Annotated in this window: 53 protein-coding genes and 2 rRNA genes (2 of these 55 running past the window's edge); 35 read left to right on the plus strand and 20 right to left on the minus strand. The window is 72.3% G+C overall.

Features of this window, described 5'->3' with window-relative positions:
- The 10 genes from OG550_RS20730 to pstB all read left to right on the plus strand — a co-directional run.
- Positions 1-2234 (plus strand): 23S ribosomal RNA (locus tag OG550_RS20730) (it extends 887 nt beyond the left edge of the window).
- An 85-nt stretch (positions 2235-2319) separates the two neighbouring features.
- Positions 2320-2436 (plus strand): 5S ribosomal RNA (gene rrf, locus OG550_RS20735).
- A gap of 85 nt (positions 2437-2521) precedes the next feature.
- A complete protein-coding gene (mshD, locus tag OG550_RS20740; protein WP_327679692.1) occupies positions 2522-3562 on the plus strand; it encodes a mycothiol synthase in 1041 nt (346 codons plus the stop codon).
- Positions 3563-4058: 496 nt separating this feature from the next.
- Complete coding sequence (locus tag OG550_RS20745; protein WP_327684007.1) at positions 4059-6236, plus strand: RNA degradosome polyphosphate kinase; 2178 nt, start codon at positions 4059-4061, stop codon at positions 6234-6236.
- Between the two features lie 151 nt (positions 6237-6387).
- Entirely contained in the window at positions 6388-7509 is a 1122-nt protein-coding gene (locus OG550_RS20750) for a CHAD domain-containing protein (protein WP_327679694.1), read from the plus strand.
- 1 nt (position 7510) lies between these two features.
- Positions 7511-7990: an NUDIX hydrolase gene (locus tag OG550_RS20755; protein ID WP_442906039.1), complete on the plus strand. Its 480-nt coding sequence runs from the start codon at positions 7511-7513 to the stop codon at positions 7988-7990.
- Positions 7991-8234: 244 nt separating this feature from the next.
- Positions 8235-9374: a phosphate ABC transporter substrate-binding protein PstS gene (gene pstS / locus OG550_RS20760; protein WP_327679696.1), complete on the plus strand. Its 1140-nt coding sequence runs from the start codon at positions 8235-8237 to the stop codon at positions 9372-9374.
- 146 nt (positions 9375-9520) lie between these two features.
- Positions 9521-10501, plus strand: a complete 981-nt coding sequence (gene pstC, locus OG550_RS20765; RefSeq protein WP_327679698.1) for a phosphate ABC transporter permease subunit PstC — start codon at positions 9521-9523, stop codon at positions 10499-10501.
- Positions 10498-11574 carry a phosphate ABC transporter permease PstA gene (gene pstA / locus OG550_RS20770; protein ID WP_327679700.1) on the plus strand — a complete coding sequence of 359 codons (1077 nt, stop codon included), beginning with the start codon at positions 10498-10500 and terminating at the stop codon, positions 11572-11574. Before pstC ends, pstA begins: the two co-directional genes overlap by 4 nt.
- Positions 11575-11640: 66 nt before the next feature.
- Positions 11641-12417, plus strand: a complete 777-nt coding sequence (gene pstB / locus OG550_RS20775) for a phosphate ABC transporter ATP-binding protein PstB (RefSeq protein ID WP_327679701.1) — start codon at positions 11641-11643, stop codon at positions 12415-12417.
- Between the two features lie 337 nt (positions 12418-12754).
- Here pstB and OG550_RS20780 read toward each other — a convergent pair whose 3' ends face one another.
- Entirely contained in the window at positions 12755-13753 is a 999-nt protein-coding gene (locus OG550_RS20780) for an inorganic phosphate transporter (protein WP_327679703.1), read from the minus strand.
- Between the two features lie 5 nt (positions 13754-13758).
- Positions 13759-14379, minus strand: a complete 621-nt coding sequence (locus tag OG550_RS20785) for a DUF47 domain-containing protein (protein WP_327679705.1) — start codon at positions 14377-14379, stop codon at positions 13759-13761.
- 360 nt (positions 14380-14739) lie between these two features.
- Here OG550_RS20785 and OG550_RS20790 point away from each other — a divergent pair, with 360 nt between their 5' ends.
- A complete protein-coding gene (locus OG550_RS20790) occupies positions 14740-15201 on the plus strand; it encodes a metal-sensitive transcriptional regulator (protein ID WP_327679707.1) in 462 nt (153 codons plus the stop codon).
- Positions 15202-15501: 300 nt separating this feature from the next.
- On the opposite strand, the gene OG550_RS20795 is transcribed toward OG550_RS20790, so the two are convergent.
- Together OG550_RS20795 and OG550_RS20800 are read right to left on the minus strand one after the other, a co-directional pair.
- The gene (locus tag OG550_RS20795) at positions 15502-15708 is read right to left on the minus strand and encodes a hypothetical protein (RefSeq protein ID WP_442906040.1); all 207 of its coding nucleotides are present in this window, start codon (positions 15706-15708) and stop codon (positions 15502-15504) included.
- Positions 15709-15926: 218 nt separating this feature from the next.
- The gene (locus OG550_RS20800) at positions 15927-16826 is read right to left on the minus strand and encodes a hypothetical protein (RefSeq protein WP_327679709.1); all 900 of its coding nucleotides are present in this window, start codon (positions 16824-16826) and stop codon (positions 15927-15929) included.
- A 196-nt stretch (positions 16827-17022) separates the two neighbouring features.
- Here OG550_RS20800 and OG550_RS20805 point away from each other — a divergent pair, with 196 nt between their 5' ends.
- Positions 17023-17214: a hypothetical protein gene (locus OG550_RS20805; RefSeq protein WP_327679711.1), complete on the plus strand. Its 192-nt coding sequence runs from the start codon at positions 17023-17025 to the stop codon at positions 17212-17214.
- Between the two features lie 130 nt (positions 17215-17344).
- On the opposite strand, the gene OG550_RS20810 is transcribed toward OG550_RS20805, so the two are convergent.
- Both OG550_RS20810 and OG550_RS20815 read right to left on the minus strand, forming a co-directional pair.
- Entirely contained in the window at positions 17345-18076 is a 732-nt protein-coding gene (locus tag OG550_RS20810) for a phosphatase PAP2 family protein (protein ID WP_327679713.1), read from the minus strand.
- Positions 18077-18270: 194 nt separating this feature from the next.
- Entirely contained in the window at positions 18271-19539 is a 1269-nt protein-coding gene (locus OG550_RS20815; RefSeq protein ID WP_442906041.1) for a C40 family peptidase, read from the minus strand.
- A 239-nt stretch (positions 19540-19778) separates the two neighbouring features.
- Here OG550_RS20815 and OG550_RS20820 point away from each other — a divergent pair, with 239 nt between their 5' ends.
- On the plus strand, positions 19779-20129 hold the full coding sequence (locus OG550_RS20820; protein WP_327679716.1) for a hypothetical protein: 351 nt from the start codon (positions 19779-19781) through the stop codon (positions 20127-20129).
- A 203-nt stretch (positions 20130-20332) separates the two neighbouring features.
- Positions 20333-21160, plus strand: a complete 828-nt coding sequence (locus tag OG550_RS20825; RefSeq protein WP_327679718.1) for a hypothetical protein — start codon at positions 20333-20335, stop codon at positions 21158-21160.
- Positions 21161-21214: 54 nt separating this feature from the next.
- Here OG550_RS20825 and OG550_RS20830 read toward each other — a convergent pair whose 3' ends face one another.
- The gene (locus tag OG550_RS20830) at positions 21215-21400 is read right to left on the minus strand and encodes a hypothetical protein (protein WP_327679720.1); all 186 of its coding nucleotides are present in this window, start codon (positions 21398-21400) and stop codon (positions 21215-21217) included.
- A 61-nt stretch (positions 21401-21461) separates the two neighbouring features.
- On the opposite strand from OG550_RS20830, the gene OG550_RS20835 reads away from it, so the two are divergent.
- The 4 genes from OG550_RS20835 (at position 21462) to OG550_RS20850 (ending at position 27504) form a co-directional block, all read left to right on the plus strand.
- Entirely contained in the window at positions 21462-22505 is a 1044-nt protein-coding gene (locus OG550_RS20835; protein ID WP_327679722.1) for a hypothetical protein, read from the plus strand.
- Positions 22506-22512: 7 nt separating this feature from the next.
- Positions 22513-24087, plus strand: a complete 1575-nt coding sequence (locus OG550_RS20840) for an SCO6880 family protein (RefSeq protein WP_327679724.1) — start codon at positions 22513-22515, stop codon at positions 24085-24087.
- An 18-nt stretch (positions 24088-24105) separates the two neighbouring features.
- Positions 24106-25455: an ATP-binding protein gene (locus tag OG550_RS20845; protein ID WP_327679726.1), complete on the plus strand. Its 1350-nt coding sequence runs from the start codon at positions 24106-24108 to the stop codon at positions 25453-25455.
- A gap of 255 nt (positions 25456-25710) precedes the next feature.
- The gene (locus OG550_RS20850) at positions 25711-27504 is read left to right on the plus strand and encodes a bifunctional metallophosphatase/5'-nucleotidase (protein WP_327679728.1); all 1794 of its coding nucleotides are present in this window, start codon (positions 25711-25713) and stop codon (positions 27502-27504) included.
- 85 nt (positions 27505-27589) lie between these two features.
- Here the strand turns inward: OG550_RS20850 and OG550_RS20855 are convergent, their stop codons facing one another.
- From OG550_RS20855 to OG550_RS20875, 5 genes are all read right to left on the minus strand, one after another.
- A complete protein-coding gene (locus tag OG550_RS20855) occupies positions 27590-29095 on the minus strand; it encodes a sensor histidine kinase (RefSeq protein ID WP_327679730.1) in 1506 nt (501 codons plus the stop codon).
- Positions 29092-29868, minus strand: a complete 777-nt coding sequence (locus OG550_RS20860; RefSeq protein ID WP_327679732.1) for a response regulator transcription factor — start codon at positions 29866-29868, stop codon at positions 29092-29094. Before OG550_RS20860 ends, OG550_RS20855 begins: the two co-directional genes overlap by 4 nt.
- Positions 29869-29940: 72 nt before the next feature.
- Entirely contained in the window at positions 29941-31152 is a 1212-nt protein-coding gene (locus tag OG550_RS20865; RefSeq protein ID WP_327679734.1) for a S1C family serine protease, read from the minus strand.
- Between the two features lie 94 nt (positions 31153-31246).
- A complete protein-coding gene (locus tag OG550_RS20870) occupies positions 31247-32293 on the minus strand; it encodes a LacI family DNA-binding transcriptional regulator (RefSeq protein WP_327679736.1) in 1047 nt (348 codons plus the stop codon).
- A 124-nt stretch (positions 32294-32417) separates the two neighbouring features.
- Complete coding sequence (locus tag OG550_RS20875) at positions 32418-33152, minus strand: response regulator transcription factor (RefSeq protein ID WP_327679738.1); 735 nt, start codon at positions 33150-33152, stop codon at positions 32418-32420.
- Positions 33153-33833: 681 nt separating this feature from the next.
- Here OG550_RS20875 and OG550_RS20880 point away from each other — a divergent pair.
- The 7 genes from OG550_RS20880 (at position 33834) to OG550_RS20905 (ending at position 38797) form a co-directional block, all read left to right on the plus strand.
- Positions 33834-34133, plus strand: coding sequence for a MoaD/ThiS family protein (locus OG550_RS20880; protein WP_327679740.1), 300 nt, complete (start codon positions 33834-33836; stop codon positions 34131-34133).
- A 5-nt stretch (positions 34134-34138) separates the two neighbouring features.
- Positions 34139-35713, plus strand: coding sequence for a hypothetical protein (locus OG550_RS20885; RefSeq protein ID WP_327679742.1), 1575 nt, complete (start codon positions 34139-34141; stop codon positions 35711-35713).
- Positions 35714-35918: 205 nt separating this feature from the next.
- Entirely contained in the window at positions 35919-36635 is a 717-nt protein-coding gene (locus tag OG550_RS20890) for an LmeA family phospholipid-binding protein (RefSeq protein WP_327679744.1), read from the plus strand.
- 291 nt (positions 36636-36926) lie between these two features.
- Complete coding sequence (locus OG550_RS32800; RefSeq protein WP_350517234.1) at positions 36927-37007, plus strand: Ms5788A family Cys-rich leader peptide; 81 nt, start codon at positions 36927-36929, stop codon at positions 37005-37007.
- Positions 37008-37265: 258 nt separating this feature from the next.
- Positions 37266-38099, plus strand: a complete 834-nt coding sequence (locus OG550_RS20895; protein ID WP_327679746.1) for a sulfurtransferase — start codon at positions 37266-37268, stop codon at positions 38097-38099.
- 40 nt (positions 38100-38139) lie between these two features.
- Entirely contained in the window at positions 38140-38430 is a 291-nt protein-coding gene (locus OG550_RS20900; RefSeq protein WP_030397542.1) for a DUF1416 domain-containing protein, read from the plus strand.
- 73 nt (positions 38431-38503) lie between these two features.
- Positions 38504-38797, plus strand: a complete 294-nt coding sequence (locus tag OG550_RS20905; RefSeq protein WP_327679748.1) for a DUF3099 domain-containing protein — start codon at positions 38504-38506, stop codon at positions 38795-38797.
- Here the strand turns inward: OG550_RS20905 and OG550_RS20910 are convergent.
- Positions 38791-39159 carry a DsrE family protein gene (locus tag OG550_RS20910; protein WP_327679750.1) on the minus strand — a complete coding sequence of 123 codons (369 nt, stop codon included), beginning with the start codon at positions 39157-39159 and terminating at the stop codon, positions 38791-38793. The genes OG550_RS20905 and OG550_RS20910 overlap by 7 nt on opposite strands.
- Before the next feature lie 273 nt (positions 39160-39432).
- On the opposite strand from OG550_RS20910, the gene OG550_RS20915 reads away from it, so the two are divergent.
- From OG550_RS20915 to ygfZ, 3 genes are all read left to right on the plus strand, one after another.
- Positions 39433-40035: an FABP family protein gene (locus OG550_RS20915; protein WP_327679751.1), complete on the plus strand. Its 603-nt coding sequence runs from the start codon at positions 39433-39435 to the stop codon at positions 40033-40035.
- A 142-nt stretch (positions 40036-40177) separates the two neighbouring features.
- On the plus strand, positions 40178-40642 hold the full coding sequence (locus OG550_RS20920; protein WP_327679753.1) for a Fur family transcriptional regulator: 465 nt from the start codon (positions 40178-40180) through the stop codon (positions 40640-40642).
- Positions 40643-40652: 10 nt separating this feature from the next.
- The gene (gene ygfZ, locus OG550_RS20925; protein ID WP_327679755.1) at positions 40653-41615 is read left to right on the plus strand and encodes a CAF17-like 4Fe-4S cluster assembly/insertion protein YgfZ; all 963 of its coding nucleotides are present in this window, start codon (positions 40653-40655) and stop codon (positions 41613-41615) included.
- 83 nt (positions 41616-41698) lie between these two features.
- On the opposite strand, the gene dtd is transcribed toward ygfZ, so the two are convergent.
- Positions 41699-42139 (minus strand): D-aminoacyl-tRNA deacylase, encoded by a 441-nt coding sequence (gene dtd, locus OG550_RS20930; RefSeq protein WP_327679757.1) that lies wholly within the window; start codon positions 42137-42139, stop codon positions 41699-41701.
- A 470-nt stretch (positions 42140-42609) separates the two neighbouring features.
- Here dtd and OG550_RS20935 point away from each other — a divergent pair, with 470 nt between their 5' ends.
- The 3 genes from OG550_RS20935 (at position 42610) to OG550_RS20945 (ending at position 44650) form a co-directional block, all read left to right on the plus strand.
- Positions 42610-43197: an RsiG family protein gene (locus OG550_RS20935; RefSeq protein ID WP_327679759.1), complete on the plus strand. Its 588-nt coding sequence runs from the start codon at positions 42610-42612 to the stop codon at positions 43195-43197.
- 74 nt (positions 43198-43271) lie between these two features.
- Positions 43272-44231 carry an asparaginase gene (locus OG550_RS20940; RefSeq protein WP_327679761.1) on the plus strand — a complete coding sequence of 320 codons (960 nt, stop codon included), beginning with the start codon at positions 43272-43274 and terminating at the stop codon, positions 44229-44231.
- A gap of 203 nt (positions 44232-44434) precedes the next feature.
- Positions 44435-44650 (plus strand): dodecin, encoded by a 216-nt coding sequence (locus OG550_RS20945; protein ID WP_327679762.1) that lies wholly within the window; start codon positions 44435-44437, stop codon positions 44648-44650.
- A 66-nt stretch (positions 44651-44716) separates the two neighbouring features.
- Here the strand turns inward: OG550_RS20945 and OG550_RS20950 are convergent, their stop codons facing one another.
- Genes OG550_RS20950 through OG550_RS20960 form a run of 3 tightly spaced genes read right to left on the minus strand, consistent with a single transcriptional unit; the run spans position 44717 to position 47636 of the window.
- Positions 44717-45541, minus strand: coding sequence for a heme ABC transporter ATP-binding protein (locus OG550_RS20950; RefSeq protein WP_442906163.1), 825 nt, complete (start codon positions 45539-45541; stop codon positions 44717-44719).
- Positions 45532-46608 carry a FecCD family ABC transporter permease gene (locus OG550_RS20955; protein ID WP_442906042.1) on the minus strand — a complete coding sequence of 359 codons (1077 nt, stop codon included), beginning with the start codon at positions 46606-46608 and terminating at the stop codon, positions 45532-45534. The genes OG550_RS20950 and OG550_RS20955 overlap by 10 nt, the downstream gene beginning before the upstream one ends.
- Positions 46605-47636 carry a heme/hemin ABC transporter substrate-binding protein gene (locus OG550_RS20960; protein WP_327679764.1) on the minus strand — a complete coding sequence of 344 codons (1032 nt, stop codon included), beginning with the start codon at positions 47634-47636 and terminating at the stop codon, positions 46605-46607. The genes OG550_RS20955 and OG550_RS20960 overlap by 4 nt, the downstream gene beginning before the upstream one ends.
- Before the next feature lie 158 nt (positions 47637-47794).
- On the opposite strand from OG550_RS20960, the gene OG550_RS20965 reads away from it, so the two are divergent.
- From OG550_RS20965 to OG550_RS20975, 3 genes are all read left to right on the plus strand, one after another.
- Positions 47795-49375 carry an HtaA domain-containing protein gene (locus OG550_RS20965; RefSeq protein WP_327679765.1) on the plus strand — a complete coding sequence of 527 codons (1581 nt, stop codon included), beginning with the start codon at positions 47795-47797 and terminating at the stop codon, positions 49373-49375.
- Positions 49376-49418: 43 nt separating this feature from the next.
- Entirely contained in the window at positions 49419-51152 is a 1734-nt protein-coding gene (locus OG550_RS20970) for an HtaA domain-containing protein (RefSeq protein WP_327679767.1), read from the plus strand.
- A 522-nt stretch (positions 51153-51674) separates the two neighbouring features.
- Positions 51675-52613: a hypothetical protein gene (locus tag OG550_RS20975; protein ID WP_327679769.1), complete on the plus strand. Its 939-nt coding sequence runs from the start codon at positions 51675-51677 to the stop codon at positions 52611-52613.
- Positions 52614-52652: 39 nt separating this feature from the next.
- Here OG550_RS20975 and OG550_RS20980 read toward each other — a convergent pair whose 3' ends face one another.
- The 3 genes from OG550_RS20980 to OG550_RS20990 form a co-directional block, all read right to left on the minus strand.
- Entirely contained in the window at positions 52653-53240 is a 588-nt protein-coding gene (locus OG550_RS20980) for a hypothetical protein (RefSeq protein ID WP_327679771.1), read from the minus strand.
- Between the two features lie 136 nt (positions 53241-53376).
- Entirely contained in the window at positions 53377-54048 is a 672-nt protein-coding gene (locus tag OG550_RS20985; RefSeq protein WP_327679773.1) for a biliverdin-producing heme oxygenase, read from the minus strand.
- Between the two features lie 233 nt (positions 54049-54281).
- Positions 54282-54773 carry an inorganic diphosphatase gene (locus OG550_RS20990; RefSeq protein WP_148643392.1) on the minus strand — a complete coding sequence of 164 codons (492 nt, stop codon included), beginning with the start codon at positions 54771-54773 and terminating at the stop codon, positions 54282-54284.
- 76 nt (positions 54774-54849) lie between these two features.
- Between OG550_RS20990 and dacB the strand changes: the two genes are divergently transcribed.
- A protein-coding gene (gene dacB, locus OG550_RS20995; RefSeq protein ID WP_327679776.1) for a D-alanyl-D-alanine carboxypeptidase/D-alanyl-D-alanine endopeptidase crosses the window boundary here: on the plus strand, positions 54850-56313 show its 5' portion. Its footprint extends 72 nt past the window's final position; only the first 1464 of its 1536 coding nucleotides appear in the window; the start codon lies at positions 54850-54852; the stop codon falls past the right edge of the window.

Below are 56313 nucleotides of genomic sequence, written 5' to 3' on the forward strand. Positions count from 1 at the left end.
GCCAATCAAACTCCGTGATAGCTGGTTCTCCCCGAAATGCATTTAGGTGCAGCGTCACGTGTTTCTTGCCGGAGGTAGAGCACTGGATAGGCGATGGGCCTCACCGGGTTACTGACCTTAGCCAAACTCCGAATGCCGGTAAGTGAGAGCGTGGCAGTGAGACTGTGGGGGATAAGCTCCATGGTCGAGAGGGAAACAGCCCAGAACACCGACTAAGGTCCCTAAGCGTGTGCTAAGTGGGAAAGGATGTGGAGTCGCAGAGACAACCAGGAGGTTGGCTTAGAAGCAGCCACCCTTGAAAGAGTGCGTAATAGCTCACTGGTCAAGTGATTCCGCGCCGACAATGTAGCGGGGCTCAAGCACATCACCGAAGTCGTGTCATTGCAGCACATAGGGCCAACGCCTGCTGTGATGGGTAGGGGAGCGTCGTGTGCCGGGTGAAGCGGCGGTGGAAACCAGTCGTGGACGGTACACGAGTGAGAATGCAGGCATGAGTAGCGATACAAGAGTGAGAAACTCTTGCGCCGATTGACCAAGGGTTCCTGGGTCAAGCTGATCTGCCCAGGGTAAGTCGGGACCTAAGGCGAGGCCGACAGGCGTAGTCGATGGACAACGGGTTGATATTCCCGTACCCGCTTTGAAGCGCCAACGCTGAACCAGGTGATGCTAAAGCCGTGAAGCCGGCCCGGAGTCTTCGGACAAAGGGACGTGGTGGAGCCGCTGAACCAAGTCTGTATTAGGTGAGCGATGGGGTGACGCAGGAAGGTAGTCCAGCCCGGGCGGTGGTTGTCCCGGGGTAAGGGTGTAGGCCGAGTGATAGGCAAATCCGTCACTCATTGAGGCTGAGACCTGATGCCGAGCCGATTGTGGTGAAGTGGATGATCCTATGCTGTCGAGAAAAGCCTCTAGCGAGTTTCATGGCGGCCCGTACCCCAAACCGACTCAGGTGGTCAGGTAGAGAATACCGAGGCGTTCGGGTGAACTATGGTTAAGGAACTCGGCAAAATGCCCCCGTAACTTCGGGAGAAGGGGGGCCATTCCTGGTGACGGCACTTGCTGCCAGAGCTGGGGGTGGCCGCAGAGACCAGCGAGAAGCGACTGTTTACTAAAAACACAGGTCCGTGCGAAGCCGTAAGGCGATGTATACGGACTGACGCCTGCCCGGTGCTGGAACGTTAAGGGGACCGGTTAGCTCCACTTCGGTGGGGCGAAGCTGAGAACTTAAGCGCCAGTAAACGGCGGTGGTAACTATAACCATCCTAAGGTAGCGAAATTCCTTGTCGGGTAAGTTCCGACCTGCACGAATGGCGTAACGACTTCTCGACTGTCTCAACCATAGGCCCGGTGAAATTGCATTACGAGTAAAGATGCTCGTTTCGCGCAGCAGGACGGAAAGACCCCGGGACCTTTACTATAGCTTGATATTGGTGTTCGGTTCGGCTTGTGTAGGATAGGTGGGAGACTTTGAAGCAGCAACGCCAGTTGTTGTGGAGTCGTCGTTGAAATACCACTCTGGTCGTGCTGGATGTCTAACCTGGGTCCGTGATCCGGATCAGGGACAGTGTCTGGTGGGTAGTTTAACTGGGGCGGTTGCCTCCTAAAGAGTAACGGAGGCGCCCAAAGGTTCCCTCAGCCTGGTTGGCAATCAGGTGTTGAGTGTAAGTGCACAAGGGAGCTTGACTGTGAGACTGACGGGTCGAGCAGGGACGAAAGTCGGGACTAGTGATCCGGCGGTGGCTTGTGGAAGCGCCGTCGCTCAACGGATAAAAGGTACCCCGGGGATAACAGGCTGATCTTCCCCAAGAGTCCATATCGACGGGATGGTTTGGCACCTCGATGTCGGCTCGTCGCATCCTGGGGCTGGAGTAGGTCCCAAGGGTTGGGCTGTTCGCCCATTAAAGCGGTACGCGAGCTGGGTTTAGAACGTCGTGAGACAGTTCGGTCCCTATCCGCTGTGCGCGTAGGAGTGTTGAGAAGGGCTGTCCCTAGTACGAGAGGACCGGGACGGACGAACCTCTGGTGTGCCAGTTGTCCTGCCAAGGGCATGGCTGGTTGGCTACGTTCGGGAGGGATAACCGCTGAAAGCATCTAAGCGGGAAGCCTGCTTCGAGATGAGCACTCCCACCTCCTTGAGAGGGTAAGGCTCCCAGTAGACGACTGGGTTGATAGGCCGGATATGGAAGCCCTGTAAGGGGTGGAGTTGACCGGTACTAATAGGCCGAGGGCTTGTCCTCAGTTGCTCGCGTCCACTGTGTTGTTCTGAAACAACGACCCCCATGACATGGCCTGTCGTGGGTGCGGTTGACAGTTTCATAGTGTTTCGGTGGTCATAGCGTGAGGGAAACGCCCGGTTACATTCCGAACCCGGAAGCTAAGCCTCACAGCGCCGATGGTACTGCAGGGGGGACCCTGTGGGAGAGTAGGACGCCGCCGAACAATCATTCACAAAGAACCCCCGTCCGGGATACGGACGGGGGTTCTTTGCGTTTCCCTCCGATTCCCGTTGACGTATCGTCAGGGCATGGACGATGGAACGCCGACTACGGGCGACGCAACTGGCTCTGCGACCGGATCCGCCACCGGCTCCCCGACCGACGGCGCGGGGGTCGGCGCCGTCGTCGGAGCCGGCGTGCTGCGGCCCGAGCAACGTGACGGAGCCCTGGCCGTCCTGGAGGACGCCCGGGCGGTGGACGGTCGGGCGGCCGTCTCGGAGCAGGGGCGCCTGCGTCTGCGCTCCTCGGAGACGGCCCGGGCCGGAGTGACCCACTTCGTCGAGGCCGATGGCGAGGACGTCGTCGGCTACGGCCAGCTGGAGGTGCCGGAGGGGAGCGGTGCCAACCCGTCCGCCGAACTCGTCGTCGCGCCGGCCGTCCGCGGCCGGGGCTTCGGGCGTCCCCTGGTGGACGCCGTCCTCGTCGAGGCCGACCGGGCGGGTCGTGAGTACGTGGACTTCTGGGTGCACGGGGGCCATCCGGCGGCCCGGCACCTGGCCGACCGGTACGGGGCCGAGCTGGTCCGCGAGCTGCGGCAGATGCGTCGGACGGGACCGCAGACCGAGAGCGTGTCCCTTCCCGACGGGGTCGAGCTGCGGACCTTCCGTCCGGGCGAGGACGACGCGGAGTGGCTCCGCCTCAACGCCCTCGCCTTCGCCCACCACCCGGAGCAGGGTGCGTGGACCCAGCGGGACCTGGCCGACCGGCTGGCCGAGCCCTGGTTCGACCCGGCCGGCTTCTTCCTCGCCACCCGGGACGGCAAGGTGGTGGGCTTCCACTGGACCAAGGTGCACCCGGCGACCGCGACCGAGCCCGCGCTCGGCGAGGTGTACGTGGTCGGGGTCGATCCGGCTGAGCAGGGCAGCGGTCTCGGCCGGGCCCTCACGGCGGCAGGCCTGCGCCACCTGACGGGCACCGCAGAGGGCGAGCGCGGCCTGGAGACCGTATTGCTCTACGTCGACGCCGACAATCCGGCCGCCGTGCGGGTATATGAACGACTGGGATTCACGATCCACGAGATCGACCTGATGTACCGCACCCGGTACCGGGGTGACCGGAACGGCGACTGAGGCGCCGCGGCACCGATCGGCCCACCATCCGGACCACCGAACCACGAACCACCGACCACGAACCACAGACATCGACCGCAGCACCGATCGCACCACGGACGTCCGGCCGGCGCACCACCGGCGCCCGGCCGGTGCGGCGGCGGACGGCAGTCGGAGCAACGGGCCGCAGCCCGTCGCTCCGGCCGCGGCGGTGACCCGGAGGCGCGACACGGCCTAGCGGAGAAGGAGGCGCCGGGGCAACGGTCGTGCGCCCACGCCCCGGCTCCGACCGACTCAGCTTTCCTCCTGGCCATGCGGTGTTTACCGTGGATTCAATTAATGCCGCGAAGATCACAGGATGAAGTCCGTAGTGTCTCGCTCGTGCAGTATCGGCCGACACCCGCTGGCCGGTCCTGTGACGACTGCGCCGGGTGGGTGGGCGTTGGCGCTGGGCGAGGACGACGGCCCGCAGAGCAATTCGCGTCCGGACGCCGTCCTGCTGGAGGAGCTGGAGCCCATGAGCATCCCCCGCCCCGTCTCTGCCCCGCTGTCCCCGCCCGCCCGGTTGTCCAGTGCGCTCGGCATTCCGCCCGAGCTGCCGGCCACGGACGAGCAGGACTTCGAGGAGTTGCCGCAGGGCCGTTTCCTGGATCGTGAGCGCAGTTGGCTCGCGTTCAACGAACGTGTGCTGGAACTGGCCGAGGACCCCGGTATCCCCCTGCTCGAACGGGCCAAGTTCCTGGCGATCTTCGCCAGCAACCTGGACGAGTTCTTCATGGTCCGGGTGGCCGGCCTCAAGCGCCGGATCGCCACCGGGGTCGCCCAGCGCAGTGCGTCCGGGCTGCAGCCGCGCGAGGTGCTGGACCTGATCTGGACCCGCTCGCGCGAGCTCATGGCGCGGCACGCCGCCGCCTTCCAGCAGGAGGTGCTGCCTGACCTCGCGACCGAGGGGATCGAGCTGGTCCGCTGGTCCGAGCTGGCGGAGAAGGAGCAGGCGCGGCTGCACTCCCTGTTCCGGCAGAAGATCTTCCCGGTGCTCACCCCGCTGGCGGTGGACCCGGCGCACCCCTTCCCGTACATATCGGGGCTCTCCCTGAACCTGGCGGTCGTCGTGCGCAACCCGGTCTCCGGGCACAAGCACTTCGCCCGGGTGAAGGTGCCGCAGTCGCTGGCCCGCTTCCTGGAGGCCTCCCCGCAGCGGTACGTGCCGCTGGAGGACGTCATGGGGGCGCACCTGGAGGAGCTCTTCCCGGGGATGGAGGTGCTCGCGCACCACGCCTTCCGGGTGACCCGCAACGAGGACCTTGAGGTGGAGGAGGACGACACCGAGAACATCCTCAAGGCCCTGGAGAAGGAGCTGATGCGGCGGCGGTTCGGTCCGCCGGTGCGGCTGGAGGTCGAGGAGTCGATCGACCCGTACATCCTGGACCTGCTGGTGCGGGAGCTGAACATCACCGAGGCGGAGGTCTTCCCGCTGCCCGGTCCGCTCGACCTGACCGGTCTGTTCGGCATCGCCGAGCTGGACCGGCCGGAGCTGAAGTACCCGAAGTTCGTGGCGGGCACCGCGCGCGGGCTGACCGACGTGGAGTCGGCCTCCCAGCCGGACATCTTCGCCGCGATGCGCGAGCGGGACGTGCTGCTGCACCACCCGTACGACAGCTTCTCCACGTCGGTGCAGGCCTTCCTGGAGCAGGCCGCGGCCGACCCGGACGTGCTGGCGATCAAGCAGACGCTGTACCGGACCTCGGGCGACTCGCCGATCGTCGACGCGCTGATCGACGCGGCGGAGTCCGGCAAGCAGGTGCTGGTGCTGGTGGAGATCAAGGCGCGCTTCGACGAGCAGGCCAACATCAAGTGGGCCCGCAAGCTGGAGGAGTCCGGCTGCCACGTGGTCTACGGGCTGGTCGGGCTCAAGACGCACTGCAAGCTGTCGCTGGTGGTCCGGCAGGAGGGTGACACCCTGCGCCGCTACTCGCACGTCGGTACCGGCAACTACCACCCGAAGACGGCCCGGCTGTACGAGGACATCGGTCTGCTGACCTCGGACCCGCAGGTGGGCGCCGACCTCTCGGACCTGTTCAACCGGCTCTCCGGCTACTCGCGCCGAGAGTCGTACCGGCGGCTGCTGACCGCGCCGCGCGGGCTGCGGGACGGTCTGGTCTCGCGGATCCACAACGAGATCGCGAACCACCGGGCCGGCCGTCCGGCGTACGTGAAGCTCAAGGTCAACTCGATCGTCGACGAGGCCGTGATCGACGCGCTCTACCGGGCCTCGCAGGCCGGGGTGCCTGTGGACGTCTGGGTGCGCGGGATCAGCGCGATCCGGCCGGGTGTGCCGGGGCTGAGCGAGAACATCCGGGTGCGCAGCATCCTCGGGCGCTTCCTGGAGCACTCGCGGGTGTTCGTGTTCGGCAACAACGGCGATCCGGAGGTGTGGATCGGCAGCGCCGACATGATGCACCGCAACCTGGACCGCCGGATCGAGGCCCTGCTGCGGATCACCGATCCGGCGCACCGCGCGGAGCTGTCCGGGCTGATCGACCTCGGGGTGTCGGACGAGACGGAGTCCTGGCACCTCGGGCCGGACGGGTCCTGGACCCGGCACGCCCAGGACGCCGACGGCAAGCAGTTGCGGCACGTCCAGGACCTGCTCATCGACTCGCGTCAGCGCCGCCGGGCCGTCACCGCCCGGTGACGGCCGGTCGCCGCCACGACCCCGCTGACGCGAGACGCGACGACGCGACCGCGTGATCCACTGACGCGAGCCGCTGAGCGGTAGGGAGCCGCTGAGCGGTCGGCCACCAGCCCCGGGGACGGCCCCGGGGGAAACGGGGATCTACCTAGTCATGACCGATGCGCCGATGACGGCCCAGGCGGCCTCCACCGCGACCGCCGGGGACATCCTCTCCAGCCATCTCACCGCCCTGGCGAGTGCGTTCCTGCGCGCGCTGCCGCTGGCGGTGGGCGAGGTCGGCGCGAGACCGGGGGCGTCCGCCGTCCCGGCGGAGGGCGGCACCTCCGATCTGCTGCGGGCGGTGCGGCGGATCAACGGGCTGCTGCACACCTTCGGTGCGGCCTTCGAGCCGGGCTGGACGCGCGAGTCGCGGACGGAGCTGCGCTGGCTGCTCGACCTGCTGGCGCTGGAGCCGGGGTACGTGCGGCGGGCGGCCCGGCTGCTGGGCGCGCTGGACGGGCTGAACGGCAGCGAGGCGGACGGTCCGGGCATGCTGGCCGGGCACGTGGGGGCGCCGAAGGCCCGGGCGCTGCTGGACCGGCAGCTGACCCTGGCGCGGACCAGGGCGCACTCGACGGTGCTGCAGGAGCTGCGGTCGGCGCGGCTGCACGCGCTGGCGGACCGGATGACGCTGCTGGTGGCGGAGGCGCCGCTGGCGGAGTCGGCCGGCGGCCGGGCGGGCACGGTGCTGCTGCCGCAGGCGGGGGCGGCGTTCACCGCGCTGGTGCTGGGTGCCCAGCAGCTGCCCCTGCAGCGGGCGGCGACGCCGTACGGCGGGGACGGCCTGCGCCGGCTGGCCTCGGTGCCGCACCCCCTGCCGGCCCAGGGGCAGGAGGTGCCGAAGGCCCGGGGGGCGCTGGACGCGGACGCGGCGCTGGCGGCGGACGACGCGCCGTGGCACCGGGTGCGGGTGCTGGTGAAGCGGGCCCGGTACGCGCTGGAGGTGTGCGGGCGGCCGTCGGCGGTGCTGGACGAGCTGGACGGGGTGCTCGCGCGGCACCAGGAGGCCTCGGACGCGGCGGTGACGGCGGCGACGGCGGCGCGCACGCCGCGGATCACCCCGGCGACCGCGTACGTGCTGGGCGTGGTCCACGCCGACCAGCGGTTGGAGGTGGAGGCGGCGCGGTACGCCTTCGGGCGCTGCTGGCCGGAGCTGCCGCCCGGGCTGGAGGCCTGGCTGGAGCTTCCGCCGGCCGGGGGCTGGGGGGCGGCGGCGGAATCCCGGACGGCCTGAGGTGGGCGGTCGGTCGGCGGGTCCCGGCCGGGGGCCGGTGGTGCTGGCGGCGGGGGCGGTGCTCTGGCTTCCGGGCCGGGTGAAGAAGAGCGGCAGGCTGGGGCGGCCGCGGATCGCGGTGATCCACCGGCCCAAGTACGACGACTGGAGCCTGCCGAAGGGGAAGCTGGACCCGGGCGAGGGCGTGGTCGAGGCGGCGCTGCGCGAGGTGTGGGAGGAGACCGGGTTCACCTGTGTGCTGGGGCAGGAACTGCCGGCCCAGCACTACCTGGCGCAGGGCCGGCCCAAGGAGGTCCGGTACTGGGCGGCGGTGCCGGCGGCGGGGGAGTTCCGGCCGAACCGGGAGGTGGACCGGCTGGAGTGGCTGCCGGCCGGGAAGGCCAGGGCCCGGTTGACCCACGAGCGGGACCGGGGGCTGGTCGACGCGCTGCTGGAGCTGCTCGGGGCGCGGCCGGTGCGGGTGCCGCCCGCGGAGCGGTGAAGGAACGGTGGAAGTGATCTAGCCGCGCCCCTCCCGTGACGCAACCGTTACTACCTGACGTAGTTTCCTGCCATCCGTTCGAGGTTCACTCCCCGTTCACTTACGACCGGCTGACGCGTCACCTACCCGGCTTAACTTCGGTGTCACCGGAGGGCCGAACGGGCCCCGGACCACAGCAAAACCCGCGCTCCGCCGTGTCGTGCACGGCCCGCGCGCAGGGCAATGCCACAGAAAGGGACACCCTGTGAAGCTCCAGCGGAACGGCCGCTCCAAGGCCCTCGCGATCGGTGCCATGGCGCTCGTCAGCTCGCTGTCGCTCGCCGCCTGCGGTTCGGACGAGAACACCACCACCACCGGCACCGCCTCGGGCAGCGGCTCCGCCGCCCCGGCCGCCAAGATCGAGTGCGGCCCGAAGCCCGCCGCGCTGCTCGCCGCCGGCTCCACCGCCCAGGGCAACGCGATCGACGTCTGGAAGACGAACTTCGCCGCGGCGTGCAAGGAGTCCTCCGTCAACTACGGCGGCGGCGGTTCGGGCGCCGGTGTCCAGCAGTTCACCCAGGGCAAGGTCCAGTTCGCCGGTTCCGACTCGCCGCTGAAGCCGGCCGAGGTCGACGCGACCAAGGCGATCTGCACCGGTGGCCAGGGCATCAACCTGCCGCTCGTCGCCGGCCTGATCTCGATCGTCTACAACGTGGACGGCGTCGACAACCTGGTCCTCGACGGCCCGACCCTCGCCAAGATCTTCGACTCGCAGATCACCAAGTGGAACGACTCGGCGATCGCGGCGCTCAACCCGGGCGCCAAGCTGCCCGACGCCGACATCCAGGCCGTCCACCGCACGGACGACTCCGGCACCAACGAGAACCTGACCAAGTACTTCGCCAAGGTCTCCAACGGCGCCTGGTCCTACCCGGCCGCCAAGGCCTGGGCCGGCAAGGGCGGCCAGGGCGCGAACGGCTCCGCCGGTGTCGCCGCCCAGGTGAAGCAGGTCAAGAACTCGATCAGCTACGCCGAGCTGTCCTACGCCCAGACCAACAACCTGAAGAGCGCCGCCATCAACACCGGCGCCTCCAAGCCGGTCGAGGCCACCGCCGCCAACGCCGCCACCACCTTCGCCAAGGCGAAGATCGCGGGCACCGGCAGCGACCTGGCGCTGACCCTCGACTACGGGACGAAGGAAGAGGGCTCGTACCCGATCGTCCTGGTGACCTACGAGATCGTCTGCGACAAGGGCAACAAGGCCGAGAGCCTCGACGCCCTGAAGGCGTTCCTGACCTACGCGGCCAGCGAGGCCGGCCAGAAGGCCGTCGGCGAGGCGGGCTACGTCCCGCTCCCGAAGGAGCTGACGGACAAGGCCAACGCGATCATCCCGACGCTGGCCTGACCCCAGTAGCACCTCCGGTGGAGCGGCCCCGTGGACGAGGGGGGCCGGGGCCGCTCCACCGGATGCAGTGACCTAGCAACACGTCCGGGGCACCGCCGCCAGGGTGCCGCCCCCTCGGGGCAGCACCACCAGACCGGAGTAGACCAATGACTTCATCCACCCCTGCCGCCCCGCGAGGCAGGGAAAGCCGCAAGCGCGACAGCCGGGTCGGCGACAAGATCTTCATGAACCTGTCCCGCGGGTCGGGCATCCTGCTGCTGGTCATCATGGCCGCCATCGCAGGCTTCCTGACCTGGCGCGCGGGTATCGCCCTGACCAAGAACGAGGGCAACTTCCTCACCACCTTCGAGTGGACGCCGGACGCCCCGAAGCCGGTCTTCGGCATCGCCGTCCTCGCGTTCGGCACCATCGTCAGCGCGGCGATCGCGATGGCGATCGCCGTCCCGGTGGCCATCGGGATCGCGCTGTACATCTCGCACTACGCGCCGCGGCGGATCGCCCAGCCGTTCGCCTACCTGGTGGACCTGCTGGCGGCCGTGCCCAGCATCATCTACGGCCTCTGGGGCGCGCTCTTCCTGGTGCCGCACCTGTACGGGCTGACCAGCTGGTTGGACGAGTACCTCGGCTGGACGTACATCTTCGACCAGTCCAAGGTCGGCACCGCCCCGCGCACCCTGTTCACCGTCGGCATCCTGCTGGCCATCATGATCCTGCCGATCATCACCGCGGTCAGCCGCGAGGTCTTCCGGCAGGTGCCGCGGATGCACGAGGAGGCCGCGCTCGCGCTCGGCGCGACCCGCTGGGAGATGATCCGCACCGCGGTGCTGCCCTTCGGCCGCCCCGGCATCATCTCGGCCTCGATGCTCGGCCTCGGCCGCGCGCTCGGCGAGACCATCGCCGTCGCGGTCGTGCTCTCCGCCAACAACGTGCTCTCGCTGCACCTGCTCGACCCGGGCGGCGGCACCTTCGCGCAGAACATCGCGCTGAAGTTCAGCGAGGCCCAGCCCTTCGGCCGCGACGCGCTGATGGCCTCCGGTCTCGTCCTGTTCGTGATCACCCTGCTGGTGAACGGTGCCGCGCGGCTGATCGTCGCCCGCCGCAAGGAGTACTCGGGGGCCAACGCATGAGCGCCGCGACCACTTCCGCCCCGGCGGACGCCCGCCCGGTCGGCCGCCCGCTGACCGCCAACCGGCTCCCCAAGTGGGCCCCGGCCGCCATCGCCGTCGGCTCGATCGTCCTCGGCTGCGGCATCGGACTGATCGGCGGCCTGGAGAGCAAGCTCCAGTGGGGGCTGATCTCCGCGATCCTCTTCCTCGGCATCAGCTACGGGCTCGCGGCCCAGGTCGAGGGCCGCCGGCAGGCGAAGGACCGCTTCGCCACCTCGCTGGTCTGGGTGGCCTTCATCCTGGCCGTCATCCCGCTGCTCGCGCTCATCACCTACACCGTCCAGCAGGGCGCCGAGGTGGTGGACGGCTACTTCCTGACGCACTCCATGAAGGGCGTGCGGTACTCGGGCCCCGGCGGCGGCATCTACCACGCGCTGATCGGCACCATCCAGCAGGTGCTGCTGGCCACCCTGATGGCGGCGCCGATCGGTCTGCTGACCGCCGTCTACCTGGTCGAGTACGGCCGCGGCACGCTCGCCAAGGCGGTCACCTTCTTCGTCGACGTCATGACGGGTGTCCCGTCGATCGTCGCCGGTCTGTTCATCCTGTCCCTGTGGAACATCGCCCTCGGCTTCAGCTACTCGGGCTTCTCGGGCAGCCTCGCGCTGGCCATCCTGATGATGCCGGTGGTGGTCCGCTCCACGGAGGAGATGCTCAAGCTCGTCCCGAACGAGCTGCGCGAGGCGTCGTACGCCCTCGGTGTGCCGAAGTGGAAGACCATCCTGCGGATCGTCCTCCCCACCGCCATCGGCGGCATCACCACCGGTGTGATGCTCGCGGTCGCCCGCATCACGGGTGAGACCGCGCCGGTCATGATGCTGGTCTTCGGTGCGGACATCATCAACTCCAACCCGTTCGACGGACCGCAGCAGTCGCTGCCGATGTACATCTGGCAGCAGTACGCCATGGTGAACAACGACTTCGGCTACGCCCGTGCCTGGGGCGCCGCGCTCGTGCTGATCGCCTTCGTGATGGCGCTCAACCTCATCGCCCGGGGCATCGCACGCTGGCGCTCGCCCAAGGGCGGACACTGACCGACTGACGTACGACCGGCATCTACTAGCGGCCCCCGGCCGCGGGCTGAAAGAAGACGAAAGAACATGGCCAAGCGCATCGACGTCAGCGGACTGTCCGCCTTCTACGGCAGCACCAAGGCCATCGAGGACATCTCGATGAGCATCGAGCCCCGCTCGGTGACGGCCTTCATCGGCCCCTCGGGCTGCGGCAAGTCGACCTTCCTGCGGACCCTCAACCGGATGCACGAGGTGATCCCCAACGCCCGGGTCGAGGGCAAGGTCCTCCTGGACGACGAGAACCTGTACGGGACGAGCATCGACCCGGTCGCCGTCCGCCGCGCGGTCGGCATGGTCTTCCAGCGCCCGAACCCGTTCCCGACCATGTCGATCTACGACAACGTGGTCGCCGGGCTCAAGCTCGCGGGCGTCCGCAAGAAGTCCGTCCTCGACGGCGTGGTGGAGAAGTCCCTCCAGGGCGCCAACCTCTGGAACGAGGTCAAGGACCGCCTGAACAAGCCGGGCGCCGGCCTCTCCGGCGGCCAGCAGCAGCGCCTCTGCATCGCCCGCGCCATCGCGGTCGAGCCGCAGGTCCTGCTGATGGACGAGCCCTGCTCCGCGCTCGACCCGATCTCCACCCTCGCCATCGAGGACCTGATCGGCGAGCTGAAGTCGCAGTTCACCATCGTGATCGTGACGCACAACATGCAGCAGGCGGCCCGTGTCAGCGACCGCACCGCCTTCTTCAACCTGGCCGGCGTCGGCCAGCCGGGCAAGCTGATCGAGCTCGACGACACCCAGCGGATCTTCTCCAACCCGTCCGTCCAGGCGACCGAGGACTACATCTCGGGCCGCTTCGGCTAGACCGCCGCACCTCCGTCACGGGCCGGCCTCCGGCTCCCGCCCCCGGTCCCCGTTCTTCGGGCCGGGAGCGGGGCCGGGGGCCGGCCGACGGACCTCAGCTGCTCCGCGGTGCTGCATGGCGGTGCCGCCGCGGAGCATGGAAAAGGGCCCGCCCCCGAGATGTGGGGGCGGGCCCTGTCACGTCCGCGCGGTCCGGGCGCGGGTCCTGTGCCACGTCCGCGCGGTCCGGGTGCCGGCCGGTGGGTCCCGGAGCGGACGCGGGGCCGGTGGTCCCGGAGCGGGAGCGGGCCGGGAGCGGGCGCGGGCCCGGCGGCCGGGCCTCCCCGGCCGCCGGCCGTCAGCCCCAGAACAGGTGGACGAGCCAGTACATCAGCGCTGCGACGATGGCGGCCGCCGGCATCGTGATGAACCAGCCGAGCACGATGTTCTTCGCGACGCCCCAGCGCACCGCGCGGATCCGCTTGGTGGCCCCCGCACCCATGATCGCCGAGGTGATCACGTGGGTGGTGGAGATCGGCGCCTTGAACACGAACGACGTGATGTACATGACGGTCGAGGCGGTGGCCTCGGCCGCGAAGCCCTGCGGCGGGTCCAGCTCGATGATCTTCCGGCCGAGGGTCCGCATGATCCGCCAGCCACCCGCGTAGGTGCCCAGCGACAGCATGGTGGCGCAGGAGATCTTCACCCAGACCGGGATCGGGTCGCCCTCGCTCTCGTGGCCCGAGATGGTGAGGGCCATCACCACGATGCCCATGGTCTTCTGGGCGTCCTGCAGACCGTGCGCGAGGGCCATGGCGGCGGCCGACGCGGTCTGCGCGACCCGGAAGTTGCGCTTGGCCCGGTGCGGGTTGGCCCGCCGGAAGATCCAGAGGATCGCCAGCATCACCAGGAAGCCGCCGATCAGGCCGACCACCGGCGAGACGATCATCGGGATGACGATCTTGTCGAGGACCCCGCTCCAGATCACCTCGGTGCCGCCGGCCAGCGCCGCGCCCACCATGCCGCCGAACAGCGCGTGCGAGGAGGAGGACGGCAGGCCGAAGTACCAGGTGACGAGGTTCCAGGCGATCGCCCCGACCAGCGCGGCGAACAGGATCGCCATCCCCTGGTTGCCGGACGGGGTCTCGATGATCCCCTGGGAGACGGTGTGGGCGACCCCGCTGCCCAGGAAGGCTCCCGCGAGGTTCATCACCGCGGCCATCGCGAGCGCGGCCCGGGGGGTGAGCGCCCGGGTCGAGACCGAGGTGGCGATCGCGTTCGCCGAGTCGTGGAAGCCGTTGGTGTAGGTGAAGAAGAACGCAACGCCGATGACGGCGATGAGTGCAGCCGTGTCCACGAGGGTCAGGACTCCTTGACCGCGATGGTCTCCACCGTGTTGGCGACGTGCTCGAAGGCGTCCGCCGCCTGCTCAAGGACGTCCACGACCTGCTTGAGCTTGAGCACCTCGATGGCGTCGTACTGGCCGGAGAAGAGGTGGGCGAGCAGCTTGCGGTGGATCTGGTCCGCCTGGTTCTCCAGTCGGTTGACCTCGATCCAGTACTCGGTCAGGTTGGACATGCTGCGCAGGTTCGGCATCGCCTCGCAGGTGAGCTCGGCGGCCCGGGCCAGCACCTCGATCTGCTGCTCGATGCCCTTGGGGAGGGTCTGGATGTCATAGAGGACGACCAGGTCGACGGCCTCCTCCATGAAGTCCATGATGTCGTCCAGCGACGAGGCGAGGTTGTAGATGTCCTCGCGGTCGAAGGGCGTGATGAAGGACGAGTTCAGCTGGTGGAAGATCGCATGGGTGGTGTCGTCTCCGGCGTGCTCGGCGGCGCGCATGCGCTCGACGATCTCCGCGCGGGCCGACACGTCTGATCCCAGCAGTTCCAGCAGGAGCTTCGAACCGACGACCAGGTTCTCCGCGGCAGCGGTGAACATGTCGTAGAAGCTCGTCTCCTTCGGGGTCAGGCTAAAACGCACGGAAATCTCCGATGTGCGGGGTAGGGGACTGAACGATGCTAGGTGCAACCAAGCGCAATTGCGCAAACGGGGTGGCGAAGAGGAGGCGGAACTTCCCCTTCCGTTCGGCTGCCGCAGCAGTGGACCGACCTGCACCCCGGACGCGGGCGTGAGCCCCCAGTCTGACGGAACCTCGCCCGGATCGCCCCTGCCGTGCGCGGGAAGAGTCGGGTGTTCCCCGGACGGGGGAACCGCGCGCGGACGCCGGGCCCGCGGCCGTCCCGCGCCCGCCGGCCACGCCGCAGGAACACCACGACCGGTCCCGGTGTTGGACACTGGAAGCCGACGCAGCCAACCAGGCACTCAGACGAAGGCGGGCCGATGACCACCACGCAAGCGCGCACCGAGCCGGAGCCGGTGCCCGGGGCGGAACCGCACGGCGAGCGGACCGCGCCGGACGCGACCACGTCGGACGCCGTCACCGCCGGGCCGGCCGCCGCGGCCACGGCCGCCGCCGTGCCGTCGGCCGACGCGCACGCCGGCCACCACGGTGCGCCCGGGCCGCACGGGTACAGCGCGCAGAAGGACGCGCACCTCAAGCGGCTGCGCCGGATCGAGGGCCAGATCCGCGGTCTGCAGCGGATGGTCGACGAGGACGTCTACTGCATCGACGTGCTCACCCAGGTCTCGGCCGGCACCAAGGCCCTGCAGTCCTTCGCGCTCTCGCTGCTGGAGGAGCACCTGCGGCACTGCGTCGCCGCGGCCGCCGAGGAGGGCGGCACCGAGCTGGACGCCAAGGTCGCCGAGGCCACCGCGGCGATCGGCCGACTGCTGCGCAGCTGAGAACGCGCGTCCGGCCCGGTCCGTCCGCCCCGCCGGGCCCCCGGGCCGACCGCCCGGGTGGGCCGCACTCACCCGCCGTGGCCGCCGGAACGCCCTGCGGTCGAGGGCGCGCAGGGACAGCGACAAGAAATAGGGGGCGTGCGTCGAAGGGTGCGCGCCCCGGGCGCGCACCGTCCGTCCCGGCGCCGGGCGCGCATGGCCGACCTTCGCGTAGATGGTCCTCCCGGACACGGCCTTCCCGGACACGGTTCTCCCGTACACGGCCCTCGCGTACGGCCCTCCCGTGCCGACCGGACCGCTCTAGCCGTCCTGCTCCCCGTGGTCCCGTCCGGACCCGGCGGCCGGACCGCCGCCCGCCCGGTCGAGGAGCACCTCGTCGATCCGCTCGGTCGGCAACCGGTCCCCGCTGCTCGCCGTGGCCGCGATCATCAGCTCGCCGGCCAGCTCGATCTCGTCGAGGGCCGCGTCGTCGTGGCCGCCGCTGCGGCTGCCCGTGGACGACATCACCTGCACCACCCCTTCAGCGCCTCGCCAGCCCGGGCGGCAGCCACCCGGCGTCCAGCCTAGGCACTCCGGGGCCCGCCCACATGGCACGGACGGGCCATCTCGGCGCCGCCGAAACGGGTGGCCCGACAGGTGTCCCGGCCCCACCCGCTCCGGCGGCGCCCCCTCTGGCCCCGCTCCCGGCCCCGCGCCGACCGGTCACCGGGAGCGGCTCCCGGACGCTACTTCGGGCTCTCGGTGGGCTTCATCGCGTAGATGTCGGAGGCCGGCGGCTCGGCGGCCTCCACCGGCTTCCCGAACTCCGTCAGCGAGGTCGTCGAGACCACCTTCACCTGGTCCTTCGACTCCTTGGACCCGGCGACCCCGGCGAAGGTGAAGACCTCGACCACCTTGTGCAGCCGGCCCTGCTCGTCCAGCCAGACGTCGTACGGGACCTCCTTGACCGTGAAGGTCTGCGCCGCCATCCGCAGCCCGTCCCCGCCCCGGCCGCCGGTGGCGTCGGCCGCCTTGGCGAGGTCCAGGGTGCCGCGGAAGTGCTTCAGCGCCGCCCCGCCCACCGTCTCGGTGCCGACCAGCTCCGCCTTCTGCGCGCCGCGCAGCGCCCCCGCCGCGGAGGCCGGGTCGGTGGCGCCGCCGCTGACCAGGTTGCCGTCCGGCAGCTGGCGGACGTCCAGCTTGACCCATTTGCCCTCGGGCACCTTGGCGCCGCTGTTCTGCAGGTAGACGGTGCCCGGCAGCAACACCTCGACGATCTTGCCGGTGGTCGCCGCGCCCGGTGGCACCTGCACCTCCAGCCGGCCGATCCGCTTCACGTAGTCGTAGCCGCCGGTGCCGGTGAAGACGGCCTTCTTGTCGGCGGACTCGGTCACCAGCTCGGTGGCGGCGTGCGCGGAGCCGGTCCGGCCGGTGATGTCGGCGGCGTTGCGGACCGCCGTCAGCGGGTCGGCGGCGAGCTGGTCCGGGCCGCTGCTCGCCTGCTGGTCGGCCGAGGCGCCGCCGGCGCCGTCCGAGCAGCCGGTCAGTCCGGCCAGGACGGCCGCGAGCAGTGCGGCCCCCGCCGCCGGGCGCAGTCGCGGTCCGGTCCGGCCGGTCCGCCGACCGCTGCGCTGCTGGTCGGTCATCTTCATCCTCGCGACAACCCCCTCGGGCCCGACTGCCCCGCCGGCCACCGGTGGGTGGGCAGAGCTCTTTCCGGGCAAACGAGTTGACGCGGCAGGGGTTACGCGGGGCCCGGCGCGCGCCGGGTGTCGCGCGCCGGGTGCGGGAATCGGTCCGGGGCGTCGCGCCAGGGGGCCCGGGCACGTTACCGTGAAGCACGTGCACAGTGAGCTGCCGGCCGCGCCCGGCACCACCCGGATGCCCGAGCACCGTGTCGCGATCAGCGAGCGCGGTTCCTTCTGCTTCGCGACCTGCGTCTGCGGCTGGTTCTCCGCGGCCCGCCGTTCGCGCGACCTCACCCGTCGGGAGGCCGCTGACCACCTCGCCGCCAACGGCGGGGAGGGCGGGTAGCGCCGGGGCGCGGGTCCGTGCGAGCAGCCTGCGTCCGGACCAGGGCCCCGGGACCGGGCCTACTGGGACCGCGGGCCGGGCCCGACGTGGCCGACCGGCGCAGCCGAACGGGGCGGTCGGGGCCGGGCCGTCAGGCCGCCAGATCGGACTCGGGCGGCTGCTCGTCGGCCCGGACAGCGCCCCGGGAGCCACCGCCGCGTCGGCGCCCGCCCGTCCGTCGGCCGCCGCTGCCGCCGCTGCCGCCCTGAGGGGCGCGGATCAGCGGAGCGAGCGCCGTCCGGCCGATCGCGTGGCAGAGCGGGACGAGCACGGCCATCGCGATCGGCGCCAGCAGCAGCACCACCGCGGTGGCCAGTGCGAAGCCGCCGATCACGTCGGTGGGGTAGTGGACGCCCATGTACATCCGGCAGAAGCCCTGCAGCAGGGCCAGGACCCCGGCGATCCAGCCGAGCCGCCGGTTCACCAGGAAGAGCGCCACCGCGATGCCCATCGACATCGTGGAGTGGTCGCTGACGAAGGAGTACGTGCCCGCCTTGCCCTCGACCAGCACCTCCAGACCGGCGTGGTCGACGAAGGGGCGGGGGCGGTCCACGATGGCGGAGATCGGCAGGTTGGCCAGTTCGGCGACGGCGACCGCGATCGGGGCCCAGAGCAGCCCGGCGACGGCCACCGGGGCGTCCGGGCGGCGTCTGGCCTGGAGCCAGCCGATCAGGCCGAGCAGGGCCAGACCGAGCAGGATGCCGTACTCGCCGATCCAGGAGACCGTGTGGTCGAGCCAGGCCGGGGAACGCTCGGCCAGGCCGTTGACGGCGTAGAGGAGGTCGAGGTCGGGGTTGGTCGTGTCGGCAAGCGGCGTCGACACGCCGCACCTCCTTCTGGTCCGCAGCACCTGATCGTTCCGGCCGTGGTCCGCGCAGCGCCGCCCAGGCCAGGTGGGCTGACGCGGGACCATCGGACACAACGTCATAACCGGTGCACAGCGTTCCACGGAAACACGCGGTTATGGAAACTTGACTCAGCGTCCACACCGCACTCACACCCGGCGGGCGAGGGCGATCAGCTCTTTGCGGATTGTTGACCTGTACCTGCCGCGCCGGGGCCGGTGGCGACCGGGCCCCTGGCCGCCGCCGGCGCGGGGGTCCCGGCGGCGGGCCGACCGGCCGGCGCAGCGGGGGCCGGGGCGGCCGCCGCTGCGCCGGAGGCGTTCGAGGCGGTCGGGGTCGAGGCGGTCGGGGTCGAGGCGGTCGGGTTCGCGGCGGGGGTGGTCGGGGCCGCCGGGTCGCCCGGCCGGCTCGGGGCGATCACGGTGCCGTCCGCGTTGCGCACGGGCAGGGCCTCGGCGGCGTCCGAGGTGACCCGGGTGGCCCCGATGTACTCCTTCGTATCGATCTTGTCGTAGCGGATCACCGCGTTGGTGTGCGGAGCGTTGATCATGTACCCGCCGCCGACGTAGATGCCGACGTGGTGGATGCTGCGCGGGTCGCTCAGGTCGGTCGCCCAGAACACCAGGTCGCCCGGGCGCAGCTGGTCACGGGAGGGGTGCGGCCCGGCGTACCACTGGTCGTTGGCGACCCGGGGCAGCTTGATGCCCACGGACTCGAACGCGGCCCGGGACAGCCCCGAGCAGTCGAACCGCCCGTTCTGCGACTCCAGGCCGTCGCCGCCCCAGAGGTAGGGGGTGCCGAGCTTCGTCTGGGCGAAGTAGATCGCGCCCGCCGCCTGCGCGGAGACCTCCACCGGTGCGACCGGCGCGGCGAAGCTGCGGGCCGACGCGAGGATGTTCCGCACGTAGCCCTGGGTCTCCCGGTACGGCGGCACGCCCTGGTACTTCGTCACCGCGCCCGGGCCGGCGTTGTAGGCGGCCAGCATGTTCGACTGGCGGTCACCCGGGACCTTGGCGACGTAGGCGGCCAGTGCGCAGTCGAACGTGGCCGCGGAGGCGATCGCGTCCAGCGGGTCCCACGGGTCCTTCCGGCCGTCGTTGTTGCCGTCCGTGCCGTATGCCGTCCAGGTGTCGGGCATGAACTGCGCCAATCCCTGGGCGCCGACGTAGGAACGGGCGCGCGGGTCGAAACCGCTTTCCTGGTAGAGCTGCGCCGCGAGCAGTGGTGGCGAGAGGTCCGGGCAGAGCTGACCCCACTGCTGGATCGGCCCCTGGTACGCCGCCGGAACGGTTCCCGAGGAGAGGCCGGCGCGATTGCCCGACTGTTGTGGTGTCCCACTCGCCGCGAACGTCCCGACGGTCACCAGACCGACGAAGCCGATCAGGACAACTCCCGCAGCGGCGGCGGCCGTACCGGCCTTCCGGAGTACCATCAGCACCATCCCGACGAATCGTCAGTCGAAGTGTCCCGGAAGGCGTTGCTCACCGCAATCATCAGAGATACAAAGAGTGAGCGCTATCCTTCGTACGGTGGACATCCTCGCGTACGTGTCCGATGCCTCACGACCAATCTGCGAGAAGTAGCCAAGTCGACATCAGATCTGGCCAAGAATAGGTACCGACCCTTCGCGCGGGCGGGGTCTGGGCCCTTGAATTTGCCTGATCGGGCGGTGAGATGGAAATGAACCTGAGCAGCGTGGACAGCATCGCGATCGGCCACCTGGCCGAGGACCCTCCTAAGAAGCCGAATATCGACACCATCATCGGCGGGATCGCCCCGGACTGGGGCCCGTTCGCGAGCCTCGGCTCCGAGGCCCGGGTGATGGTCCAGGTCGTCATGGCCGTGGCGATCCTGGCCTGCCTCGGCCTCGCCGTCTGGGGTGCGGCCAAGCAGCGGATCGGTGCGACCGCGATGCGTGACAGCTTCGGTGCCGAGCAGGGCAAGGGGCTGATCATCGCCGGTCTGACCGGCGTGTTCATCATCGGATCACTCGGAACTCTGTTCACCATTGTGTACGGAATGGCCATCTGACGATCGGACAGATCCGGCGGTGACGGAGCGGGGAGGCGGGGGCTGCCCGCCACCGGACCGCCCGCCTGACCGGACGACCGGCCGCCGGCCGCGACCCGTCGGAGCCCCGCCGGGAGTCCACCCCACCACCCCTCCCTCCGCGCCCGCCCACGGGCGGAGGGGCCCCCGGAGCCACCCCGGCTCCCCGCACCAGGAGGGCCGCCGTGCCGTTGTCCGACGACCAGCCGCACACCCGTACGCGGCTGCCGGTCGGTGAACAGCCCTCGTCCCTCGCGACAAGCCGTCAGCAACGGCCGCTGAGGACCCTGATGACGGTCCTGGCGGTGGTCACCCTCCTGGTGGTCGCGATCTCCATCGCCAACCGGGGCAAGCCCGACCCGACCACCACCACGGCCACCGCGGCCGGCTCCGCCGACCGGGCCGCCCCGAGCGCCGCCTCCGGCGCGGGCCCCGCGCCCAGCGGCGACCAGCCCGTGGCCACCACCACGAACGGCATCGCCGCCGGCCACCCGCACACCGACCAGGGCGCCCAGTCGGCCGCGGCCAACTACGCGGTGGCCATCGGCTCCACCGACATGTTCCGCGCCGACAGCCGTCACACCATCGTCGCCACCATCGCCGACCCCGCCGCCGCCCCGGCCCTCCAGGCCCGCCTGGACCAGGGGTTCGGCGGCGACACCGTGACCCGCTACGGCCTCGACGCCCAGGGCCGCGCGCCCAAGGGCCTCACCTTCGTCAGCCGCACCGTTCCGGTCGGCACCAAGGCAGTCGGCTACAGCGACGCCGAGACCAAGGTCGAAGTCTGGTGCACCGGCCTCACCGGCCTCGCCGGCGAACGGTCCGTCCTGCCGGTCGTGGCGAACTGGTTCACGCTCACCTTCACGCTCCGCTGGACGGGCAGCGACTGGAAGCTCACCGACTACGCCAGCCGGCAGGGCCCCGCCCCCATGCCCGGCGACCAGCAGGCCGCCACCGCCGAGGAGATCACCGGCGCCGTCCAGCAGTTCGGGGGTTTCCGTTATGCCCGCTGACCACGTACCGAACCGTCGTAGCACGCGCCGAGGTGCCGTCGCCACGCCTTCCGGTCACAGCACCGCCCGTCGGGCCGGCGCGGTGGCGGGTGCCGTGGCGACCCTCCAGCTCGGGGCGCTGCTCGTGGCGCAGCGGGTGTTCGCCGAGCCGTCACCGACGGCGACGCCGTCGCCCGGTGCGACGCCGACGGCCACACCCAGTGCGAACTGCCCTGACCTCCCGATCTCGGGAAACGGCATTCTCTGCGTCGACAAGCCCGGCGGGGGGGCCTCCATCCCCGGGAGTGGGACGGTGGGGGGTGTGACGGATCCGCTGGGGTCGTTGGCGAAGGGGTGTGCGCAGGCCGCGGCGTGGGTGGTGCGGAAGCTGTCGGGGGCGATCGACGGGACGACGGAGGTGGACTTCACCAACGCGTCGTTCCTGCAGCAGTACGCGGTGGTGTTCGCCGCGTCGACGATCATCACCCTGGTGCTGTGGCTGCTGGCCGTGACCAAGCGGGCGGTCCGCGGGGCGCCGCTGGCGACGGCGTTGTCGGAGGCGATCGGGTTCCTCTGGCTGACGGTGGTGGCCTCGGCGTTCACGCCGCTGATCCTGTACACCGTGGTGAGTGCGACGGACGGGCTGACCAAGGCGATCGCGGTGGGGACGAAGTCGGACACCGGGACGTACCTGGGGGGGTTCGCGGACACCCTGGAGAAGGGTGACATGGGCGGCGGTCCGCTGATCTTGATCATCGTCTCGCTGGTGGCCGTGCTGGCGGCGGCGGTGCTCTGGATCGAGCTGCTGATCCGGGCGGCGATGCTGTACGTGGGCGCGCTGCTGGGGACGGCGGTGTACGCGGGGCTGGTGGACAAGCAGTTGTGGAAGCACGTGCGCCGCTGGGCGGGGCTGATGGTGGCGGTGGACCTGGCGAAGCCGATCATCGTGATCATCCTCGGGCTGGCCGGTGCGGTGGCGGCCGGGGCGGGTGCGACCGACGACTTCGCCCGGGTGCTGTCGGGGTTGGCGATCCTCTTCCTGTCGATCTTCGCGAGCGCCGCCGTGTACCGGTTCGTGCCGGGCTTCGGCGACGAGATGGTGAACATGCGCCAGGCCCGGGCCAGCGCGGTGTCGGCCGGATCGGCGATGATCAACGGGACCGCGAACCTGATGAAGCAGGGCATCACCACCCACGGCGACCGCGGTCCGCAGCCGGGCGGCGGCGGTTCGGGCGGGGGCGGCGGCTCGGTCGCGCCGGGCATCGCCGCCCACGCGGCGCGGACGCCCGCGCCGCCGCAGCAGGCCGGGCCGCCGGCCCAGGCCGCGGGGGCGATCCGCGACAGCAATCCAGCGAAGGGAGGGTGACGGGTAAGTGAGCAGCGAACCGCTCGGCCAGTACGGTGCCCAGTACGCCCAGTCGTACGTGCACCAGCGCCGTACCTATCTGATCGGCAAGGCCCGCCCGAACGCGCCGATCGGCCGGAACCGCGAGTCCGGCGAGATCGTGCTGATCATCTTCGGGGCCTTCCTCGGTATGGTCTGGGGCCTGATGATGCCGATCCTGCCGTTGCGGATCGGGGGCCTGGTGGGCCTGCCCCTGCTGGCGATCGCGGCGGTCTACGTGCCGTACCGGCGCCGGACGTTCTACAAGTGGGTGGAGATCAACCGCACCTACCGCCGGACGGTCCGCAGCGGGCGCGGGGTGTGGAAGTCGGAGGTGATGGACGCCGGGACGCGGCTGGACGGCCGCGAGGTGGAGATCGGCCCGCCGCCGGGGGTCGGGCGGCTGCGCTGGCTGGCCGCGCCGTTCGGGCCGGACGAGGTCGGGGTGCTGATGCACCTGGAGCGGCGCACGGTGACCGCGGCGATCGAGATCGAGGGCCCGGGCGTCGGGCTGCGGGACTCGGAGGACCAGGAGGCGCTGGTCGACCGGTTCGGGACGCTGCTGAAGCACGTCGCCAACGGGGACGGCTTCGTGACCAGGCTGCAGATCCTCGCCCGCACGCTGCCGGCCGACCCGGACGCGCACGCCAAGGACGTGGAGCGGCGCGGGGACCCGGATTCGCCGCGCTGGCTGAAGGACTCGTACGACCAGTTGCAGTCGATGGTGTCGACCTCCTCCGAGCAGCACCGGGCGTACCTGGTGGCGTGCATGCACTACACCCGGGACCTGGCGGCCGAGGCGCACGCGATGGGCCGGACGGCGACCGGGCGGCGGGCGCGGGACGACGAGGGGCTGGCCGCGGTGATGGCCCGCGAGCTGACCGACATCTGCGCGCGGCTGGCGGAGGCGGACATCCGGGTGCGGCAGCCGCTGGGCCAGGCCCGGCTCTCCTCGCTGCTGCACTCGATGTACGACCCGGACCACCCGATCGACCACATCCAGGCGATGTCGAAGCGGAACGCCTGGCCGGCCGAGCTGGACGCGACGCACCCGCAGTACCTCCAGGCGAAGACCCGCGAGTCGGCGACCCGGGAGCCCTGGTGCCACGCCACGGCGTGGGTCAAGGAGTGGCCGCTGACCCCGGTCGGCGTCAACTTCCTGGCGCCGCTGCTGGTGCACACCCCGGACGTGATCCGGACGGTGGCGGTGACGATGGACCTGGAGCCCACCGACGTCGCGATCGAGCGGATGCTCACCGAGAAGACCAACGACGAGGCGGAGGCGAGCCGCGCCGCCAAGATGAACCGCACGGTCGACCCCCGCGACCTGGCCCACACCGGCCGGGTGGACCAGCGCGGTGACGACCTGGCGTCGGGCGCGGCCGGGGTCAACCTGGTCGGCTACATCACGGTCTCCTCGCGCAACCCGGACGCGCTGGCCCGGGACAAGCGGACGATCCGCGCCTCGGCCGGCAAGAGCTACCTGAAGCTGGAGTGGTGCGACCGCGAGCACCACCGCGCCTTCGTCAACACCCTGCCGTTCGCCACCGGCATCCGCCGCTGATCCACCTGGAGGCCCCGCATGGCGATCGGCAACCTCACCGACGCGTTCACCAGCCTGATGTACGGCAAGGTGGAGACCACCCGGCTGCCGGTGCGCACCTCGACCGGCCAGGCGCAGGCGGTCTACCTGCCGACGGCCGCGCCGGGCCTGGGTGACTCGGGCGTGATCATCGGGCGCGAGGTGTACAGCGGCAAGGGGTACGTCTACGACCCGTTCCAGCTGTACGGGCAGCAGCTTCCGGCGCCGCACTGGCTGGTGCTCGGCGAGTCCGGGAACGGCAAGTCCGCGCTGGAGAAGACCTACGTGCTGCGCCAGCTGCGGTTCCGGGACCGGCAGGTGGTGGTGCTGGACGCGCAGGGCGAGGACGGGGTCGGCGAGTGGAACCTGATCGCCAACGCGCTCGGCATAAAGTCGATCCGGCTGGACCCGATGGCGGCCCGGGACGGCGGGGTGAAGCTCAACCCGCTGGACCCGGCGATCACCCAGACCGGGCAGTTGTCGCTGCTGCGCACCATCGTCGAGGTGGCGATGGGGCGGGGTCTGGAGGAGCGCGCGGGGTTCGCGCTGAAGGCCGCGCACGCGCACGTGGTCGCCAGTGTGCTGGACCGGCAGCCGGTGCTGGACGACATCATCGACACCCTGCGCAACCCCGAGCTGTCCTCGGTGGAGTCGCTGGGGGTGGCGGTGGACGAGGTGCAGTCCTGGGGCCTGGACGTGGCGCTGGTGCTGGACCGGCTGGTCGACGGTGACCTGCGGGGCATGTTCGACGGTTCGACCACCGACGGCATCGACCTGGACGCGCCGCTGATCGTCTTCGACCTCTCGCACATCGACCGGAACTCGATCGCGATGCCGATCCTGATGGCGATCGTCGGGGTCTGGCTGGAGCACACCTGGATCAGGCCGGACCGGAAGAAGCGGATCTTCCTGGTCGAGGAGGCCTGGCACATCATCAACAGCCCGTTCGTGGCCCAGCTGTTCCAGCGCCTGCTGAAGTTCGGCCGCCGGTTGGGCCTCTCCTTCGTGGCGGTGGTGCACCACCTGTCGGACGTGGTGGACGGCGCGGCGGCCAAGGAGGCCTCGGCGATCCTGAAGATGGCCTCCACCCGGACGATCTACATGCAGAAGGCGGAGGAGGCGCGGGCCACCGGCCGGGTGCTGGGTCTGCCGCGCTGGGCGGTGGAGATCATCCCCACACTTTCGCCGGGCATCGCGGTCTGGGACGTCAACGGGAACGTCCAGGTGGTGAAGCACATCATCACCGAGGCGGAGCGCCCACTGGTCTACACCGACCGCGCGATGACCGAGGACGCCGTGGCCGAACGGGTCCGTGCGGAGCGCCACTTGGCGGCCGAGCCCGGCGTCTGAGCCGGCGCCGGGGGTGCTTCCGGCGCCCCGGCGCGCGCTCCGGAGGCGCCGGTGGCGGGTGCCCGCCGGGGGGCCTCCGGGGTCCGTCGGAGGGAAAGTCCGACGACGATTCGTCAGTAGGTAACCCTGTCGTTACGTCCAGGGTCCTGACAGCTACGCGCGTTGACTCTAGGCTGCACTCGCGCAACGACACTCAGCGCCCGCCCGGACCCGTCCACAGCAGGGCGCTCTCTCTCAGCTGCAGGGGACCCCTACATGCTCTCCGTCAGATCCCGACGCGCGGCGCTGGCCGTCGTCGCCGCCGCCGGCCTGGTCGGCACGGTGGCCGTGCCCACCGCGGCCCAGGCCGCGGACGCCAAGCGTCCCAAGACCGTCAACCTCCAGTTGCTGGCCATCAACGACCTGCACGGCAACCTGGAGCCCCCGGCCGGCTCGTCCGGCACCATCCGCGAGGTCGACCCGGCCACCGGCCAGACGGTCAGCACCCCGGCCGGCGGCGTCGAGTACCTGGCCACCGCGCTGCGCCAGGCACGCATACCGGCCGACGACTCGATCACCGTCGCCGCCGGTGACCTGGTCGGCGCGTCCCCGCTGACCTCGGCGCTCTTCCATGACGAGCCCACCATCGAGGCGCTGGACAAGCTCGGCCTGGACGTCACCTCGGTCGGCAACCACGAGTTCGACGAGGGCGCCGCCGAGCTGCGCCGCCTCCAGGACGGCGGCTGCCACCCGGTCGACGGGTGCTACGAGGAGGGGCGCAAGTTCAAGGGCGCCAACTTCAACTACCTGTCGGCCAACGTCCTCGACGAGAGGACCGGCAAGCCGCTGCTGGCCCCGTACTGGGTGACCAAGTCGCAGGGCGTGAAGGTCGGCTTCATCGGCGTCACCCTGGAGGGCACGCCGAACATCGTCACCGCCGAGGGCGTCAAGGGCCTGAAGTTCGGCAACGAGGTCGCCACGATCAACAAGTACGCCGCCGAGCTGAAGGCCAAGGGCGTCAACTCGATCGTCGCGCTGATCCACGAGGGCGGCCTCCCGGCCAGCAGCACGTACAACTACGACTGCGGCGCGGCGGGCGAGGGCATCTCCGGCCCGATCGTCGACATCGCCAAGAAGATCGACCCGGCGGTCGGCGCCATCGTCACCGGCCACACCCACAACGCGTACGCCTGCACCATCCCCGACCCGCAGGGCGTGCCGCGCTCGGTGACCAGCGCCGCCTCCTTCGGCCGGCTCTACACCGAGATCGACCTGAAGCTCGACAAGACCACCGGCGCGATCGTCCGCCCGTCGGTCAAGGCCGAGAACCACGTCGTGCGCCGCACGGTCGAGAAGGCCCCGGACATGACGGAGCTGATCTCGCACTACTCCAAGCTGGCCGCGCCGATCGCCAACCGCCCGCTCGGCTACATCGCCGCGGACGTCAACGGCCGGGGCAACAACGACCCGGAGAAGCCGCTCGGTGACGTGATCGCCGACGCCCAGCTGGCCGGGCTCGCGCCCGCCGACAAGGGCGGCGCGCAGATCGCCTTCATGAACCCCGGCGGCATCCGCGCCGACCTGGTCTACAAGGCCAGCGGCGCCGAGGGCGACGGCGTGGTGACCTACGGCGAGGCGTTCACCGTCCAGCCGTTCACCAACATGATGCAGGTCAAGACGCTGACCGGGGCCCAGCTGATCCAGCTGCTCCAGCAGCAGGTGAGCGGCTCCAACGAGGCCTCGCCGAAGATCCTGCAGTCCTCGAAGGGCCTCACCTACACCCTGGACATGCGCAACAAGGGTGCCGAGCGGCTCGTCGTCGACTCGGTCCGGCTGAACGGCGCGCCGATCGACCCGGCCGCCAAGTTCCGGGTCGCGGCCAACGAGTTCCTGGCCGGCGGTGGCGACGGCTTCCCGGCCTTCGCGGCCGGCACCGACAAGCTCGTCGGCGCCTCCGACCTGGACGTCTTCGCCGCCTACCTCGGCGCCAACAGCTCGGCCGCCGCGCCGCTGCAGGTGCCGGCGCAGGACCGGATCAAGGTCATCGGCCCGGGCAGCTCCATCGGCTGACCGTGAGCCGGCAGGGGAGGGGCGGGGCGCTGTCGGGGCGCCCCGCCCCTCTCCGTACGTCCGGGCACGTCCGGGGCGTCCTGGCTCAGCCGGCGGTCGGGGCGCCGGGCAGCCGGACGGTGGCCAGCGTGCCCGGGCCGCCGTCCGGCGCCGGGCCGAGCGCCACCTCGCCGCCGGCCTCGCGGACGCTCTGCGCCACGATCGACAGCCCCAGCCCGGAGCCCGGGAGCTGCCGCGAGGACGGCGAGCGCCAGAACCGGTCGAAGACGTACGGCAGTTCGTCCGGCGGGATGCCCGGACCGTGGTCGCGGACGGTCAGCACGCCCTGCTGGAGCCGGACCTCCACGGTCCCGCCCGGCGGGCTGTACTTCACCGCGTTGTCCAGCAGGTTGATCACCGCCCGCTCCAGGGAGGCGGCGTCGGCGTGCACGAACCAGGGCTCGGCGGCCGTCTCGAAGACCAGCCCCGGGCCGCGCAGCCTGGCCCGGGAGACGGCCCGTTCGGCGATCTCGTGCAGGGCGACCACCGCGAGGTTCCGGACCGGCTTGGGGGAGTCGGGGCGGGACAGCTGGAGCAGGTCGCCGATCAGGGCGGTCAGCTCCTGCATCTGGGCCTTCATGTTGCCCAGCAGCTTGGTCTTGGTGGCGGGCGGCAGCGGACGGCCGGTCTCGTCACTGCGGATCAGCAGGTCGACGTTGGTGCGCAGCGAGGTGAGCGGGGTGCGCAGCTCGTGCCCGGCGTCGGCGATCAGACGGGTCTGCCGCTCGCGGGAGTTGGCGAGTGCGGTGCTCATCGAGTTGAACGAGGTGGAGAGCCGGGCGATCTCGTCCTCGCCGTGCACGGGGATGGTGCTGCCGACCTCCTCGGTGCGGGCGATGTGCTCGACGGCGTCGGAGAGCTGGTCGACGGGCTTGAGCGCGGAGCGGGCCACGAGCCGGCCGGCCAGCCCGGCCAGGATGACCCCGCCGAGCGCCACCCCGCCGAGGACGAAGGCGAGTTGGCGGAGGGAGTCCTCGATTGCCTTGGTCGGCGTCGCCACCATCACCAGTGCGGGAGGAAGGGCCGGGTTGACTCGGTCCCAGGAGACCCGGACCTTGGCAGGCTCGCCATTGGTGTAGTGCCCGTCACGGATGACGAACTGGTTCGGCTTGAGTTCCAAGATCTTCATGTCGTCCGGTTCCAGGACGATCGCCTTGGTGGCTATGGGCGGCAGGCAGAAAAGGGTGGCTGGGCCGGGGATGACGTACTGGGTGTCCCTGGCAGCCGGCCCGCCGGCTGTCGGTTGTCGACCTTCGCTCTGTACCTTCCTCAGTGCGGCTTGCGGGGTACTGGCGCAGTCGCCGAACTCGGCAGGAGGCCCGCCTCCCCTGACGGTCTCCAGGTCGCTGTTGACCACGCCGTACATCCGCTCCTCCACGATGAACCAGCAGGCCAGGGCGGAGGCGGCGATGGCCACCGCGACGGCCGCCGCCGTCAGGAAGGTGAGGCGGCTGCGCAGTGAGCGGGCGCGGTACCAGGTGACGAAGCGGCGGCGCGGCCGGTGCGGGACGCGGGGCGGTGCTAGCGGGGGCGGCGGGATCGCGGGGGTCACGTGAGGGTGCCGGTGGCCGGGCGGAGTGCGTAGCCGACCCCGCGGACGGTCTGGATGAGCCGGGGCAGGCCGCCCTGCTCGGTCTTGCGGCGCAGGTACATCACGTACACGTCCAGCGAGTTGGAGGAGGGCTCGAAGTCGAAGCCCCAGACCGCCTTGAGGATCTGTTCGCGGGTGAGCACCTGCCGGGGGTGGGAGAGGAACATCTCCAGCAGCATGAACTCGGTGCGGGTCAGTTCGACGGCGCGGCCGGCCCGGGTGACCTCGCGGGTGGCGGTGTTCATCCGCAGGTCGGCGAAGGCGAGGACGTCGCCCTCCTCCTCGACGGCGGCGGCCCGGGCGGCGGCCTCGGTGGCGAGGGCGTTGCGGCGGAGCAGGGCGCGGACCCGGGCGAGCAGTTCGTCGAGTTCGAAGGGCTTGGCGAGGTAGTCGTCGGCGCCGACGTCGAGGCCGGTGACCCGGTCGCCGACGGCGTCCCGGGCGGTGAGCATCAGCACCGGGACGGTGTCGCCGCGGGAGCGCATCCGGCGGACGGCGGTGAGGCCGTCCATCCGGGGCATCATGATGTCGAGCAGGACGAGGTCAGGGCGGTCGCGTTCGACGGATTCCAGCGCCTCGTAGCCGTCGGTTGCGGTGGTGACCTCGTAGCCCTCGAAGGCGAGGCTGCTCTCCAGGGCGTCCCGGAGGGCGGGTTCGTCGTCGACCACGAGGAGCCGGGCGGTGGGCTGCTGCCCGGGCTCGGCGTGGGTGCGGTCGTCAACGGACGGGGTCATGGGCGGTTGCCCTTTCTGTGGGCCTCGTGGGCGGGGGCGGGAGGGCCTGCTCGGGTCAATTGTCGGACGTCGTCAGACGTTCTGGCCGGACTGCAGCTTCGGCAGCACCTGCTTGATGTCGTCGATGGGGATGGCGAAGCCCAGGCCGACGCTGCCGGCGCTGCTGCCGGCGGCCGTGGCGCCGGCGCCGGTGGGCGAGTACATGGCCGAGTTGATGCCGATGACCTGCCCGTTCGCGTTGATCAGCGGGCCGCCGGAGTTGCCGGGGTTGAGTGCGGCGTCGGTCTGGAAGGCCTGGTAGGTGGTGGTGTCGCCGCCGGTGGGCTGGGTGGTGCCGCGCAGGCCGGGCAGGTTGGGGAAGCCGAAGCCGCCGTTGCCGCTGGTGGTGCCCTCGTCGAGCTGGACGGTGACCTCGCGGTGCTGGGCGCTGATGATGCCGGAGGTGACGGTGCCGGTGAGGCCCTCGGGGTTGCCGATGGCGACGACCGGGTCGCCGACCGAGACGGCGGAGGAGTCGCCGAGGGCGGCGGGGGTGAGCTTCTTGGCGCCGCTCGCGGTGATCACGGCGGCGTCCAGGCTCTTGTCGGTGCCGGTGAGGGTGGCGCGGGCGGTGGAGCCGTCGTGGAAGGTGACGGTGATCTGTCCGCCGGAGGCCGCGCCGGAGACGACGTGGTAGTTGGTGAGGATCTGCCCGTCCGCGGTGAGCACGACGCCGGTGCCGGTGGCGGTGCCGTTGGGGGTCTGGACGGCGATCTGGACGACGCTGGGCGAGACGGCCGCGGCGATGGCGGCGACGTCGGCGCTGCCGTCGGAGCGGGCGGCGACCGGGCTGGCGACGGTGCCGGTGCGGTTGGCCGAGCCGTGTTCCTGGGCGGCGACGACGCCGCCGGTGACTCCGCCGAGCACGGCGGCCACCGCGGCGACGGCGGTGACCAGGGCGAGCCGGCCGCGCAGGAGTCCGCGCCGGGCGCGGCCGCCGTGGGAGGCCGGGCCGCCGACCCCGTCGGGCCCGTACGGCGTCGGCGGCACCGGGGGGACCGGCGGGGCGGCGGGCGGCGGAGGGGGCGGGGTGCCGACCGACGGGGTGCCGGCCGCCGGGTACCCGGGGTCCTGGTGGGTGGTGCTGCCGAGCACGGTGCCCGGGATGACCTGCGGGTCCCCGTGGCCGTACGGGGCGCCGTGGGCGTACGGGTCCTGGTGGCCCCGGGGGTCCGGGGAGCCGTGGGAGCCGGTGTACGGGTCGTGGTCCTGCGTGCCGCGGTGGTGCTGCTCGTGATCGCTCATGCGGACCAACGTCCGCCCGCCGGATGAGAATCCGGTGAGAGTGCGCTCAGAACGCCCCGAGAAGCCCGTTGACTTCTCATAAAGCCTGGTCAGGCTAGGCCGCGGGGCCGGCCGGCGAGCAGCCGCAGGAACGCCGGATGACCAGGCGCGACGGGAACTTGCGGACCCGCTCGGTGTCCGAGCCGGGCACCATCAGCGAGTCGTCGAGCACCAGGTCGACCGCGGCCCGGGCCATCGCGTCCCGGTCGGAGGCGACGGTGGTCAGCGGCGGGTCGGCGAGCGCGGCCTCCGGCACGTCGTCGAAGCCGGCCACCGCGAGGTCCTCGGGTACCCGGAGGCCGAGCTCGCGGGCGGCCCGCAGCACGCCGATCGCCTGGTCGTCGGTGGAGCAGAAGATCGCCGGCGGGCGGTCGGGGGAGCCGAGCACGCCGAGCGCGACGTCGTAGGCGCCGTACCGGTGGAAGGGTGCGTCGATCAGGTGCGGTTCGGTGGGCAGGCCGTGCGCGTCCATGGCGCGCTGCCAGCCCTCGACGTGGTCGATGACCGGGTCGCCGGGGGCGGGGGACTCCACGGGGCCGCCGAAGCAGGCCACGTACGGGTGACCGTGCTCTTCCAGCAGGTGGCGGACGACCGTCTCGGCGCCGCCCACGTCGTCGGTGACCACCGCGACGTCGTCGATGGCCTCGGGCCGGCGGTGCAGCAGCACGACCTTGGCCCCCTCCATCGCGGCGAACTCCTCGGCGGCCCGTTGGGAGGGGCCCTGGCTCACCAGGATGAGGCCGGAGACCCGCATGCCGAGGAAGGCCCGGACGTAGTGGACCTCGCGGTCGTCGACGTAGTCGGAGTTGCCGATCAGCACGAGCTTGCCGCGCTCGGAGGCGGCGCGTTCGACGGCGTGCGCCATCTCGGCGAAGAACGGCTGGCGGGCGTCCGGGACGACCATGCCGATCAGGTTGGTGCGGCGGGAGGCCATCGCCTGGGCGACGCTGTTCGGCCGGTAGCCGAGCTGCTCGATCGCCGCGAGGACCTTCTCCCGGGTGGCGGGCGCGACCGGGCGCGGCCCGTTGTTGATGACGTAGCTGACGACCGCGGTCGAGGTACCAGCCAGTCGGGCTACATCGTCGCGCGTCACTTTGGCCACGGGGGGAGTCTACGCGTGTGGCGTGCGGCGGGGCAGTGGGGACCGCGGCCGTCGTGCGGCGCCCGCCGGACAGCACGGGGCGAATCCGGACAGGCCGGGCGGGTGCTCCCGCCCGGCCGGCGGGTCAGGCCTCCAGCGGTGCCGGGGAGCGCAGCGAGGCGGTCTCCGCCCGCTCGCCCTTGTCCGGCTTCTCGGGGACGACGAAGCGGTAGCCGACGTTGCGCACGGTGCCGATCAGCCCCTCGTGCTCGACCCCGAGCTTGGCGCGCAGCCGCCGGACGTGCACGTCGACCGTCCGGGTGCCGCCGAAGTAGTCGTAGCCCCAGACCTCCTGCAGCAGCTGCGCCCGGGTGAAGACCCGGCCGGGGTGCTGGGCGAGGTACTTGATCAGCTCGAACTCCTTGAAGGTGAGGTCGAGCACCCGGCCCTTGAGCTTGGCGGAGTAGGTGGCCTCGTCGACCGAGAGGTCGCCGCTGCGGATCTCCATCGGGCTGTCGTCGGTGACCACGTGGAGCCGTCCCATGGCCAGCCGCAGCCGGGCCTCGACCTCGGCGGGGCCGGCGGTGTCGAGCAGGACGTCGTCGATGCCCCATTCGGCGGTGACCGCCGCCAGGCCGCCCTCGGTGACCACCAGGATCAGCGGGCAGCCGATGCCGGTGGAGCGGAGCAGTTGGCAGAGGCTGCGGATCTGCGGCAGGTCACGCCGGCCGTCGACCAGGATGACGTCGGCACTGGGGGTGTCGACCAGGGCGGACCCTTCGGCGGGGGCCACCCGGACGTTGTGCAGCAGCAGGCCGAGGGCGGGCAGTACTTCCGCGGAGGGCTGCAGTGCGTTGGTGAGGAGGAGCAGAGAACTCATACCCGGTAGTCCCCTTTCCGGGTCGTCGCGGTCGCGTTACGGCTGCCGCCACAGCCGGATGGCGCACGTGCTGAGGTGGGGGAGGGGGCGGACACCCGGGGGGATCCGGAGGACTCGCTGGTGCGCACGGCGGAACCGGGCGCGCGCCGGGGGTCCCGCAACCCGCGACGCACCGATCCTGCTCTGCTCATCCGCGAACCTTCCGGTCCTGTCCCGTCCCGGGCGGCGGCCCGGAGCCGGGGTTCCGACACCCCGGCCTGTCCCCGGCACGTCGTTGTGCCGTTCGTGGCGGGGCGGTTCCTGCGGCACGCCGGGGGTGGGCCGACGATTCGCACGAACGTCCGTACTGGCGTCCTGAAAGCACAAAAGGATCCGGGGGCGACTCTGCCCGGATCCCTCTCAGGGGTCGAGGATAGCCGACCGCTCCCCGGCCCGGGAGGGCTCGAATCCGGCGGTTCGGCCTTTTCGGGCGTGCGCCGGGTGAGCCTGATCACGGCTTCGCGGGGCCGGTGGAGGGCGCCGGGCCAGGGCGGTTGCCGGTCGCGCGGGCGAACAGGCCATCATGGGACGCACATCGGCGGCACCTGTGCGCGTACACCGTTCGGGTGGGGGTGCGGGCGCTCCGGTGGTGGACCCGGCCGGGTTACCGGGCCCGGGCGAGGACGACGAGAAGGGGTTGCCATGGGCGCGACCACCGGGCACGACCCGGCCGGCGCCACCCGGGTGGGCGGGACGATCCGCTACTGGGCGGCGGCGAAGTCGGAGGCCGGGCTGGCCGAGGAGCCGTACCGGGCGGCGACCCTGGCCGAGGCGCTGGCGGCGGTCCGGGAGCGGCACGCGGACCGGCCGAAGCTCGTCGGGCTGCTCGGGCACTGCTCCTACCTGGTGGACGGTTCGCCGGTGGGCGGCCGTGACCACGCGGCCGTGGCCCTCACCGAGGGCGGCACGGTCGAGGTGCTCCCCCCGTTCGCGGGCGGGTGAGCGGCGTGACGGAGAGGAACGACCCCGCCCCGGACGGCCGGCCGCAGCAGCCCTACCCGTACGAGCAGCCCCAGCAGCCGTACCCGTACGAGCAGGCGCAGCCGCCGTTGCACCCGCAGGCGCACCAGGCGCAGCAGCAGTCCCCCTACCCGTACGCCCCGCAGGAGGCGTACGCGCCGGATCCGTATGCGCAGCAGGGGCTCGCGGCGCAGCCGTACGCCCCTGAGGCGGGGCACGCGCCCTACGGCGGACGTCCCGGGCAGCAGCCAGCCGCGGCGCCGTACGGGCAGCAGTCCCCCGCGCCCCAGCCGTACGGCCGGCAGTCCCAGGGCGGTCCGGTCCAGGGCGGTCCGGTCCAGGGCGGGCAGAGCCCGTACGGACAACCCCAGCAGCAGCCTCAGCAGCAGCAGCCGCAGCCCCAGCCGTACGGCGCCGGCCCGTACGCCGGGCATGCCGTGGACGATGCCGCGACCGCGCTGCTCCCGCCGGTTCCGGCGAGTGACGACGCGGCGGCGACCGCGCTGCTGCCACCCGTCACCGTGGCGGGGGCGATGCCGCAGGCCCAGCGCCAGGACCGGGCCGAGGACCTGGCCCAGGCGCAGGCCCATGACCTGGCCCAGGCCCAGGCGCAGGCCCAGGCCTTCGACCCGCCGACCATGACGCTGAAGCGTCCGCCGCTTCCCGCCCCGACCGATCCGGCCACGGCCCGCGCCGCCCGGGCCGCGCGCGCCGCCCGGAAGGCCCCGCCCGCCGGGCACGCCCCGCCCGCCGCGTACACCGCGCCGCCGGCCGCGCCCGCCCCGGGGCTGCCCGCGCAGCCGCCGTCGCCCCCCGCGCCCGCGGCACCGGCCGCGCCCTCCGGCGCCGCCCGGACCGGCTCGCCGATCATCGACCCGGGTCTCCAGCCGGCCCTGATCACCGCCGGCGCGGCGGCCCTGCTGGCCGGCGGTGCGGCCCTCGGCCAGTGGGCGCTGGCGCTGGTGGTCGCGCTGCTCCAGGTGCTGACGGCGGCCGGCTGGTTCCGGCTGAACGGCATGTGGCCGGCCCGGCAGGGCATCGCGCTGGCGGCGCTGTCGGGCCTGGTGGCCGACGTGGCGGTGCTGCTCGCCGACGCGGACGGCGGCACGGGGGCGGTGGTCGGCACCCTCGGTGGGTTCTTCCTGCTGGTCCTGGTGCTGCAGACGTTCCGGCCGGCCGATCCCAAGGAGCGCTTCTACGCGCTCACCGTGCTCGGATCGGCCACCGTGGTGACGGTGCTGTGCACCGCGCTGCTGCTGGCGGACTGGGTGCCGGCGGCGGTCGGTGCGGTCGCGCTGGCGACCCTGCTGGCGGCGGCGCCGCTGCCGGGCCCGAAGCCGCTGGGCCCGGTGCTGGGCCTGCTGGCGGCGGTGGGCCTCGGCCTGGCCGTGGGCGCGCCGCCCGCGCTGGGCGTGGCGGCCGGGATCGGCGCGCTGGTCGGGCGCCGGGTGGCCGGGTACGACTTCCCGTCCCGGTTCGTGCACATGACGGCGGGCGTGGCGCTGCCGCTCGCGGTGGCCGCGCCGCTGGTGTGGATCGCCACCGAACTGCTGGCCGGCTGATCCGGCCGGTCCGGCGGCCCGTCCTGCCCGGGGCGGGCCGCCCGACCTGCACGTGCTGGACGACGTCCCGCCCCGGAACCATGCTCCGGGGCGGGACGTCGTACGGTCGTGCGGGAGCGGCCGCTCCGGACCGGCCGGTTCCGGCCCGGGCACGGCGAGCGGTTCCGGCGCCGGACACGGCGACCGGCGACGACGGGGGAGAACGATGCGCGGCTGGGTGAAGGCGACGATCGGCCTGGCGGTGCTCGCGGGAGTGCTGGTGGGGGCCGACCGGGTCGCGGTCGGGGTGGCCGAGGACGAGGCCGCCGACCAGTTGGTGAAGAGCGGCCGGATGAGCCAGCGGCCGGACGTGTCGATCGAGGGCTTCCCCTTCCTCACCCAGGTCGTGTCGATGAAGCTGGACGAGGTGCGGATCTCCGCGGACGGGCTGACCGTCGGCGACGGCAGCCACCAGGTGGCGCTGCACTCGTTCCGGGCGAAGCTTTCGGGCGTCAAGGTGAGCGACAACAAGAGCAGTGCCACCGTGGACGACGGCAGCGGCACCGGGCTGATCTCCTACGCCGACCTCTCCCAGCTGCTGCCGCCGGCCTCCCAGCTGCTGCCGAACGCGACCGGGCTCTCGATGGGCGGCAACACCCGGCTGACCCTCTCGTACGGGGGCCCGGGCAAGATCAAGGCCGCGTTCGGGCCGGTCCCGGTCGGTGAGGGAACGGTGCACAGCCAGGGCAACACGGTGACGGCGGAGGGCTTCCGGCTGACCGGGGTGGCCGCGGTGCTGGCCGGGCTGTCGAGCCGGCCGCTGGAGCCGGTGAGCTTCACCCTCTCCTCGCTGCCGGCGGGGCTGAACCTGTCGGAGGTCACACCGAAGGAGGACGGCCTCCAGCTGTCCTTCGTCGGCAAGGGCGTCAAGCTCATCGGCTGACCACCGGCGCCGGCGCCCGGGTGGCGGCGGTGTCCCGGAGGCCCCGGCTCCGCCGCCCGGCCGGGGCTCCCGCCCGGTTCGCACGCAGCGGCCTCCGTTCCGCTCCGCGAGACGCGCTGTCCAGCGCGGGCCGCGGAGCGGTGTCGTTTCCGCTCCCTGACCGGGGCCGGTAGGGCGTCCGGCCGGTTCCCGACGCCCATGAATCGGTCAAATCCCAGAATATGATCCATCTGGTCTCGGTATTCGATACGCTGATGACAGCAGGCGTCGGGTGTCCCTAGCATCGTCCGCATGAAGCGACAGACGGACCTCACGAAGCGGCGGGCGGTAGACCTGTGCCGCGTGGCCGCCTGTCTGTGTCGAATGCGTTAACTCGGCTCTTTGGCAGGGCAATTGCCGCCCGCCGCCGAATCTCCCGGTGACCTGGACCGGCCTCCCTGGCCGAACGTCGTCGCCGTGCACCGCAGATCACCGCCCGGCCTTACCGCAGATCCTCCTCCGTCCCATCATTCGGACGGAATTTCGGACCGGTCGCCGTCGGGCAACCCCGCAGCACACTCCCCGGTCCCCGGCCGGGACCCCGGAGCAGCACCACCTTCCGCCAACCGCCCTCGGATGGAGAACATCACCATGAGCCGCAGCGACGTCCTGGTCGACGCCGACTGGGTCCAGGCCCACCTGGACGACCCGAAGGTCGTCATCGTCGAGGTCGACGAGGACACCTCCGCCTACGACAAGAACCACATCCGCAACGCGGTCCGGATCGACTGGAAGACCGACCTCCAGGACCCGGTCCGCCGCGACTTCATCGACCAGGCCGGCTTCGAGGCGCTGCTCAGCGCCAAGGGCATCGCCAACGACGACACGGTCGTCCTCTACGGCGGCAACAACAACTGGTTCGCGTCGTACGCCTACTGGTACTTCAAGCTGTACGGCCACGGTGACGTCCGCCTGCTCGACGGCGGCCGCAAGAAGTGGGAGCTGGACTCCCGCGACCTCGTCTCCGAGGTGCCGGCCCGCGCCGCGACCGAGTACTCGGCGCAGGCCGTCGACTCCTCGATCCGCGCCTTCCGCGACGACGTGCTCGCCGCCATCGGCAGCCTCAACCTGGTCGACGTGCGCTCGCCCGACGAGTTCTCCGGCAAGCTGCTCGCCCCGGCCCACCTCCCGCAGGAGCAGTCGCAGCGCCCCGGCCACGTGCCGAGCGCCCGCAACATCCCGTGGGCCAAGAACGCCAACGACGACGGCACCTTCAAGAGCGACGACGAGCTCAAGGCCCTGTACGAGGCCGAGGGCGTCGACCTCGCGAAGGACACGATCGCCTACTGCCGCATCGGCGAGCGCTCCGCGCTCACCTGGTTCGTGCTGCACGAGCTGCTCGGCCAGGAGAACGTGAAGAACTACGACGGCTCGTGGACCGAGTACGGCAGCCTGGTCGGCGTGCCGATCGAGCTCGGCAACTGAGCCACCGGCTCCACCCGTAAGGCTGAAGGGAAGACAAGACATGTGCGGTGCGAAGGCCGGTGGGCCGGACCTGGCAGGAGTTGACGTGGCGAACGAGACGATCATCCAGGGTTCCGTGACCCGCGACGGAGAGCCGGTCAACGGCTACGTGCGGCTGCTCGACGAGGGCGGCGAGTTCACGGCCGAGGTGCCCACCTCGGCGACCGGCCAGTTCCGGTTCTTCGCCCGCCCGGGCAAGTGGACCCTGCGGGCGCTCATCCCGGGCCAGACCGTGGACCGCCAGGTCGTCGCCTCCCAGGGCAACCTGACCGAGGTCGCGATCGCGGTCTGATCCACCCCGGTGGACGGAGCGGTGGTACCGAGGGCCCCTGCCGAGCAGGGGCCCTCGGGCATACCGTGGAGGAGTGCAGGCGCGACGGCGACACCGCTACTACTTCGCCATGATGGGCGTCTGCCTCGGGCTGTTCGTGCTGGCCTGGGGCGTGGTGCGGTTCTGGTCCGTCCCGGCCGCGATCGGCATGTGCGTGGTCGCGATGGTGATCCCGCCCGCCGCCGCGGTCTTCGCCAACAAGCGGGACCCCGAGGACGACTGGTGGAACGACCCGCGCTGGGAGGACCCGAAGTGGGACGACCCCGGCCACGACCGGGACCGCCCCGACCACGAGCGGCCGCAGGGACCTCCGCAGGGCCCTCAGTAGACGAGCGCCTGCACGCCGTCGGCCATGATCTCGCTGACGAACACCTGCGCGCCCGCGATCCGGACGCCTTCGACGGTGTCCTTCTGCTCGATCCCGCGCCGGGCCGCGCACTGGGTGCAGAGGGTGACGCTGCCGGCCGCCAGGACCGACTCCAGCAGGTCCGGCAGCGGCGCCGCGTGCGGCAGCTCGAACTCCGCGGCGCGCCCGGGCAGGGCGAACCAGGACGACTCCCCGGTCAGCCAGAGCGAGACCTCGATCCCGCTGGCGACGGCGACCGCGGCGACCGTGAACGCCTGCGAGCACCGCTCCGGCGCGTCCGCCCCGGCGGTGACCTTGATGACGAGCTTCTTCTGAGACGACATGCCGCCACCCTAGATCCACGACGTGGTGGGGCTCACCGAGAACCGTCGGCACCCGGCGGATAGAGTGAGCGCCAGCAAAATCCACCACACTGTCGCCGCCCTGGGAGCCCCCCGTGTCCGGTCTGGAAATCTTCTTCGACGGTCTGCTGGCCCTCATGGCCGTGCTGATCACCTGGTTCGCCATCTTCGCGGTGATGAAGCTCTACCAGGGCCAGCGCTGACCGCCTGCCGTACGGTTGAAGCAGTCCCGCACCGACGACAGTGACCAGGAACATGATCGAGATCCCTTCTGACCTCCACCGGGACGTCGTCCCGCTGGCCTTCCTCCTCGGCACCTGGGAGGGCGCGGGCGTCTACGCCCCGCTGCCCGGCGAGGAGGCCTCCGGTGCGGAGAAGTGCAACTTCGGCCAGGAGATCGTCATCCGCCACGACGGCCGGCCCTTCCTGGAGTTCCGCTCCCGCACCTGGGTGCTGGACAACGAGGGCGAGAAGGTCCGTCCGCTGGAGAACGAGCACGCCTTCTGGCGCATCACCAGCAACCACCAGGGCACCAGCGGTGTGCGCGGCGTCGAGATCTCCTCGGTCCGCGACGACGGCACCGTGGAGATCTGGTACGGCGAGCTGGCCGACGGCAAGCCGCAGGTCGACGTCTCCACCGACGCGGTGGCCCGGATCGAGGGCTCGCCGGAGTACTCCGGCGGCAAGCGCCTCTACGGCTTCGTCAACGACGAGCTGCTCTGGGTCGGCGAGAAGGCCGCCCCGAACGTGCCGCTGCGGCCGTACATGTCGGCGCAGCTGAAGAAGGTGCTCAGCCCGGCCCAGCTGATCAAGGACATCAACGACCTGCCGGACGACGGCATCGCGTTCTTCCGCTGAGCCCGGACGCTCCGCCGAGCCCGGCCGCTCCGCCGAGCCCGGCCGCTCCGCGCCGAGCACACCGCGCCTGAGGTAGGGACCGGCCCCGCGGCCGGTCCCTACACTTGCCTCAGGAACCCCGACATCGGCAGGGACAGGACCCGTGGCGGACACCGGCACCACCGACTGGCAGCTCTCCGGCGACTGGAAGACCGGCCTGCGTGAACGCGGCTACCGGCTCACCCCCCAGCGCCAGCTCGTGCTGGAGGCGGTCGACACCCTCGACCACGCCACCCCCGACGAGATCCTCGGCCACGTCCGGCGGACCGCCAGCGGCGTCAACATCTCCACCGTCTACCGGACCCTGGAGCTGCTGGAGGAGCTGGGGCTGGTCTCGCACGCCCACCTCGGCCACGGCGCCCCGACCTACCACCTGGTCGGCCGCCACCACCACCTGCACCTGGTCTGCCGGGACTGCGAGCAGGTCACCGAGACCGGTACCGAGATCGCCCGGCCGCTGATCGACGGCCTGCGCGCGCAGCACGGCTTCGACACCGACCTGGAGCACTTCGCCATCTTCGGCCGCTGCGCCGACTGCACCGCCAAGCGCTCCGCGGGGCAGTCGTAAGCTTTCCGGTATGAAGAGCCCGCTGCTTGCGCTGCCCGGTGCCGTCCCCGCCGAGGGAACCGACGAGGGGGTGGCCGCCCACTACGGCGACCTCTTCCGCGAGCAGCGCAGCCTCGCGCAGGGCACCGGCTTCGTGGACCTCTCGCACCGCGGCGTGGTCACCGTGACCGGCGACGACCGGCTCGCCTGGCTGCACCTGCTGCTCACCCAGCACGTCAGCGCGCTGCCGCCGCAGCAGGCCACCGAGGCGCTGGTGCTCTCCCCGAACGGGCACGTCGAGCACGTCCTCTACCTGGTCGACGACGGCACCACCACCTGGGCGCACGTCGAGCCCGGCACCCAGCAGGCGCTGATCGGTTACCTGGAGAGCATGAAGTTCTTCTACCGGGTCGAGGTGGCCGACGCGACCGCCGACTACGCGGTGGTCCACCTGCCGGCCGGCTCCACCGCCCCCGTCGACGGCGCGGCGGCCGTCCGCGAGCTGTCGTACGGGCGGGACCTCTTCCTGCCGCGGGCCGAGCTGGCGGCGCTGACCGCGGGGTACGGGCCGGCGTCCGGGATCTGGGCGTACGAGGCGCTGCGGATCGAGGGCCACCGGCCGCGGCTCGGCTTCGAGACCGACCACCGGACCATCCCGCACGAGGTGGACTGGCTGACCACCGCCGTCCACCTGCAGAAGGGCTGCTACCGCGGGCAGGAGACGGTCGCCCGGGTGCACAACCTCGGCCGCCCGCCGCGCCGGCTGGTCTTCCTGCACCTGGACGGCACCGAGGAGGTGCTGCCCCCGCACGGGACGGAGGTGCGGCTCGCCTCGGACCCGAAGGGGCGGTCGCTCGGCTTCGTCACCTCGTCGGCGCGCCACCACGAGCTGGGGCCGATCGCGCTGGCGATCGTGAAGCGGAACGTGCCGGTGGACGCGGTGCTGCTCGCCGGCCGGGTGCCGGGGACGCAGGACGTGATCGTCCCCCAGTAGGGCGGCGCGCGGGCCACCGCGGGCCGGGGCTGCCCCGGCCCGCCGCGGACCCGGTGTCCGCACCGGGTCCGGGTCCGGGTCGCTCAGACCTCGACCAGGACGGTGAACGGCCCGTCGTTGACCAGCGCGACCTGCATGTCCGCGCCGAACCGGCCGGTCTCCACCTTGGCGCCGAGCGCGCGCAGTTGCGCGACGACCTCGTCCACCAGCGGCTCGGCGACCGGGCCGGGGGCGGCGGCGTTCCAGGTGGGGCGGCGGCCCTTGCGGGCGTCGCCGTAGAGCGTGAACTGGCTGATCACGAGCAGCGGTGCGCCGATGTCGGAGCAGGACCGCTCCACGCCGTCCTCGCCGGGCGGCAGCAGCCGCAGGGTCCAGAGCTTGCGGGCCAGTTGGGCCGCCTTGGCGGGGGTGTCGTCGTGGGTGACGCCGACCAGGACGCAGAGCCCCGGCCCCTCGATCGCGCCGACGCTCTCGCCGGCCACCGTCACCCGGGCCTCGGCCACTCGCTGTACCACTGCTCGCATGCGGCCATTGTGCCGGAGGCGGCGGGGGCGCCGGCGCGCCCCCAGGGGCGCCCGATGCTCTGTCGCGCGCCGGGTAGCGTGCGCCTGCGCACCGGTTGGCGCCGCTCTCCCTGCGGAAAGCTTCGGTCATATCAGCCACCCCTCTTCGCCAGGGGGCCGTTCGGGTGCACGGGCGGTGCGGCGGCGGCGGGCGGGGTGGCACGCTGGGGGACCGTACAAGGGGTCCGGGGCGCCAAGGTCCGCCGCGCCGGGCCCGGTTCGGCCGCAAGGCCGGGCCGGTGGGTCAGGTGTTCCGGCAGCGTGCCGCCCCGGTGGGCGGCGGAGGCCGGAGCGGCGACCTTCGCGGGTGGCCGGGCGTGCCCCGGGCGGGTGCGCGCCACGGCCGCACGCGACGGGAACGGGCCGGACCGGCGGCAGGCGACGGGGTGCCGCGAGCGGGCGGGATCGGGACGACGGCAGGTGGTTGGTTGATGGACGTGAGCAGCACGGCGCAGGACCGTTACGGGCGGGCGCCCGGGGACGCGGGGCCGGGTCCGGAGGAGGACCTGGAACGGCTGGGCCTGGATCAGCTGCGGATCCTGCGCCGGGAGACCCTGGAACAGGAGGCCGACCTCTCCTACCTGCGGCGGCTGCTGCACGGGCGGATGGACATCCTGCTGGCGGAGCTGGACCGCAGGCCGGGCGGCGCGGCGGCCCGCCCGGCGGAGGCCGGGGAGCCGGCCGGGGCCCTGCTGGAGCGGCTGCCGGCGATCCTCACCGACGCGCCGTCCACCGTCCGCCGGTCGGCCCGGCACGTCACGCTGGGCCCGCCGCGCGGCCAGCAGTCCCAGCTGGAGGCGGACGAGCTGATGGGCGACGTGCAGCTGGCCGATCTGGCCGCGCACCCGGCGGAGGAACTGCTGGCGGCGCTGGACCGGCTGCGGGAGCACGAGCGCGAGGTGTCCGGGCGCCGGCAGCTGCTGCTGCGGACGGCGGACGGCTGCAACGCGGAGATCACCCGCAGGTACCGTGATGGGGAAGCGCGGGTCGACGACCTGCTCGCGGGCGGCCCGCTCTGATCGGGTGAGGCGCCGGGGGCGGGGCCGGACCCGGCTCGCCCCCGGCCCACCCTCAGCCCCGGAAGGCTCCCGCCATGTCCAACCCCACCGCCCTGTCCGTGCTCGCCGAGGTCGTCCGCTCGGGATTCACCGAGGGGCACCACCACGGCTCGCTGGTGCTGCTGGCCGCAGACGGCTCGGTCGAGTTCGCCCTGGGAGCGCCGGAGGCGCCGGTGTTCCCGCGGTCCTGCGCCAAGCCGTTCCAGGCGGTGGCCACCCTGCGGGCCGGGCTGGCCATCGAGGGTGAGCTGCTGGCGCTGGCGGCCTCCAGCCACTCGGCAGAATCGTTTCACCTCGATGGGGTACGACGGATCCTGGCCGGGGCCGGGCTGGACGAGTCCGCCCTGCGGACCCCGGCGGACCTCCCGCTCGACGAGACCGAGGCCGAGCTGCTCCTGCGCTCCGGCGGGGAGCGCGCGCCGATCCTGATGGACTGCTCCGGCAAGCACGCCGGCTGGCTGGCCGCCTGCGTGGCCAACGGCTGGCCCGTCGACAGCTACCTCGACCCGGTCCACCCGGTCCAGCTGCTGGCCCGCGAGGCCATGGAGCAGGCCACCGGCGAGCCCGCCGGGCACGCCGGGGTGGACGGCTGCGGCGCGCCGCTGCTGGCCGTCAGCCTCACCGGCCTGGCCCGCGGCTACCGGGCGCTGCTGCTGGCCGGTCCCGGCACGCCGGAGCGCCGGGTGGCCGACGCGATGCGCGCGCACCCCGAGTACGTCGCCGGTACCCGCCGGGCCGACACCTGGCTGATGCGGGCGGTGCCGGGCGCGCTCTCCAAGATGGGGGCGGAGTCCGTCCAGGTGGTGGCGCTGCCGGACGGTCGGGCGCTCGCCTTCAAGATCGACGACGGTGCGGAGCGGGCCCGCGGGCCGGTGCTGGCGGCCGCGCTGCGCCGGCTCGGGGTGTCCGCCGCCGACGGCACGGTCGAGCGGATAGCCGCCGCCCCGCTGTTCGGCGGCGGCGTCCCGGTGGGCGAGGTCCGGGCGGCCTTCTGAGCCCTCGGGCGTGTCCGCAAGGTCCCGCCGGGTCCGACGCGACTGTGCGGACACGCCCTCGCGGCGGCTCCCCGTGACGCGGTCCGCCGGCCTCCGCCCGCCGCTCCTCGCGGGCGGCCCTGGACGGCGGTCGCCGGGGTGCGGACGGACGGCCCCCGGTGCACGGTGGACCGGGGGCCGTCGCACAGGTGAGGGAGTCCGTCATGAGCGAGCACGTGTACCGGGTGACCGAGATCGTCGGTTCGTCGACCGAGAGCATCGACGCCGCGATCCGCAACGGGGTCGAGCGGGCCTCCCGGACGCTGCGCAACCTCGACTGGTTCGAGGTGACGCAGGTCCGGGGGCACCTCGCGGAGGGCCGGGTCCAGCACTACCAGGTCGGCCTGAAGATCGGCTTCCGGCTGGACGACGAGGCCTGACCCGCCGGGCGCCCGGCCCGTTCCGCCCCCGGCCCGTTCCGCCCCCGGGGCCGGCCGCGCCCGGGGTCAGCCGCGCTCGGGCAGGACCAGCGGGACCCCGGTGCGCGGGTGCGGCAGGACCTCGACCGGGTGGCCGTAGACCTCGCTGAGCAGCGGCGCCCGCAGCACCTCGGCCACCGGCCCGTCCGCGACGGTCGCGCCGTCGGCCAGCAGCACCACCCGGTCCGCGTAGGCCGCCGCCAGCGACAGGTCGTGCAGCACGACGACCACGCCGTCCCCGGCGGCCGCCCGTTCGCGGGCGACCCGCAGCACCAGCTCCTGGTGGCGCAGGTCGAGCGCGGCGGTGGGCTCGTCGAGCAGCAGCAGCGCGGTCCGCTGCGCCAGCACCCGGGCCAGCGCCACCCGGGCCCGCTCGCCGCCGGAGAGCACGGTGAACGGGCGTCCGGTGAAGGCGGCGGACTCGGTCGCGGCCATCGCCTCGGCGACCACCGCGTCGTCCTCGGCGGCGGCCGCCGTGCCGGACCAGGGCGCGCGGCCCATCCGGACCACCTCGTCCGCCGGGAACGGGAAGGACAGCGCGGCCGACTGCGGCAGCAGGGCGCGGTGCCGGGCCAGCTCGGGGGGCCGGTAGCCGGTCAGCGGGCGGCCGAGCAGCCGGACCTCGCCGGAGGTCGGCGCGAGGTCGCCGGCGAGGACGGAGAGCAGGGTGGACTTGCCGGCGCCGTTCGGCCCGAGCAGGGCGACCACCTCGCCGGCCGTCACGCGGACGTCCGCGCCGGCCAGCAGCTCGCGCCCGCCGACCGTCAGCCGGACGGCCCCGGCGGTGAGGAGCTCGGTGCCCGGGGCGGGCCGAACGGGTACGTCGGGGCGGGTTCGCAGCCTCACGCCCAGCCTCCCTGCTTGGTCCGGGTGCGGCGCAGCAGCCAGAAGAAGAACGGGCTGCCGATGAGTGCGGTGAGCACGCCGAGGGGGAGTTCGGCGGGTTCGGCCAGGGTGCGGGCGGCGAGGTCGGCGGCGACCAGGACGAGCGCGCCGCCGAGGGCGGAGGCGGGCAGCAGGAACCGGTGGCCCGGGCCGGCGATCATCCGCAGCAGGTGGGGGACGACCAGGCCGACGAAGCTGATGATGCCGCTGACGGCGACGGCGGCGGCGGTGAGCAGGGCGACCAGGGTGATCAGCACCAGGCGCATCCGTTCGACGTCCACGCCGAGGTGGCGGGCCGGCCGTTCGCCGAGCGCCAGCAGGTCCAGCGGCCGCGCGTAGCGCGGGGCGAGGGCGAGGCCGACGAGCGCGAACGGCAGGACGGCCAGCACCTTGCCCCAGGTGGCCTGGGAGAGCGAGCCGAGCTGCCAGAAGGTGACCTGGTTGATCGCGGCGGTGTCGGCGGTGAACAGGAAGAGGCCGATCAGCGCGCCGCAGAAGGCGTTCACCGCGACGCCGGTGAGGATCAGCGTGACCACTTCGGTGCGGCCGCCGGAGCGGGACATCGCGTACACCGCGAAGACCGTCAGCAGGCCGGTGGCGAAGGCGAAGGCGGTGATCGTCCAGTTGCCGAAGGCGTCCAGGCCGAGCACGATGCAGGCGACCGCGCCGACCGCGCCGCCGGACGAGACGCCGATCACGGCGGGTTCGGCGAGCGGGTTGCCGAAGACGCCCTGCATCAGGGCGCCCGCGCAGCCGAGCGAGCCGCCGACCAGCAGGGCCAGCACCACCCGGGGGAGGCGGACGTTCCAGAGCACCGACTCGGGGACGCGGTCGAGCGGGTGGCCGCCGAGGCCGAGCCGGTGGGCGAAGGAGGCGAGGATGTCGCCGAGCGGGATGCGGTAGGCGCCGATGCCGGCCGCGAGCAGGGCGCAGACCACCAGGGCGACGGCCAGTGCGGCGATGACCAGGGTGGTCCGGTTCCGGTTCCGGGGCCCGGTCAGCGGGACGGTCTTCTTGCGGACGGCGGTGGTCACTTGGCGCCCGCCGGGTAGAGCTGTTCGGCGATCTCGCGGATGACCTGCGGGGTGCGCGGGCCGTAGCTGAGCAGCTGGCCGTCCTCGATCGAGACGACCCGGCGGTCCAGTCCGGCGGGGGTCTGGGCGACGCCGGGCAGCTTGAGCAGGCCGTCGACGCCGCCGACGGAGTCGAGCCCCTTGCTCATCACCAGGATCGCGTCGGGTGCGGCCTTGACCAGGGCCTCGCTGGTGAGCGGGGTGAAGTCGCCGGAGAGTCCGGCGGCGGTGCCGGCGTCCTCGCCGCCGACCGCCTCGATCAGGGAGCCCGCGCCGGAGGCCGGGCCGCCGAGCAGGAAGACCGAGGCGCTGCCGCGCAGGTAGAGGAAGGCGACCTTGGGATGGCGGTCGACGGCGGGCAGGGCGGCCCTGGCCTCGGTGATCCGCTGCTCGGTGCGCTCCTTCAACTGCCGTCCGGCGTCGGGGATCCCGAGTGCGGCGGCGACGGTGTCGATGCGGGGGCCGACGTCGGCGAGCTTCTTGGCGTCGTCCAGCACGATCAGCGGGACGCCGGCGGCGCGGATCTGGTCGATCGCCTCGGCGGGGCCGGTGGAGCGGTCGGCGAGGACGACGGTCGGGTGCATCGAGAGGACGCCCTCGGCCGAGACGTCGTGGGCCTGGGTGATCACCGGGAGGGCGGCGGCCTGCTGGAAGGTGGTGGAGACGTCGCGGGCGACCACCTTGGGGCCGAGGCCCAGGCTGAACACGATCTCGGCCAGGCTGCCGTTGAGCGGGATGATCCGGTCGCTGCTGGTGACGGTGACCTGTCGGCCGTCGGCCGAGGCGGCGGTGGCGGGGAGCCGGGGGGAGGGCTCGCCGGGCAGGGGTTCGACCGCGTCCGGGGCCTTCGAGACGCCCGTCCCGGCGGTGGCCCCGGCGGAGCCGGCGGTCGGGCCGCAGGCGGTCAGGGCGAGCAGCAGGCCGAGGGCGAGCAGCAGGAGGGCGGGCCCGAGGGCCGCCCGGTTTCGGGTGGTACTGCCGCTCAACATGGGCCCCTTCGCTGGGAGTTGTCCCCACCGTTCGCCATGTGTGGGGGGCGGGCGGCGGGGCTCTTGACTCATATATTAGGTTAGCCTTACCTCAACTTCGCAAGGGGGTCGGTGGTGTACCGACTCCCCTTACCCCGTCGCGCCGAGGAGTGATCCGCGTGCCTCTGCCCAGCCGCCTACGCCGTCTGGTGGCCACCCTGGTGGCCGCCCTCGCGGCCCTGATGACGGTCGGGCTGATGCCCGGCCAGGCGGTGGCGGCGGAGGGGAAGGTCTCCGGGGGGCGGCTGGACTGGGGGATCAAGCAGTCCTTCCTGACCTACGTCACCGGGCCGATCGCCAAGGGGAGCTGGGCGCTGACCGGGGGAGCGGCCACCGTCTCCGGCAGCGGCTTCCGGTTCCACTCCGCCAACGGCACGTACGATCCGGCCACCGGCGCGCTGACCGCCGCGTTCTCCGGCGGGGTCCGGTTCACCGGCCACCAGGAGAACGGCGTCAACGCGCTCGACCTGAGCGTCGGGCGGCTCACCTTCCGCGCCGCCGCGGGCGGTGCCGCCGGGCTGTACGCGGACGTCAGCAGCAAGTCCAAGGAGACCGGCCAGGTCAGCAGCGCGAGCCAGGCCAAGCTGGCCGACCTCTCGCTGGCCGGCGTCGACCTGCGCGGCGCGGCCGGCACCCTGACGCTCAGCGGCGTCCCGGCCGTGCTGACCGACGCCGGGGCCAAGGCCTTCGGCAACTTCTACACCGCGGGGACGGCCCTCGACCCGGTCAACCTCTCGGTCAACCTCCCGGCGGCCCAGCCGGGTTCGGCGGCACCCTCGACGGCCCCGACGGCCGCCGCGCCGAGCCCGACCGGGACGCCCGAGCCGACCGCCGCCCCGACCGCGACGGCCGCGCCGACGGCCGCCGCGCCGACCGCCGAACCGACCGCCCCGGCCGCGGCCCCGGAGGCCGCCCGGACGGAGTTCGGTGACGGCGCGCTCGACTGGGGCGTCCGGCGGACCTTCCGCGACTACGTCACCGGTTCGATCGCCCAGGGCCGCTGGGAGCTCACCGGCGGCGCGGCGGACGGCGGCGCGTTCTTCCGCTGGACCCCGGCCAAGGGCGGCTACGACCCGGCGAGCGGCGCGCTGACCGCCGCCTTCACCGGCAGCGTCCGCTTCACCGGCATGAAGACCGGTGACGGCTACGGCCTGGACCTCACCCTGGCCAACCCCGGTGTGACGATCGCCGACGGTCAGGGCCGGCTGCTCGCCGACGTCTCCGGCCGGACGCCGGACGGTGCCGCCCAGCAGCTCACCGGCGTCGAGCTGGGCACCTTCGACCCGGCCGGGCTGAAGCCCGAGGGCGGCCTGCTCAAGGCCGTCGAACTCCCGCTGAAGCTGAGCGAGCCGGGTGCCAAGGCCTTCGGCGGCCTCTACCCGGCGGGCACCGCGATGGACCCGCTGAGCTTCGCCGTCGCGCTCGACCCGGCCGCCGCGCTCCCGCCGCTGCCCGACATCGGCAGCGCCCCGGTCGCCGCGCCGACCCCGTCCGCGACCCCTCCGGCCACCGCCTCGCCCTCCGCCGCACCCGCCGCGTCCTCCGACGAGGGCGGTTCGGGCGGCGTGCCGACGGCGGCCGTGGTGGCCGGCGGCGTGCTGGCGGCGGCGCTCGTCGCGGCCGGTCTCGTGTACACCCTCCGCCGGCGCCGTGCCGAGCCGGCGGACCCCCGGGCCGGCGAGCCGGCCGACGCGGCCTGACGGCCGCCCCACCCTTCCCCCGCCTCACCGAACGGAGTCCCCCATGTCCCGCAGCACCGCCCTGCCCCCGGCCGGCCGCCGCAACCGCACCCGGATGGCCGCCCTGGCCGCCGTCACCGCCGGTCTCGCCCTGGCCGCCGCCGGTGCTCCCGCCCTGGCCTTCGGCGCCGGTGCGCCGGGCACCGTCACCTACGACACCGGTTCGCTGGACTGGGGCGTGAAGGCCAGCTTCCGCAGCTACGTGACCGGGCCGATAGGCCAGGGCGCGATCGAGCTGAGCGGCGGCGCCACCACCAACGCCGACGGCAGCTTCCACTTCGGCCTGGCGAGCGCCACCTACGACATGGGCACGCACGAGCTCAAGGCCGGCTTCAACGGCGGCGTCCGGTTCACCGCCCACCACGGCGCGCTGGACCTGACGTTCACCGACCTGAAGATCGTCACCGCGGGGACGACCGGCCGGATCACCGCCGACACCAGCGGTACGGAGACGATCGGCTCCCCCGAGGTGACGAAGCGCGACGACGTCCCGCTGGCGACCTTCACCGTCGGCCGGGACACCACGACCGGTGTCCCGACGGAGGCCAAGCTCACCGAGGAGGGCGCCAAGATCCTGGGGAGCTACCCGGCCGGGACGGTGATGGACCCGCTGGCGCTGGTGCTCAAGCAGAGCCCGGCGACGCCGTCCCCGACCGCCACCCCGACCGCGACCGCCACCCCGACCGCGACGGCCTCGCCCACCGCGACCGGCTCCCCCTCGGCGACGCAGTCCCCGACCGCCACCCAGTCGCCCACCGCGACGGGTTCGCCCTCGGCCACCCAGTCCCCGACCGCGACCCAGTCGCCGAGCGCCTCCGGCTCGCCGTCCGCGACCGGCGGCCCGTCCGCGAGCGGCTCGCCGTCCGCGACCGGGACCCCGTCCGCGACCACCACGGCCACCACCCCGCCGGCCGTCCCCGGTGAGCTCGCCGTCGTCAACGGCACCCTGGACTGGAAGGTCAAGGAGAGCTTCCGCAAGTACCTGCAGAGCCCGGTGGCCAACGGCAAGGTCGAGTTCGGCGGCGGCGCGGCCGACTACCGCTTCGGCAACGCGACCGGCAGCTACAACACCCGGACCCACGCCCTGTCCGCGGGCTTCGCCGGCTCGGTCCGCTTCCTCGGCCACCCCGCGGGCGGCGGCTACCAGCTGGACACCACCTTCTCGAAGCTCGGGCTGAGCATCGACAAGGACGGCGCGTTCCTGACCGCCGACGTCAACGCCAAGTCCCTGGACGGCAAGACGACCGCGCTGTCCGGTGCCCGGATCGCCAAGCTCGACCTGTCGAAGGCCGACCTGACCCCGGTCAACGGCGTCGTGACGCTCTCCGGCGTCCCGGCCGTGCTGACCGCCGAGGGCGTCCCGGCCTTCGCCAACTACCCGGCGGGCGAGGTCCTCGACCCGGTCACCGTCTCGCTGGCCTTCGACAAGAACGCCCAGCTGCCGAGCGGCGGTTCGGCCGGTGGCACGGGCACGACCACCGGCGGCGCGGCCGGTGGCGCCGGTACCGGTGGCGGGACCGGCACGGGCACCGGTTCGGGCACGGGCGGCACGGTGGGCGGTGCGTCCCTCACCACCACCGGCAGCGGCACCTCGTCGCTCGGTGGTGGCGGCGTGCTGGCCTCGACCGGTTCCGACACCCCGGTGGTCCCGCTGGTGGCGACCGCCGCCGGCCTGCTGCTCATGGGTGGCGGAGCCACCGCCCTGGCCCGCCGCCGCCGCGCGTCCCTCAGCGCCTGATATTCGGTGAGTAGGTGCCTGTGGCCCCTCGCTCGATCCGAGCGGGGGGCCACAGCGCCTTGCGGGAGTCGGCTGTGCATGGTGGTCGAGTTCGCCGCTCCTGACGGTGCTGAGGAGGCCGGCGAAGGCGGCTGGGTCGGTGTGGAGGATGACGTCGCCGTCGTCGGACTCTCGGCGTTCGACCGGACCAGCCCCGATGCGGACCTCGACACAGTCGGAATCGTCGCCTCCGAAGCCGGCTCCACGCCCCCACGGACGGCACCCCCGACAAAGCTCGATGAACGCCTCGGAGCAGGAAGTCGGCCGGTCCGACTGCCTGCTCCGTCGCATTTGTGCAGATCGTGTGACGCTGTTTCACATCCGTGACGGTTGGCGCACAGATTAGCGAAGCTCGACTGACAGGCTTCTCTCATCGCACAGAGCAGCGGGGGGCCGAACAGGCGGACGACAGTCCGCCGGGGGTGGCGGACGCGGCTCTGGTGCCGCACCGGACCATCACATCGTTCCTGGGGGTATCCAGTCATGAGCAAGGCCCTTTCGTTCCGCAAGTCCTCGTCCCGCGCCGCGAAGTTCGCCGCCGTCGCCGCCCTGACGCTCGGCCTCGTGGCCACCGTCAGCCCGGCTGCCCAGGCGGCCTCGCGCGGTGCCGCGGGTTCGAAGGGGCTGAAGCACAACGTGCTGACCGTCAGCAACGGCACGCGGTACGTGCAGATCGACGGCAAGACGGTCGACTTCCGCACCGTCGTGCGGGACCTCGCCTGGTCCCCGGACGGCAACAAGGCCGTCTTCATCGACGGTGCGAGCAACCTCGTCGTCTCCGACGCGGACGGCGGCAACCGGGTCACCGTGGCCAAGAACCCCGGTGGACAGAACTGGAACCACCCCACCTGGCAGTCGGTCCCGGCCGTCCCGGAGGCGGGGGCGCCCGCCAGGAACAACATCGTCTTCGTCGCCAGGACGAACGGTGTCTCCCGACTGAAGACCGTTCCCGCCTCGGCCGTCCAGGGCCAGCCGGCCGATCTGAGTGTCTGGGGCGGCCCCGACGGCGGGCTCCTGCCGCAGACCGGCAACATCTGGCCGAACGCGGGCGGCAGGACCGGCACCACCGTTTTCGCCAACGTCGACAACGGCACCGTCTACATCCGCGACGAGGTCCTGCGTTCGCAGACCGACGAGCTGGCCAAGGGCTCCCAGCCCGCGCTCTCGCCCGACGGCGAGGACGTCGTCTTCGTCCGCTCGGTGAAGGGGCACGACCACCTCTTCGTGAAGGGCCAGGGCGACAAGGCCCCCAAGGACCTCACCCCCAACGCCACCACCGACTACACCCAGCCGACCTTCTCGCCGGACGGCCGGACCATCGCCGCCCGGACGCCCAAGGGCATTGTCACCCTCCCGGTCAGCGGCGCCACCAAGCCCGTCGTGGTCACCAGCCGGGTCGGCCTGCCGGCCTACCGCGGCTGACACCGGCGAGCATGAGGACCGTTGGACCGCCCGGCCGGGTCAGTAACCGGCTCGGCGGTCCAACTCCGTTTTCAGGTCGGCGAGATGCTCGTCCGCATTGTCATGGGGCAGGAACTCCACCACGTCGAGGAAGCGGAACAGCACCCGGGTCTCGGTGATCCCGTACTCGTAGTCGGCGAAGCCCACCACGGCGCCCGTCGTGCCCCGCACCGAGCCCCGGACGACATGTCCGGTCATCTCGTCGGGCTGCTCGGCCGACTGCCTGCGCCGCGCGTTGGGCCGGGCCAGGTACGGGCAGACCATCGAGGCGTAGAGCATGCACGCGCGGTGGCCCGGGCCCTCCAGGGTCGGGGCGAGATTGCGGTAGGGCCGCCCGGCCGCCAGGGCCTCGGCGATCGCGGCGCTCTCCGTCTCACCGACCACCCGCCACACCGGCCCCCGGGGCATCAGCAGGTTGCAGACCGAACAGAGCCGCTCCCGCGCGCAGTCGGCGCTGCGGCCGTAGTCCGTCAGCGCGAACTGGGGTTGGTCGCCCTCCCACGGCGTGATGGCCGGAACGGGGTAGCCACGCACGTCGCGGGGGCGGGCATCGACGGAGGGCGGTATCGGGACAGTATCGAAGCGCACACCCCATCCCTACCAGGAACCGTCCCCGCCGTACACCGTCGGGGCCCCGGACCTGCCCGGGGCCCCGACGGTGTACGGCCGCGCCGCGGGGCGGGAATTCGGCCGGGCCGACTTCCTGCTCCGAGGCGTTCGGTACTCAGGCGCTGAGCGGGTACCGGGTGTCCAGGTCGTGGAAGAGCGCGCCGTTCAGCTGGAAGGCGCGCTTGCACTCCTCGACCACCCGGCGGCGCTCGACCTCGTCCAGCGCCTCGCCGGCGGCGTCCAGCTTGGCCCGGTAGTCGCGCTTGAAGGCGGCCGGGTTCCCGACCTCCTCGAAGACGTAGAACCGCACGCCGTCGCCCTTGCGCTCGAAGCCCCAGGTCTTCTCCGCGATGCCGCGGATGATCTGACCGCCCGACAGGTCGCCCAGGTAGCGGGTGTAGTGGTGAGCGATCCAGCCCGCCGGCCACTCGCCGACCAGCTCCTCCAGTCGGGCGACGTACGCGGCGGTGGCGGGCAGCGGGGCGAGGCCCTCGCGCCAGTCCGGCCCCCGCAGGTGGGCGAGGTCGCGCTCGATGGCTTCGGTGCGCAGGATCGTGCGGTCCACGAAGGGGCCGGCCACGGGGTGCTCCGCCAGCTCCTCGGCCCGCTCCTCCAGGGCGCGGTAGACGAACCAGAGCTGGCCGGTGAGGTCGGCGTAGGCCTCGATCCCGAGGTGTCCGCCGAGCAGGCGGCTCATGAACGAGGACTGCTCGGCGGCCTCGTGCTCAGCGCTGCTGGCGGTGCGCAGGACGGTGGAGAACGGGACGGGCTGCTCGGGTATGGGCATGCGGGCCTCCAGAGATCGAGAACACCCCCGATTGCTTTGGTTAGCCTAGCCTAAGCTCGCGTGATGCCGACAGGGTGTCGGGAAGATCCCTGCCCGCCGGACCGGCTCCTGACACGGCGAAGGCCGGGGTCCGCGGGAGAATCCCGCGCACCCCGGCCTCCGACCGCCCCCGATCACCTCGGACCGCTCCGGTGGACGGACCGCCGGGCGGGACGGGATCGGGACGGCTCGGCTCAGTGACCGCCCTGCTCCGCAAGACGCTTGATCGAGGCGGTGACCTCGGCCTCGGCCTCGGCGCGGCCGACCCAGTTGGCACCCTCGACCGACTTGCCGGGCTCCAGGTCCTTGTAGACCTCGAAGAAGTGCTGGATCTCCAGGCGGTCGAACTCCGACACGTGGTGGATGTCCTGCAGGTGCTCCCAGCGCGGGTCCGTCGCCGGGACGCAGAGCAGCTTGTCGTCGCCGCCGGCCTCGTCCGTCATCTTGAACATGCCGATGACGCGGCACTTGATCAGGCAGCCCGGGAAGGTCGGCTCCTCCAGGATGACCAGTGCGTCCAGCGGGTCGCCGTCGTCCGCGAGGGTGCCCTCGACGTAGCCGTAGTCGGCCGGGTAACGGGTCGAGGTGAAGAGCATCCGGTCCAGACGAAGGCGACCGGTCTCGTGGTCGACCTCGTACTTGTTGCGGGAGCCCTTCGGGATCTCGATCAGGACGTCGAACTCCAACGGTTCCTCCAAGGTAGGTACTGACAGAATCCAAGTGTCTCCTACGGGAGCGGGTGCTCAGGAAAGGGGCCGGGTCGTGCGAGCAGGGGCAGGGGCGGGGCGCCGCCGTCGGGGGACGGCCGCGGGGCTGTTCGGGACGGCGCTCCTGGTCGCCGGGACGGTGCTGACCTCGGGTGGTGCGTACGCGCAGCCTTCCGCGACACCGAGCGGGACGCCCGCTCCCGGCGGGTCCACCGCGCCGGCCGGCGCCACCGGCTCACCCGCCACCGGCACCGGCACCGGCTCACCCGCCACTGGCACCGGTGCGCCCGCCACCGCCCGCCCGGCCCCCGCCGCCGCCGGCACGGTGCTCGCCGCCGCCGACGCCGGCCCGGGCGCCGGACTGCCCACCGCGCAGGGCCTCCATCAGGCGCTCGCCACCGCGCTCGCCGACCGCAGCCTCGGCACCGTCAGCCTCGCCGTCGCGGACGCCGCCGACGGCGGGCTCCTGTACGGCAGCGGCGAGAACACCCCGGCCACGCCGGCCTCCACCACCAAGCTGGCCACCTCGGTGGCGGCCCTCTCGCTGATCCCGGCGGACACCCGGCTGACCACCCGGGTCGTCAAGGGCGCGGCCCCCGGCGGGATCACCCTCGTGGGTGGTGGCGACCCGACGCTGACCGCGCTCCCCGCCGACCAGGTGCAGATCGCCGGCCTGCCCGCCGACCCCGACACCGCCCCCGCCTCGCTGGACTCGCTGGCCCGGCAGACCGCCGCCGCCCTGAAGTCCGCCGGCACCACCACCGTCGCCCTGGACTACGACCTCTCGCTGTACTCGGGCAGCCCGCAGCACAAGAACCACGACGGGGAGAACATCGCGCTCGTCACCCCGCTGATGGTGGACGAGGCCAAGACCGACCCGAAGAGCCGCGAGGACGCGCCGGCCCGGTACGCCGACCCGGCCGGCCAGGCCGCCGAGGCCTTCGCCGCCCTGCTCAAGGCCCAGGGCATCACCGTCCAGGGCAAGGCCAAGCAGGCCGCCGCCCCGGCCGCGGCCGACGCCCCGGTGCTCGGCCGGGTGGACTCGCCGACCATGGCCCGGCTGGTCGAGCGGATGCTGACCACCTCCGACAACACCCTCGCCGAGGCGATCGCCCGTCAGGTCGCCGTCGCCGCCCACCAGCCGGCCGGCTTCGAGGGCGCCTCCACCGCCGTCGTCCAGGAGCTGACCCGGCTCGGCGTGCCGATGAACGGCGTGGTGATCAACGACGGCAGCGGCCTGCACACCGGCAACGCGATCCCGCCGGTCGTGCTCGTCAAGCTGCTCGCGCTGGCCGCCTCCGACCAGCACCCCGCGCTGCGCCCGGTGATGACCGGCCTGCCGATCGCCGGCTTCACCGGCACCCTCGGCAAGCGGTTCGGTTCCGGATCCGGCGCGGCCGACGCGGCCGGGCTGGTCCGCGCCAAGACCGGCAGCCTCAGCGGCGTCAACACCCTGGCGGGAACCGTGGTGGACGCCGAGGGGAGGCTGCTCTCCTTCGCCGTGATGACCCGGACCAGC

Origin of the sequence: Kitasatospora sp. NBC_00458, from assembly GCF_036013975.1 — a bacterium.
In the GTDB taxonomy this organism is placed as follows: Bacteria; Actinomycetota; Actinomycetes; order Streptomycetales; family Streptomycetaceae; genus Kitasatospora.

Coding starts and splice junctions, on each gene's coding strand:
- OG550_RS20800 (WP_327679709.1), bottom strand. CDS start 16,826: ATGACCGACCAGCAGCGCAGCGGTCGGCGGACCGGCCGGACCGGACCG.
- pstB (WP_327679701.1), top strand. CDS start 11,641: ATGGCCAAGCGCATCGACGTCAGCGGACTGTCCGCCTTCTACGGCAGC.
- OG550_RS20895 (WP_327679746.1), top strand. CDS start 37,266: ATGAGCCGCAGCGACGTCCTGGTCGACGCCGACTGGGTCCAGGCCCAC.
- OG550_RS20940 (WP_327679761.1), top strand. CDS start 43,272: ATGTCCAACCCCACCGCCCTGTCCGTGCTCGCCGAGGTCGTCCGCTCG.
- pstA (WP_327679700.1), top strand. CDS start 10,498: ATGAGCGCCGCGACCACTTCCGCCCCGGCGGACGCCCGCCCGGTCGGC.
- OG550_RS20985 (WP_327679773.1), bottom strand. CDS start 54,048: ATGCCCATACCCGAGCAGCCCGTCCCGTTCTCCACCGTCCTGCGCACC.
- OG550_RS20745 (WP_327684007.1), top strand. CDS start 4,059: ATGAGCATCCCCCGCCCCGTCTCTGCCCCGCTGTCCCCGCCCGCCCGG.
- OG550_RS32800 (WP_350517234.1), top strand. CDS start 36,927: ATGAAGCGACAGACGGACCTCACGAAGCGGCGGGCGGTAGACCTGTGC.
- OG550_RS20970 (WP_327679767.1), top strand. CDS start 49,419: ATGTCCCGCAGCACCGCCCTGCCCCCGGCCGGCCGCCGCAACCGCACC.
- OG550_RS20830 (WP_327679720.1), bottom strand. CDS start 21,400: ATGCCGTTTCCCGAGATCGGGAGGTCAGGGCAGTTCGCACTGGGTGTG.
- OG550_RS20845 (WP_327679726.1), top strand. CDS start 24,106: ATGGCGATCGGCAACCTCACCGACGCGTTCACCAGCCTGATGTACGGC.
- OG550_RS20880 (WP_327679740.1), top strand. CDS start 33,834: ATGGGCGCGACCACCGGGCACGACCCGGCCGGCGCCACCCGGGTGGGC.
- OG550_RS20820 (WP_327679716.1), top strand. CDS start 19,779: ATGAACCTGAGCAGCGTGGACAGCATCGCGATCGGCCACCTGGCCGAG.
- OG550_RS20890 (WP_327679744.1), top strand. CDS start 35,919: ATGCGCGGCTGGGTGAAGGCGACGATCGGCCTGGCGGTGCTCGCGGGA.
- OG550_RS20915 (WP_327679751.1), top strand. CDS start 39,433: ATGATCGAGATCCCTTCTGACCTCCACCGGGACGTCGTCCCGCTGGCC.
- OG550_RS20945 (WP_327679762.1), top strand. CDS start 44,435: ATGAGCGAGCACGTGTACCGGGTGACCGAGATCGTCGGTTCGTCGACC.
- OG550_RS20850 (WP_327679728.1), top strand. CDS start 25,711: ATGCTCTCCGTCAGATCCCGACGCGCGGCGCTGGCCGTCGTCGCCGCC.
- OG550_RS20975 (WP_327679769.1), top strand. CDS start 51,675: ATGAGCAAGGCCCTTTCGTTCCGCAAGTCCTCGTCCCGCGCCGCGAAG.
- OG550_RS20815 (WP_442906041.1), bottom strand. CDS start 19,539: ATGGTGCTGATGGTACTCCGGAAGGCCGGTACGGCCGCCGCCGCTGCG.
- OG550_RS20790 (WP_327679707.1), top strand. CDS start 14,740: ATGACCACCACGCAAGCGCGCACCGAGCCGGAGCCGGTGCCCGGGGCG.
- dtd (WP_327679757.1), bottom strand. CDS start 42,139: ATGCGAGCAGTGGTACAGCGAGTGGCCGAGGCCCGGGTGACGGTGGCC.
- OG550_RS20865 (WP_327679734.1), bottom strand. CDS start 31,152: ATGAGCGATCACGAGCAGCACCACCGCGGCACGCAGGACCACGACCCG.
- pstC (WP_327679698.1), top strand. CDS start 9,521: ATGACTTCATCCACCCCTGCCGCCCCGCGAGGCAGGGAAAGCCGCAAG.
- OG550_RS20860 (WP_327679732.1), bottom strand. CDS start 29,868: ATGACCCCGTCCGTTGACGACCGCACCCACGCCGAGCCCGGGCAGCAG.
- OG550_RS20900 (WP_030397542.1), top strand. CDS start 38,140: ATGTGCGGTGCGAAGGCCGGTGGGCCGGACCTGGCAGGAGTTGACGTG.
- OG550_RS20875 (WP_327679738.1), bottom strand. CDS start 33,152: ATGAGTTCTCTGCTCCTCCTCACCAACGCACTGCAGCCCTCCGCGGAA.
- OG550_RS20750 (WP_327679694.1), top strand. CDS start 6,388: ATGACCGATGCGCCGATGACGGCCCAGGCGGCCTCCACCGCGACCGCC.
- OG550_RS20935 (WP_327679759.1), top strand. CDS start 42,610: ATGGACGTGAGCAGCACGGCGCAGGACCGTTACGGGCGGGCGCCCGGG.
- ygfZ (WP_327679755.1), top strand. CDS start 40,653: ATGAAGAGCCCGCTGCTTGCGCTGCCCGGTGCCGTCCCCGCCGAGGGA.
- OG550_RS20910 (WP_327679750.1), bottom strand. CDS start 39,159: ATGTCGTCTCAGAAGAAGCTCGTCATCAAGGTCACCGCCGGGGCGGAC.
- mshD (WP_327679692.1), top strand. CDS start 2,522: ATGGACGATGGAACGCCGACTACGGGCGACGCAACTGGCTCTGCGACC.
- OG550_RS20960 (WP_327679764.1), bottom strand. CDS start 47,636: ATGTTGAGCGGCAGTACCACCCGAAACCGGGCGGCCCTCGGGCCCGCC.